The 56,793-nt window shown below is 62.8% G+C and carries 52 protein-coding genes (1 of these 52 only partly in view); 31 read left to right on the forward strand and 21 right to left on the reverse strand.

Going from position 1 to position 56,793, the window contains the following annotated elements; translation table 11 throughout:
* Positions 1-271 precede the first annotated feature (271 nt).
* Positions 272-1,621, reverse strand: coding sequence for a glutathione-disulfide reductase (gene gorA / locus C7440_RS15290; RefSeq protein ID WP_209300333.1), 1,350 nt, complete (start codon positions 1,619-1,621; stop codon positions 272-274).
* A gap of 112 nt (positions 1,622-1,733) precedes the next feature.
* Positions 1,734-4,511 carry a bifunctional [glutamate--ammonia ligase]-adenylyl-L-tyrosine phosphorylase/[glutamate--ammonia-ligase] adenylyltransferase gene (glnE, locus tag C7440_RS15295; RefSeq protein ID WP_116519140.1) on the reverse strand — a complete coding sequence of 926 codons (2,778 nt, stop codon included), beginning with the start codon at positions 4,509-4,511 and terminating at the stop codon, positions 1,734-1,736.
* Positions 4,512-4,600: 89 nt separating this feature from the next.
* Between glnE and C7440_RS15300 the strand changes: the two genes are divergently transcribed.
* Entirely contained in the window at positions 4,601-8,464 is a 3,864-nt protein-coding gene (locus C7440_RS15300; protein WP_133244301.1) for a YhdP family protein, read from the forward strand.
* An 83-nt stretch (positions 8,465-8,547) separates the two neighbouring features.
* Here C7440_RS15300 and gdhA read toward each other — a convergent pair whose 3' ends face one another.
* The 3 genes from gdhA to trxA form a co-directional block, all read right to left on the reverse strand.
* Complete coding sequence (gdhA, locus tag C7440_RS15305) at positions 8,548-9,894, reverse strand: NADP-specific glutamate dehydrogenase (RefSeq protein ID WP_116519142.1); 1,347 nt, start codon at positions 9,892-9,894, stop codon at positions 8,548-8,550.
* A 67-nt stretch (positions 9,895-9,961) separates the two neighbouring features.
* Entirely contained in the window at positions 9,962-11,218 is a 1,257-nt protein-coding gene (gene rho / locus C7440_RS15310; protein ID WP_017525319.1) for a transcription termination factor Rho, read from the reverse strand.
* Positions 11,219-11,293: 75 nt separating this feature from the next.
* Complete coding sequence (trxA, locus tag C7440_RS15315) at positions 11,294-11,620, reverse strand: thioredoxin TrxA (RefSeq protein ID WP_017525318.1); 327 nt, start codon at positions 11,618-11,620, stop codon at positions 11,294-11,296.
* Between the two features lie 362 nt (positions 11,621-11,982).
* On the opposite strand from trxA, the gene C7440_RS15320 reads away from it, so the two are divergent.
* The 8 genes from C7440_RS15320 (at position 11,983) to C7440_RS15355 (ending at position 23,096) form a co-directional block, all read left to right on the forward strand.
* Entirely contained in the window at positions 11,983-13,944 is a 1,962-nt protein-coding gene (locus C7440_RS15320; protein WP_026068116.1) for a DNA topoisomerase IV subunit B, read from the forward strand.
* A 9-nt stretch (positions 13,945-13,953) separates the two neighbouring features.
* Positions 13,954-16,257, forward strand: coding sequence for a DNA topoisomerase IV subunit A (parC, locus tag C7440_RS15325; protein WP_116519143.1), 2,304 nt, complete (start codon positions 13,954-13,956; stop codon positions 16,255-16,257).
* A gap of 31 nt (positions 16,258-16,288) precedes the next feature.
* The gene (locus tag C7440_RS15330) at positions 16,289-17,323 is read left to right on the forward strand and encodes a CDP-6-deoxy-delta-3,4-glucoseen reductase (RefSeq protein ID WP_116519144.1); all 1,035 of its coding nucleotides are present in this window, start codon (positions 16,289-16,291) and stop codon (positions 17,321-17,323) included.
* Positions 17,324-17,419: 96 nt separating this feature from the next.
* Positions 17,420-18,673, forward strand: a complete 1,254-nt coding sequence (locus tag C7440_RS15335) for a D-amino acid dehydrogenase (protein ID WP_116519145.1) — start codon at positions 17,420-17,422, stop codon at positions 18,671-18,673.
* 4 nt (positions 18,674-18,677) lie between these two features.
* On the forward strand, positions 18,678-20,000 hold the full coding sequence (locus tag C7440_RS15340; protein WP_116519146.1) for an extracellular solute-binding protein: 1,323 nt from the start codon (positions 18,678-18,680) through the stop codon (positions 19,998-20,000).
* A gap of 8 nt (positions 20,001-20,008) precedes the next feature.
* On the forward strand, positions 20,009-20,728 hold the full coding sequence (locus C7440_RS15345) for a glutathione S-transferase N-terminal domain-containing protein (protein WP_116519147.1): 720 nt from the start codon (positions 20,009-20,011) through the stop codon (positions 20,726-20,728).
* Positions 20,729-20,826: 98 nt separating this feature from the next.
* Positions 20,827-22,395, forward strand: coding sequence for a phytoene desaturase family protein (locus C7440_RS15350; RefSeq protein ID WP_116519148.1), 1,569 nt, complete (start codon positions 20,827-20,829; stop codon positions 22,393-22,395).
* Between the two features lie 59 nt (positions 22,396-22,454).
* Entirely contained in the window at positions 22,455-23,096 is a 642-nt protein-coding gene (locus C7440_RS15355; RefSeq protein ID WP_165832614.1) for a TetR/AcrR family transcriptional regulator, read from the forward strand.
* A gap of 30 nt (positions 23,097-23,126) precedes the next feature.
* Here the strand turns inward: C7440_RS15355 and C7440_RS15360 are convergent, their stop codons facing one another.
* Positions 23,127-23,969: an amidohydrolase family protein gene (locus C7440_RS15360; RefSeq protein ID WP_116519150.1), complete on the reverse strand. Its 843-nt coding sequence runs from the start codon at positions 23,967-23,969 to the stop codon at positions 23,127-23,129.
* Positions 23,970-23,995: 26 nt separating this feature from the next.
* The gene (locus C7440_RS15365) at positions 23,996-25,648 is read right to left on the reverse strand and encodes a (2,3-dihydroxybenzoyl)adenylate synthase (protein ID WP_116519151.1); all 1,653 of its coding nucleotides are present in this window, start codon (positions 25,646-25,648) and stop codon (positions 23,996-23,998) included.
* Positions 25,649-25,823: 175 nt separating this feature from the next.
* Between C7440_RS15365 and C7440_RS15370 the strand changes: the two genes are divergently transcribed.
* The 5 genes from C7440_RS15370 to C7440_RS15390 all read left to right on the forward strand — a co-directional run bounded on the left by C7440_RS15370 (position 25,824) and on the right by C7440_RS15390 (position 29,915).
* Positions 25,824-26,588: an SDR family NAD(P)-dependent oxidoreductase gene (locus tag C7440_RS15370; protein WP_116519152.1), complete on the forward strand. Its 765-nt coding sequence runs from the start codon at positions 25,824-25,826 to the stop codon at positions 26,586-26,588.
* Positions 26,589-26,739: 151 nt separating this feature from the next.
* On the forward strand, positions 26,740-27,762 hold the full coding sequence (locus C7440_RS15375) for a TRAP transporter substrate-binding protein (RefSeq protein ID WP_116519153.1): 1,023 nt from the start codon (positions 26,740-26,742) through the stop codon (positions 27,760-27,762).
* Position 27,763: 1 nt separating this feature from the next.
* Complete coding sequence (locus tag C7440_RS15380) at positions 27,764-28,315, forward strand: TRAP transporter small permease (RefSeq protein ID WP_017525429.1); 552 nt, start codon at positions 27,764-27,766, stop codon at positions 28,313-28,315.
* Entirely contained in the window at positions 28,312-29,613 is a 1,302-nt protein-coding gene (locus C7440_RS15385) for a TRAP transporter large permease (RefSeq protein ID WP_116519154.1), read from the forward strand. Before C7440_RS15380 ends, C7440_RS15385 begins: the two co-directional genes overlap by 4 nt.
* Before the next feature lie 95 nt (positions 29,614-29,708).
* Positions 29,709-29,915: a SlyX family protein gene (locus C7440_RS15390; protein ID WP_017525427.1), complete on the forward strand. Its 207-nt coding sequence runs from the start codon at positions 29,709-29,711 to the stop codon at positions 29,913-29,915.
* A gap of 157 nt (positions 29,916-30,072) precedes the next feature.
* On the opposite strand, the gene C7440_RS15395 is transcribed toward C7440_RS15390, so the two are convergent.
* The gene (locus C7440_RS15395) at positions 30,073-30,459 is read right to left on the reverse strand and encodes a DUF2784 domain-containing protein (RefSeq protein WP_116519155.1); all 387 of its coding nucleotides are present in this window, start codon (positions 30,457-30,459) and stop codon (positions 30,073-30,075) included.
* Between the two features lie 29 nt (positions 30,460-30,488).
* Between C7440_RS15395 and mnmH the strand changes: the two genes are divergently transcribed.
* A complete protein-coding gene (gene mnmH, locus C7440_RS15400; protein ID WP_116519254.1) occupies positions 30,489-31,622 on the forward strand; it encodes a tRNA 2-selenouridine(34) synthase MnmH in 1,134 nt (377 codons plus the stop codon).
* Here mnmH and C7440_RS15405 read toward each other — a convergent pair.
* The 7 genes from C7440_RS15405 to C7440_RS15435 form a co-directional block, all read right to left on the reverse strand.
* Positions 31,598-32,518: a ketopantoate reductase family protein gene (locus C7440_RS15405; RefSeq protein WP_116519156.1), complete on the reverse strand. Its 921-nt coding sequence runs from the start codon at positions 32,516-32,518 to the stop codon at positions 31,598-31,600. The genes mnmH and C7440_RS15405 overlap by 25 nt on opposite strands.
* A 220-nt stretch (positions 32,519-32,738) precedes the next feature.
* The gene (locus C7440_RS15410) at positions 32,739-34,913 is read right to left on the reverse strand and encodes a xanthine dehydrogenase family protein molybdopterin-binding subunit (RefSeq protein ID WP_116519157.1); all 2,175 of its coding nucleotides are present in this window, start codon (positions 34,911-34,913) and stop codon (positions 32,739-32,741) included.
* A 63-nt stretch (positions 34,914-34,976) separates the two neighbouring features.
* Positions 34,977-35,990 carry an FAD binding domain-containing protein gene (locus tag C7440_RS15415; protein ID WP_116519158.1) on the reverse strand — a complete coding sequence of 338 codons (1,014 nt, stop codon included), beginning with the start codon at positions 35,988-35,990 and terminating at the stop codon, positions 34,977-34,979.
* Entirely contained in the window at positions 35,987-36,478 is a 492-nt protein-coding gene (locus tag C7440_RS15420; RefSeq protein ID WP_116519159.1) for a (2Fe-2S)-binding protein, read from the reverse strand. Before C7440_RS15420 ends, C7440_RS15415 begins: the two co-directional genes overlap by 4 nt.
* A gap of 141 nt (positions 36,479-36,619) precedes the next feature.
* Positions 36,620-38,623, reverse strand: coding sequence for a BCCT family transporter (locus tag C7440_RS15425; RefSeq protein WP_116519160.1), 2,004 nt, complete (start codon positions 38,621-38,623; stop codon positions 36,620-36,622).
* A gap of 97 nt (positions 38,624-38,720) precedes the next feature.
* Complete coding sequence (locus tag C7440_RS15430) at positions 38,721-41,981, reverse strand: autotransporter outer membrane beta-barrel domain-containing protein (RefSeq protein WP_207775423.1); 3,261 nt, start codon at positions 41,979-41,981, stop codon at positions 38,721-38,723.
* Between the two features lie 143 nt (positions 41,982-42,124).
* Positions 42,125-42,601: a type II toxin-antitoxin system HicB family antitoxin gene (locus C7440_RS15435; protein WP_243410942.1), complete on the reverse strand. Its 477-nt coding sequence runs from the start codon at positions 42,599-42,601 to the stop codon at positions 42,125-42,127.
* A gap of 194 nt (positions 42,602-42,795) precedes the next feature.
* Here C7440_RS15435 and C7440_RS15440 point away from each other — a divergent pair, with 194 nt between their 5' ends.
* The 7 genes from C7440_RS15440 to C7440_RS15470 all read left to right on the forward strand — a co-directional run bounded on the left by C7440_RS15440 (position 42,796) and on the right by C7440_RS15470 (position 47,672).
* Complete coding sequence (locus C7440_RS15440; RefSeq protein ID WP_116519161.1) at positions 42,796-43,185, forward strand: hypothetical protein; 390 nt, start codon at positions 42,796-42,798, stop codon at positions 43,183-43,185.
* A 129-nt stretch (positions 43,186-43,314) separates the two neighbouring features.
* Positions 43,315-43,581: a hypothetical protein gene (locus C7440_RS15445; protein WP_116519257.1), complete on the forward strand. Its 267-nt coding sequence runs from the start codon at positions 43,315-43,317 to the stop codon at positions 43,579-43,581.
* A 3-nt stretch (positions 43,582-43,584) separates the two neighbouring features.
* On the forward strand, positions 43,585-44,055 hold the full coding sequence (locus C7440_RS15450) for a YaiI/YqxD family protein (protein WP_116519162.1): 471 nt from the start codon (positions 43,585-43,587) through the stop codon (positions 44,053-44,055).
* Positions 44,056-44,355: 300 nt separating this feature from the next.
* Positions 44,356-45,741, forward strand: a complete 1,386-nt coding sequence (locus tag C7440_RS15455; protein ID WP_116519163.1) for a FliC/FljB family flagellin — start codon at positions 44,356-44,358, stop codon at positions 45,739-45,741.
* 288 nt (positions 45,742-46,029) lie between these two features.
* Complete coding sequence (locus C7440_RS15460) at positions 46,030-46,707, forward strand: restriction endonuclease (RefSeq protein WP_165832615.1); 678 nt, start codon at positions 46,030-46,032, stop codon at positions 46,705-46,707.
* A gap of 276 nt (positions 46,708-46,983) precedes the next feature.
* A complete protein-coding gene (locus tag C7440_RS15465; protein WP_116519165.1) occupies positions 46,984-47,214 on the forward strand; it encodes a DUF4160 domain-containing protein in 231 nt (76 codons plus the stop codon).
* A complete protein-coding gene (locus C7440_RS15470) occupies positions 47,202-47,672 on the forward strand; it encodes a DUF2442 domain-containing protein (protein WP_116519166.1) in 471 nt (156 codons plus the stop codon). Before C7440_RS15465 ends, C7440_RS15470 begins: the two co-directional genes overlap by 13 nt.
* 31 nt (positions 47,673-47,703) lie before the next feature.
* Here the strand turns inward: C7440_RS15470 and C7440_RS20205 are convergent, their stop codons facing one another.
* The 3 genes from C7440_RS20205 to C7440_RS15485 form a co-directional block, all read right to left on the reverse strand.
* Positions 47,704-47,880, reverse strand: a complete 177-nt coding sequence (locus C7440_RS20205) for a type II toxin-antitoxin system HicB family antitoxin (protein ID WP_116519167.1) — start codon at positions 47,878-47,880, stop codon at positions 47,704-47,706.
* 118 nt (positions 47,881-47,998) lie between these two features.
* Positions 47,999-48,268, reverse strand: coding sequence for a BrnA antitoxin family protein (locus C7440_RS15480; protein ID WP_116519168.1), 270 nt, complete (start codon positions 48,266-48,268; stop codon positions 47,999-48,001).
* Entirely contained in the window at positions 48,237-48,524 is a 288-nt protein-coding gene (locus tag C7440_RS15485; RefSeq protein WP_116519169.1) for a BrnT family toxin, read from the reverse strand. The genes C7440_RS15480 and C7440_RS15485 overlap by 32 nt, the downstream gene beginning before the upstream one ends.
* A 307-nt stretch (positions 48,525-48,831) precedes the next feature.
* On the opposite strand from C7440_RS15485, the gene C7440_RS15490 reads away from it, so the two are divergent.
* Both C7440_RS15490 and C7440_RS15495 read left to right on the forward strand, forming a co-directional pair.
* Positions 48,832-49,131 carry a BrnT family toxin gene (locus C7440_RS15490; protein ID WP_243410944.1) on the forward strand — a complete coding sequence of 100 codons (300 nt, stop codon included), beginning with the start codon at positions 48,832-48,834 and terminating at the stop codon, positions 49,129-49,131.
* Positions 49,121-49,447, forward strand: coding sequence for a helix-turn-helix domain-containing protein (locus C7440_RS15495; protein ID WP_207775424.1), 327 nt, complete (start codon positions 49,121-49,123; stop codon positions 49,445-49,447). The genes C7440_RS15490 and C7440_RS15495 overlap by 11 nt, the downstream gene beginning before the upstream one ends.
* Positions 49,448-49,454: 7 nt before the next feature.
* Here C7440_RS15495 and C7440_RS15500 read toward each other — a convergent pair whose 3' ends face one another.
* The gene (locus tag C7440_RS15500; RefSeq protein WP_116519171.1) at positions 49,455-49,751 is read right to left on the reverse strand and encodes a HigA family addiction module antitoxin; all 297 of its coding nucleotides are present in this window, start codon (positions 49,749-49,751) and stop codon (positions 49,455-49,457) included.
* A 283-nt stretch (positions 49,752-50,034) separates the two neighbouring features.
* Here C7440_RS15500 and C7440_RS15505 point away from each other — a divergent pair, with 283 nt between their 5' ends.
* The 6 genes from C7440_RS15505 to C7440_RS15530 all read left to right on the forward strand — a co-directional run bounded on the left by C7440_RS15505 (position 50,035) and on the right by C7440_RS15530 (position 53,457).
* Positions 50,035-50,220 (forward strand): type II toxin-antitoxin system HicA family toxin, encoded by a 186-nt coding sequence (locus tag C7440_RS15505; RefSeq protein WP_116519172.1) that lies wholly within the window; start codon positions 50,035-50,037, stop codon positions 50,218-50,220.
* Between the two features lie 11 nt (positions 50,221-50,231).
* The gene (locus tag C7440_RS15510; protein WP_116519173.1) at positions 50,232-50,648 is read left to right on the forward strand and encodes a type II toxin-antitoxin system HicB family antitoxin; all 417 of its coding nucleotides are present in this window, start codon (positions 50,232-50,234) and stop codon (positions 50,646-50,648) included.
* Between the two features lie 120 nt (positions 50,649-50,768).
* Positions 50,769-51,410 carry a carbonic anhydrase gene (locus tag C7440_RS15515; RefSeq protein WP_116519174.1) on the forward strand — a complete coding sequence of 214 codons (642 nt, stop codon included), beginning with the start codon at positions 50,769-50,771 and terminating at the stop codon, positions 51,408-51,410.
* Positions 51,411-51,577: 167 nt separating this feature from the next.
* On the forward strand, positions 51,578-52,561 hold the full coding sequence (locus C7440_RS15520) for a diaminopimelate dehydrogenase (protein ID WP_116519175.1): 984 nt from the start codon (positions 51,578-51,580) through the stop codon (positions 52,559-52,561).
* A gap of 294 nt (positions 52,562-52,855) precedes the next feature.
* The gene (locus C7440_RS15525) at positions 52,856-53,137 is read left to right on the forward strand and encodes a type II toxin-antitoxin system RelE/ParE family toxin (RefSeq protein ID WP_116519176.1); all 282 of its coding nucleotides are present in this window, start codon (positions 52,856-52,858) and stop codon (positions 53,135-53,137) included.
* Positions 53,138-53,151: 14 nt separating this feature from the next.
* Positions 53,152-53,457, forward strand: coding sequence for a HigA family addiction module antitoxin (locus C7440_RS15530; protein WP_116519259.1), 306 nt, complete (start codon positions 53,152-53,154; stop codon positions 53,455-53,457).
* Here C7440_RS15530 and pobA read toward each other — a convergent pair.
* On the reverse strand, positions 53,447-54,628 hold the full coding sequence (pobA, locus tag C7440_RS15535; RefSeq protein ID WP_116519177.1) for a 4-hydroxybenzoate 3-monooxygenase: 1,182 nt from the start codon (positions 54,626-54,628) through the stop codon (positions 53,447-53,449). The two genes, C7440_RS15530 and pobA, sit on opposite strands and share 11 nt — an antisense overlap.
* A 162-nt stretch (positions 54,629-54,790) precedes the next feature.
* Between pobA and C7440_RS15540 the strand changes: the two genes are divergently transcribed.
* The gene (locus tag C7440_RS15540) at positions 54,791-55,678 is read left to right on the forward strand and encodes a helix-turn-helix domain-containing protein (protein WP_017522431.1); all 888 of its coding nucleotides are present in this window, start codon (positions 54,791-54,793) and stop codon (positions 55,676-55,678) included.
* Between the two features lie 158 nt (positions 55,679-55,836).
* Here C7440_RS15540 and C7440_RS15545 read toward each other — a convergent pair whose 3' ends face one another.
* On the reverse strand, positions 55,837-56,793 hold the 3' portion of the coding sequence (locus C7440_RS15545) for an ABC transporter substrate-binding protein (RefSeq protein WP_116519179.1). Its footprint extends 213 nt past the window's final position; the window shows 957 of its 1,170 coding nt (coding positions 214-1,170); its start codon lies off the right edge, out of view — the gene reads right to left on this strand; the stop codon is at positions 55,837-55,839.

The following is a 56,793-nucleotide window of genomic DNA, read 5'->3' on the forward strand; positions in this document are numbered from 1 at the left end:
TTGGCGGTCGAGCCAGGCGCCGCAGAACGGAGGGCGAAGGCCCGGAGGATGCGGACAGGCGGGCCCGAAGGGCCGACCGGCTCCGCCCGGAACAGCCATACCCCGCAGCGCAGGAACGGGTTTAGAACAAACACCACCGCAGCCCATGCATAAGCGCAGGACCGGCTCGAGAACCAACGCCCTTACAAGCCGTCGCAGCCAAATACCCAACGCAGGAACGGTGCAAGAACAAACGCCCCGCAATCAAGGGGCGATGCAGACAAAAAAGACGTTAGCGCATGGTCACGAATTCTTCGGCAGCGGTGGGATGTATGGCCACGGTGTCGTCGAAGTCTTTCTTGGTGGCGCCCATTTTCAAGGCCACTGCAAAGCCCTGCAGCATTTCGTCCATGCCGAAGCCGATGCCGTGTATGCCTACGATCTTCTCGTCGGGCCCCACGCAGACCAGCTTCATGCGCGCCGGCTGGCGGTGCTGGGTAACCGCCGTGTACATCGCCGTGAACGAAGAGCGATACACCTTTACCGCCTCATCGCCGAACTTGGCCCGCGCCTCGGGCTCGCTCAGGCCCACCGTGCCGATGGGCGGGTGGCTGAACACCACCGTGGGAACATTGCTGTAGTCCAGGTGCTCGTCGGGCTTGTTGTTGAACAGCCGTTCCGACAAGCGGCGCCCGGCGGCCACCGCCACCGGGGTGAGTTCGATCTGGCCCGTGATGTCGCCCACGGCGTAGATGCCGGGCACATTGGTGTTCTGGTATTTGTCGACCTCGATGTAGCCGCCGGGGTTCAAGCGCACTCCCGCGGCCTCGAGGTTGAGGTGGGCCGTATAAGGCTCGCGGCCGACGGCCCAGACGAGACAGTCGACGGTGTGGCTTTCGCCGTTTTCCAGCTGCAGGGTCAGGCTGCCGTCGGCGTTCTTTAACACCGACTTGGGTACGGAGTGGGTGTGCAGCGCGGGGCCTTCGGCCTGCATCACTTCGACCAGGGTTTCGCTGAGCAGCGGGTCGAAATTCCGCAAGGGCGCATGCTGCCGCACGAAGAGGTGGGTTTCCGAACCCAGGGCATTCATCACGCCGGCCAGTTCCACGGCGATGTAGCCGGCCCCCGCTACGGCGGTGCGCGCGGGCAGCGCGGGCAGGGCGAAGAAGCCGTCGGAGTCGATGCCGTGCTCGGCGCCGGGAATGTCGGGGCGCACGGGGCGCCCGCCCGTGGCGATCAGGATATGGTCGGCCGTGTAGCGCTTGCCGTCGACTTCGATGGTGTGGGCATCGACGAAGCGGGCCCAGCCCCGGATCACGTCCACCTGGTTCTTGTCCAGCACGGTGTCGTACGAGGCGTGGATGCGGTCAATATAGGCGCTGCGGTTCTTGACCAGGGTGTCCCAGTCGAAGCGGTTCAGCGTGGCGTCGAAGCCGTAGTCGGGCCCGTAGTGATGAATGGCCTCGGCGACCTGCGCCGCGTGCCACATGACCTTCTTGGGCACGCAGCCCACATTGACGCAGGTGCCGCCGAGCTCTTTGGCTTCGATCAGCGCGCATTTCTTTCCGTGCATGGCGGCGCGGTTGGCGGACGCGATGCCGCCGCTGCCGCCGCCGATGGCGATGTAGTCGTAGTGTTGGATCACGTCTTGCCCGTCGTTGCGTTACTGGAGTCAGATACTGGCCGATTGTAATGCCTTGCACAATCCCTGCGGACTTCGCCCGCGAGTAAGTGCCCCGCGCGGCGCGGCGGCATCATTCGCCGATGACGGTGTTCCAGAGCAAGCGCACGCAGGCGCGTTCAGAGGCCAGCAGACTGGGCGATACCCGGGCCTTCTCGGCGCCTTGCAGGCGCAGCGCATGCTGCATGCGGCGAAACACCCGATACGCATCGGAAACCTCGGTGGCCAGTTGCTGGGGTATCAGGCCATGCTCGCCGGCCAGCTTCAGAAGCGTGATGTTGCCCAGATTGTCGACCAGGACGGGATACTGGCGGGAATGCGCCAGCACCAGGTACTGGGTCACGAACTCGACGTCCACCATGCCGCCGCGATCGTGCTTGAGATCGAAGTCCAGCGAATGGTTCGGATGGCCCGCGCTGATTTTCTCGCGCATGGCGCGCACGTCCTGCTTGAGCTTCTGGGAGTCGCGCGGGGCGAGCAGGATTTCGCGGCGCACGGCCTCGAAGCGCTCGCCCACCTTGCGGTCGCCGGCGGCAAAGCGGGCGCGGGTGATGGCCTGGTGCTCCCAGGGCCAGGCGTGGCCGAGCTGGTATTGCGAGAACGCCTCGAGCGACACGGCCAGCACGCCGGCATCGCCGTCCGGCCGCAGACGCAGGTCGATGTCGTAGAGCCGCCCGGACGAGGTCATGGTGGACAGCCACGAGGCCATGCGGCGCCCCAGCTTGGCGTAGAGCTCGGCGGCGTCTTCACGGGGGTCGTCATACAGGAAGACCAGGTCGAGGTCAGAGGCATAGCCCAACTCTTTGCCGCCCAGCTTGCCATAGGCGATGATGGCGAAGCGGGGCGGGGGCAGGGTGCCGCCGGCTGGGGTGCCCCGTGGCTGGATCAGGGGCCAGACGCGATGCAGGGTTTCTTCAAGAAGCATGTCGGCCAGCCCCGAAAGCTGGTCGGCCAGTTGTTCGACGGTAAGCACGCCGGCCAGGTCCTGGGCCAGCAGCTGAAAGCTGAGCTGGCGCTGCAGGTCGCGCATCAGGTTCATCTGCTGCTCGACGTCCGGCTTGCCGTCGGGCAACACCGATGCGTCCAGCTCGTCGTGCAGGTTCCTGGCGTGGGCGGCCAGGTCAAGGGGCGACATCAGCGAGTGCCATTCGATCAGGCTGTCGAGCAGCAGGGGATACTGGCACAGGTATTGAGAGGCCCAGGGGCTGGCGCCGACGATGCGCGAGACGCGCGCCAGGATCTCGGGGTATTCGGCCAGCAATGCCAAGTAGGCGCTGCGCTGCGCAATGTGCTCGATCAGGTCGAGCAGGCGCACGGCGGTCTGCTCGGGTTCGGGCGTTTTGGCGGCGGCATCGACCAGGGCCGGAAGCAGGGCGTCCAGGCGCTTGCGGCTGTTGGCGGGCAGGCTGCGTATGCGATGCGTATCGAGCAGGGTTTCGATGCGCTGGTTCAGCGAGTTGGCATGTTCGCCCAACTGCCCGTCCACGTAGTCGCTCAGGCTGCAGCCGGGCGCCGGGGCCGGAGAGGCTTCATCCTCATCGTCGGCCTCGCCCATGCCGGCCAGGCGGAAAGCGTTGCGGAAGGTCTGGTTGACGAAGAGCCGGTGCGCGGCCAGCGTTTCCTCGAACTCGGCCGGCGCCATGCCCATGGCGTGGGCCAGCTGTTCACGCAGGGCCGGGTCGAAGGGCAGCAGATGGGTCTGCTCGTCTTCGCGGTATTGCAGCACGTGTTCGGTGCGCCGCAGGAAGCAGTAGGCGGCCTGCAACTGGTCGGCGATGGCTTCGGGCATCACGCCGGCGGTTTTCTGGCGATGCAGGGCGGCCAGCAGGCCGCGCTTCTGCAGCGAGGGCATGCGGCCGCCGCGTATCAATTGGTTCAGTTGCACGATGAATTCGATCTCGCGGATGCCGCCGTCGCCCAGCTTGATGTTGTGGGTGGCGTCCACGCCCGTGCGCGCCTGGGCGCGCCGCTGCCAGTCCTCGCGTATGCGCTCGCGCAGCTGGCGCAGCGCGGCCAGCGCGTCGAAATCGAAATACTTGCGATATACAAAGGGCACGCGCAGCGACTCGAGCTGCGCTATCTGCGGCCGGCGGTCGCTGCCTTCGAAGGCGCAGGCCGCGATGGGGCGGCCCTTCAGCCAGGCATAGCGCTCCCATTCGCGGCCCTGGGCCACCAGATAATGCTCCAGGGCGTCCAGGCTCCAGGCCAGGGGGCCCGAATCGCCGTCGGGCCGCAGGCGCAGGTCGGTGCGAAACACCTGGCCGTCCGCGTCGGGCTCGGACAGCACCGGCATCATGCGCTGGACGAGCCGGCCATAGAATTCGTGATGGCTGATCTTGCGCCGGCCCGTCGTTTCGCCTTCTTCCCCGTACAGCATGACCAGGTCGATGTCGGACGACACGTTCAGTTCCTTTCCGCCCAGCTTGCCCATGCCGATGATCAACATCTCTTGGGGCTGGCCCGTGCCGGGGTCCAGCGGCGCGCCATGGGTGCCGGCCAGGTCGGCGGCCACGCTTTGGTAAGCCTGGACAATGGCCCGGTCTGCCAGGTGGCTGGTGGCTTCGACCACCTCGGCCAGCGGCGCCTGGCCGTTGATGTCGCGCACCATCAGGGCGTAGAACACGCGCTGGCGCAATTGGCGCAGCACCCGGCGCGCTTCGGCGACGGGCATGGCGGGGCCGGGCGGGGTGCCGCTGCGCAGCTCGTCGAACCAGGCCTGGATGGCCGCCGCGTCCACCGCTTGCAGGCTGGCTTGTTCCAGCCAGGTGGTGAAGGCTGGGTTCGAACCGGTCTTGCGGCGCAGGGCACCGGACCATTCCAGGGCTTTGGACAGCTGGGAGCTTGCAGTCATGAGGGAGGGCTTGTCGCGACGATAGTCGGATTTTCAGGTATAAGGTCTGAAAAGATACTGCATATTCCCCCGTACTGGCTACTCAACCCGTGTTTCGAACTTCCGCATTGCTTCGCGTACTGGGCCGAACGGCGCTGGTCCTGTACCTGTCGGTCGCGGCGCTGTTTCTCGTCGTCCGGCACGGGGTTCTGCCCAACATCGATCACTGGCGGCCCGACATCCAGGCCGCGCTTTCCTCGGCGCTCGACACGCGCATCGAACTGGGACATATAGAAGCCGGCTGGGCCGGGCTGCATCCGCGCCTGCGGCTCGACGACGTGGCCGTCTTCGACGAGCGGGGCAGCCAGGTGCTCAAGCTTCCCACCATTCGCGCCGTGCTCAGCTGGCAGGGCCTGTTCTCGGGGGTACCGAGCTTTTCCTACATCGAGGCGTCGGGGCTGGACATCGAGGCCCGGCGCGACGCCCAGGGACGCATCTGGGCGCTGGGCAAGGAAGTCGGCCGGGACGACGTCGATGAATCGCCCGAACTCAGCCTGGACCATCCGCTGGTGCAATGGCTGGCCCGGCAGCCGCGCGTGGCCTTGCGCGGCGCGGCCATCACATGGCGCGATGAAACACGAAGCGCCGCGCCGCTTCGGCTTACCGCCGTCACCCTGGGCCTGGCCTCGGAGCCCGGCAAGCACACCCTGCTGCTCAGCGCCACGCCTTCCGGGGCGCTGGGCGAGGGTTTCGAGATGCGCGCCCGCTTCGATCACGCCGACGCCGGCCTGGCCGCGGACGACCCCATGGCCTGGGCGGGCATGTTCTATGTACGGATAGAGGGCATGTCGCCCGCGCAGTGGCGGCCCTGGCTGGACGTGCCCGGCCATATGGAGTCGGGCAGGGTTTCGGCGCAGTGGTGGCTGGGCTTCGCAAGATCACGGCCCGAGCGCGTGGCGGCCCAGGTCAATATACGGGACGGCCATTGGCGGCTGGGTGAGCAGAGCACCGTGCGCGCCAGTACGGCCGAGCTGTTCCTGGACGGCTCCTGGCCGGGCTATATCGGCGCGCTCGAGGCATTCGAGGCGCTGGCGGCGCCCGAGCCGGCGCCTTCCGATGCAACACAATCGGAGGGTGCCGGGCATGACCGTGCCGCCGGCCCGGAAGGAGCCGGCCACCCGGCAGGCGAAGACGGTGCACCGGTGAATTTCTGGTTCGACGCCAAGGGCATGGTGCTGAACACGCCCGAAATCTTCGACCACGAGCTTGCCTTCGACCACATCGAGACGCGGGGCGGCTTGCTGCGCGACGCGGGCCAAGGACTGGCGGTGCGTTTCGACAATGCCCGTGTGATCAACCGGGACATGGACCTGCAATGGAGCGGCAGCTGGAAGGAGGGGGGCTCGGGTTCCGGCGGGCTGGCCGACATCCGGGGCGTGTTCCATCGCGCAAGCCTCGACGGCATCGATCTTTACATGCCCACCAGCGTCAACCTGGAAGCGCGGGAGTGGCTGATCGACGGCCTGCTGGATGGCGAAATAGAGAACGCGGCCGCGCTGCTGCAGGGTGACCTTCAGGATTTTCCCTTCGGCGACGGACCGGGTCGCTTCCGCATCGAGGGCAGTTTCCGCGACGGGGTCATCGACTACGCGCCCAGCCGGTCCGGCGAAGAAAGCTGGCCCGCGCTGCGCCAGGTAAAGGGGCGGGTCGCGCTGGACCGGGTGGATCTGCGCCTGGTGGCCGACGAAGCCATCGTGGAGCCCGCCGCGGGCCATGTCATCGAGCTGCGCGACGTGCGGGCCCATATTCCGGACATAGAGCGCGATTCGGTGCTGAACATCGAGGGGCAGACCCGTGCGCCCGCGCAGGCCTATCTGGCCCTGATCCGGCATTCGCCCCTGCAGCGCCTGCTCGACGGCTTTCTTGATCCGGCCCAGGCCGACGGCGAATGGGAGGTTCCGCTGGGCCTGACCATACCGCTGCTGAATGTCGACGACACCCGGGTGCGGGGAGCGGTGCGCTTTGGGGGCGGGAAGCTTGCGCTGGAGCCGCTGGCACCGCCCTTTGAACAGCTGCGGGGCACGCTGGAATTCTCCGAGACGGGCTTCAGCGCCGATGGCCTGAAGGCCAGCTTTTTGAACGGGCCGGCCAGTTTCCGGGGTGGCCTGGGCGGAGGGCGCAAGGGCCTGGAGATGAGCGGCCGCATCGGCGCCGAGGCGCTTCGGCAGTACGTCGGCATGAAGGGCATGGAGCGTCTGGACGGAACGCTCGACTACACGGCCCGCATGCGCCGGGAGCCTTCGGGCCGATACGCAATGACCGCGCAGAGCAGCCTGCGCGAACTGGCCATCGACCTGCCCGAACCCGTGGGCAAGCCGGCGGGGGCGGCCGGCAAGCTCGAGGTGCAGTGGACGCCGGCCTCTTCGGCCGGCGGCATGATCCTGAAGGTTGCGCTGGGCCCGACGATGAAGGCGCAGTTCCTGCGGCGCCGGAACGGAAAGGAAGGGCCTTATTTCGTGTCGGGAGCCGTGGGCACGGCCCTGCCCAAGAAGCTGCCCGATGCCGGCCTGGCCGTCGATGTGCGCCATCGGCGCATCGACGTCAACGAATGGAATGCCATCATCGATGAGTTCTCGGCCCCTTTGCCTGGCAACGCCGCAGGCGGCGAGCAGCCGCAGAGCGAGATATTCCCGCCGTTGCAGCGGCTGAGGCTGCAGGCCGACAGCATGGCGCTTTACGGCCTGCAGCTCGAAGCAGCGACGCTGACGGCGCTGCGTGAACGGCCGCTGCGCTGGCGCATGGACGTCGCCTCGGCCCTGACGGCGGGCACGGTGTACTGGAACCAGGCCGATGCGACGACGGCCGGAAAGGTGGACGCGCGCTTCGACCGCCTGGCCCTGGGCGATGCGAAGGCCGAGACCGATTCCAGCCGCGATTCCCAGCCGTCCGACGCCATGCTGGAAGCGGCCGAAGAAGACGGCTCATGGGACGGCAGCGCGGACATTCCCGCCGTCAGCCTCAAGGTCGACAAGCTGACCTTGTACGGCCGTTCCGTCGGCAGCCTGGCGGTCGAGGGCGTCAACGAGCAGCAAGGCCGTTTCTGGCGCCTGAACAAGCTCAGCCTTGCCAGCCCCACCGCCCAGTTGCACGGATCGGGCATCTGGAGGCTGGCGGGAGGCGAGCGCGGGCTCACCCTGGACGCCGATGCCAGCTTCAGCGACCTGGGCGCCTTCCTGGACCAGATCGACATGAAGAACGTGCTGGAGGGCGGCAAGGGCACGATCAAGGGGCGCATAGAATGGCGCAACATGCCCTGGCGCTTCGATCGTTCCGACCTGAACGGGCAGTTGCGCTTCGAACTGGAGAACGGGCGTTTCAGCACGCTCAACTCGCGCTCGGCCCGCCTGCTCGAGCTTCTGTCGCTGCAGTCGCTGCAAAGGCTGGCGACCTTCAGCATGAATCCCGCTTCCATCTTCAAAGAGGGGTTTCCCTTCGACCGCGTGGCCGGCACGCTGCACATCAGCGACGGCGTCATGACGACCAACGACTATCGCGTCACAGGGCCGGTGGCCACCATCAGCATCGGGGGCGACGTAGACCTGAAGACCGAAAAAATAGACTTGCAGGCCATGGTGGTGCCCCGGCTGGACGTCAGCGGGGCGACCGTGGCGGCGGGTATTGCGATCAATCCCATCGTGGGCCTGGGCGCCTTTGTGACGCAATGGCTGCTGAGCAAGCCGCTGTCCAAGGCCATGACGGCGCATTACGACGTGTCGGGCGACCTCAACGCGCCTCAGTTGAACGAGGTGTCGGCGCCGACAGGCAAGTCGCAGGAGGCCGTTGCCCCTAAGGGGCGCATAGAAGGCCAGGGCGTGGAGCTGGACGACGCGGCCCGCAACGGCCTGCACGACGCGGGCGAGTTCAATGGCAAGCCCAACGGCGCGGTGGCCGGTTCGGCGAAGAATGGGCGCTGATCATGGCTGCGGGCCGGGCGCTGGAATGAAAAACGGCGGCTGGGCCGAGGCCCGCCGCCGATTTTAGTAAGGCCAGTACGGGTTCAGTACACGCCTTGCTGCAGCATGGCGTCGGCCACTTTGACGAAGCCCGCGATGTTGGCGCCGTTCAGGTAGTTGACCGGCTTGCCGGGCGTCTGGTCGCTGTAGCGCACGCAGCTTTCGTGGATGTCGCGCATGATGGCATGCAGGCGAGTCTCGACTTCGTCGCGGCTCCAGCTGAGGCGCAGGGCGTTCTGGCTCATTTCGAGGCCCGACACGGCGACGCCGCCCGCGTTGCTGGCCTTGCCCGGGGCGTACAGCACGCCGGCGTGGATGAAGGCGTCGACGGCATCGAGGCTGGTGGGCATGTTGGCGCCTTCGGCCACGCAGCGCACGCCGTTCTTGATGAGGGTCTGGGCGTCTTCGAGCTCGAGTTCGTTCTGGGTGGCGCAGGGCAGGGCGACGTCGACGGGAACGTGCCAGGGGCGCTTGCCGGCTTCATAGATCAGGCCCTGTTCTTTTGCAAAGGTTTCAAGGCGTTCGCGGCGCACGGTCTTGAGCTCGATGAGGGCGGCCAGCTTGGCGGGGGTGAAACCGGCCTTGTCGACCACGCAGCCGTGCGAATCGGAGACCGTGACGACCTTGGCGCCCATCTGCATGCACTTCTCGATGGCGTACTGGGCGACGTTGCCCGAGCCCGAGACCGAGACCGTGAGGCCGTCGAGCGACTGGCGCATGTGCTTGAGCATTTCTTCAGCGAAATACACGGTGCCGTAGCCGGTGGCTTCGGGACGGATAAGGCTGCCGCCGAAAGTGATGCCCTTGCCGGTAAACACGCTGGCCGACGAGTTGGACAGTTTTTTCATCATGCCGGCCATGAAGCCGACTTCTCGTGCGCCCACGCCGATGTCGCCGGCGGGCACGTCGGTGTCGGGCCCCAGGTGGCGGTACAGCTCGACTATGAGCGCCTGGCAGAAGCGCATGACCTCGGCGTCGGACTTGCCCTTGGGATCGAAATCAGAGCCGCCCTTGCCGCCGCCCATGGGCAGGGTGGTCAGGGCGTTCTTGAAGGTTTGCTCGAAGGCCAGGAACTTGAGAATGGAAAGATTGACCGAAGGGTGGAAGCGCATGCCGCCCTTGAAGGGGCCGATGGCCGAACTGTGCTGGATGCGGAAGGCGCGGTTGACCTGCACCTGGCCCTTGTCGTCGACCCACGATACACGGAACTGAATCACTCGTTCGGGTTCGACCAGGCGTTCGAGCAGGCCCATTTCGCCATAGCGGGGGTTCTGTTCGATGAAGGGCCACAGACAGCCCATGACTTCCTTGACCGCTTGCATGAACTCGGGTTGATGAGGGTCGCGGGCCTGGACGTGATCGAGGAATTGATTCAGTGTAGGTAGTGTCATCAAGTGGTGCTCTGTGGTGCGCGCCGAACCCGCGCGGGCCCAGCGGTGTTGTCAACAAATGTGGTGATTATTTCTTCATCATGTCGAAGAATTCGGCGTTCGTCTTCGTGGCGCGGATCTTGTCGAGGATGAATTCCATGGCGGCGACGTCGTCCATGTCGTGGATGAACTTGCGCAGCACCCAGACCTTTTGCAGCAGTTCGGGCTTGATGAGCAGTTCTTCGCGGCGCGTGCCGGATTTGTTCAGGTTGATGGCCGGATAGACGCGTTTTTCGGCCAGGCGGCGCTCGAGGTGGACTTCGGAGTTGCCGGTGCCCTTGAATTCTTCGTAGATGACTTCGTCCATGCGGCTGCCGGTTTCGATAAGCGCCGTGCCGATGATGGTAAGCGAGCCGCCTTCTTCGATGTTGCGCGCGGCGCCGAAGAAGCGCTTGGGGCGCTGCAGCGCGTTGGCGTCGACGCCGCCCGTAAGCACCTTGCCCGATGCGGGCACCACGGTGTTGTAGGCGCGAGCCAGGCGGGTGATGGAGTCGAGCAGGATGACCACGTCTTTCTTGAGCTCGACCAGGCGCTTGGCTTTCTCGATGACCATTTCGGCAACCTGCACGTGGCGGGTCGCGGGTTCGTCGAAGGTGGAGGCCACCACTTCGCCGCGCACCGTGCGCTGCATCTCGGTGACTTCTTCAGGACGCTCGTCGACCAGCAGCACGATCATGGTGGCGTCGGGATAGTTGGTGGTGATGGCGTGGGCGATGTGCTGCATCATCACCGTTTTACCCGACTTGGGGCTGGCAACGATGAGGGCGCGCTGGCCCTTGCCCAGCGGCGCGAAGATGTCGAGGATGCGGCCGGTGATGTTTTCTTCGCTCTTGATGTCGCGTTCGAGCGTCATGACCTGATCGGGATGCAGCGGCGTCAGGTTCTCGAACATGATGCGATGCTTGATGGCCTCGGGCTGCATGCCGTTGACCTTGTCCACCTTGACCAGGGCGAAATAGCGCTCGCCGTCCTTGGGCGTGCGCACCTCGCCTTCGATCGAGTCTCCGGTATGCAGGTTGAAGCGGCGTATCTGCGAAGGCGAGATGTAGATGTCGTCGGTGCTGGCCAGATACGAGGTATCGGGCGAGCGCAGAAAGCCGAAGCCGTCGGGCAGGACCTCGAGCACGCCGTCGCCGAAGATCTGCTCGCCTTGCTTGGCGCGCTTTTTCATGATGGCGAACATGATCTCCTGCTTGCGCAGGCGGCTGGCGTTGTCGATGTCGAGACTCGAGGCCATTTCGAGCAACTGCGAAACGTGCAGCGCTTTTAGTTCTGTGAGGTGCATGAGAAGGAAGAAGGGGAGTCGTGCAAAGTGGGTGGCGGGCTCAAGACGAGCCCGCGCGCAAGGCGATGGTCGGGGTTAGACGGATTCGTCGAGGAAGGCGGCCAGCTGGGACTTGGACAGTGCGCCCACCTTGGTTGCGGCGGCTTTGCCGTCTTTGAACAACATGAGGGTGGGGATGCCGCGGACACCGAACTTGGCTGCTGTGTCGGGGTTTTCGTCGACGTTGAGTTTGGCAATTGTAACACGGCCTTCATACTGCTTGGCGGCTTCGTCGAGCAGCGGGGCGATCATCTTGCAGGGGCCACACCATGCGGCCCAGTAGTCGACCAGGACCGGCCCGTTGGCTTGCAATACTTCGGCCTCGAAGCTGGCATCGCTTACGTTTCGTATTAATTCGCTCATAGTGATAAGGATGGATGGAGTGGATGCTAAACAGTGCGGATGACAAACCGTGGGTTTCCCCGGCCGTTCGCTTGCAGCCATTTGCTTTCTGGTTAGAAAAAGCCCGCTGGCGGGAACCTGGCTGGAACGTTGGTTTTATTGATGGGGGCGCCGGTTTTTGTCGATTTTTCCAAGCATACCACTCTCGGGCGGGTACTGTATATTCCCGCCGCGCGAATGCGGCGCCGTCGGCACCCGAAATCGGGCCTGTCGCGGGCTGCTTTCATTGCCGGTTCGCACATGCTTCTTGCCCCGCGGTTGACGTCCGGCCCGGCGATGTCCGTAAAATACTGTTTTTTCATCCACCGAAATTTGGGGACATTTTGGCTACATCACGTTACGACGAGGCGTCCATCCGGGTCTTGAAAGGCCTGGAGCCCGTGCGCCAGCGGCCGGGCATGTACACCCGCACCGACAATCCCCTGCACATACTGCAAGAGGTCATCGACAACGCCGCCGACGAGGCGCTGGCCGGGTACGGCAAGCAGATCAAGGTTACGCTGCACACCGATGGCAGCATCTCGGTCGAAGACGACGGGCGCGGCATCCCCGTGGGGCTGCATCCCGAAGAGCAGGTGCCGGTGGTTGAAATCGTCTTTACCCGCCTGCATGCGGGCGGCAAGTTCGACAAGAAAAGCGGCGGCGCCTATGCCTTTTCCGGCGGCCTGCATGGCGTGGGCGTGTCGGTCACCAATGCCTTGTCTTCACGCCTCGAGGTCACCGTGTGGCGCGACGGAAAAGAGCATCAGCTGGTGTTCGCCGGCGGCGAGGTGGCCCAGCCCCTTGCCGAGACCGATTCGGTCGGGCGCCGCAAAAGCGGCACCCGCGTAAGGGTGTGGCCCGACCCCAAGTATTTCGACAGCGCGGCCATTCCCGCGGCCGAGCTGGTTCATTCCCTGCGCAGCAAGGCCGTGCTGCTGGGCGGCATCAAGGTCGTGCTGGCCGTTGAAAAAACCGGCGAAACCCAGCAGTGGCAATACGAGGACGGCCTCAAGGGCTATCTCAACGAGGCGCTGGCCGATGCCGAGAAGATCGTGCCTCTGTTCGAAGGCCGCCAGTACGCCGGCGAAGACGACGAGAATTTTTCCGAGGGCGAGGGCGCGCAGTGGGCGGTGGCCTGGACCACCGAGGGCAATGTGGTGCGCGAATCCTACGTCAACCTCATTCCCACCCCGGCAGGCGGCACGCACGAGGCCGGCTTGCGCGAAGGCCTGTTCAACGCGGTCAAGTCCTTCGCCGAGCTGCACGGCCTCATTCCCAAGGGCGTGCGCCTGCTCCCCGAAGACGTGTTTGCCCGCGCCAGTTTCGTACTGTCGGCCAAGGTGCTCGACCCGCAATTCCAGGGCCAGATCAAAGAGCGGCTGAACAGCCGTGACGCAGTGCGCCTGGTGGGCGGCTACGTCAAGAATGCGCTCGAGCTGGCCATGCATGCCAATGTCGACCTGGGCAAGAAGCTGGCTGAAACCGCCATTCGCCAGGCCCAGGCACGGGCGCGTTCGGCCCAGAAGGTCGAGAAGCGCAAGAGCTCGGGCGTGGCGGTATTGCCCGGCAAGCTTACCGACTGCGAATCGTCCGACGCCTCGCGCACCGAGCTTTTCCTGGTCGAGGGCGACTCGGCCGGCGGATCGGCCAAGATGGGCCGCGACAAAGAGTTCCAGGCGGTGCTGCCCCTGCGCGGCAAGGTGCTCAACTCCTGGGAGGTGGAGCGCGACCGTCTGTTCGCCAACAACGAGATCCACGACATCTCGGTGGCCATCGGCGTCGATCCGCACGGGCCCGACGACGAGGCCGATCTTTCAAACCTGCGCTATGGACGCATCTGCATTCTTTCCGACGCCGACGTCGACGGCGCCCACATCCAGGTCTTGCTGCTGACGCTTTTCTTCAAGCATTTCCCGCGGCTGGTCGAGGCCGGCAACGTGTATATCGCCAGGCCGCCGCTGTTCCGCGTCGATGTGCCGGCCCTGGGCAAGCGCCCGGTGCGCAAGCTGTACTGCCTTGACCAGGGCGAGCTCGAGGCGGCGCTCGACAAGCTTCGCAACGAGGGCGTGCGCGAAGGCTCATGGAGCATCAGCCGCTTCAAGGGCCTGGGCGAAATGAGCGCCGAGCAGCTCTGGGACACCACCATGAACCCCGACACGCGCCGCCTGATGGCCGTGCACTGCGGCGAGCTGGGCGTCGAGGCCACGGTGCGCATGTTCGACATGCTGATGGGCAAGGGCGAGTCGGGCCAGCGGCGCAGCTGGCTCGAAGAAAAGGGCAACCTGGCCGACGTCGACATCTAAGAGAACACCATGGACACAACACAAGCAGGTTTATTCGACAGCGGCGACGACGGCGACAGCCTGGTGCTGGGCTATTACGCCGAGCAGGCCTATCTGGACTATGCCGTCTCGGTGGTGCGGGGCCGCGCCCTGCCCGACGTGGCCGACGGCCAGAAGCCGGTGCAGCGGCGCATTCTGTACGCCATGGACGCCATGGGCCTGGGCCCCGGCTCCAAGCCCGTGAAGTCGGCCCGCGTGGTGGGCGACGTGCTGGGCAAGTACCACCCGCATGGCGACCAGGCTGCCTATGACGCCATGGTGCGCATGGCGCAAGACTTCTCCCTGCGCTATCCGCTCATCGACGGCCAGGGCAACTTCGGCTCGCGCGACGGCGACAACGCGGCGGCCATGCGCTACACCGAGGCCCGCCTCACGCCGTTCTCGCGCGTGCTGCTCGACGAGCTGGGCGAGGGCACGGTCGATTTCATCCCCAATTACGACGGCAGCCAGAAAGAGCCGGTGCTGCTGCCCGCGCGCCTGCCGGTCATGCTCTTGAACGGCGCATCGGGCATCGCGGTGGGCATGGCCACCGAAATCCCCTCGCATAATCTGCGCGAAGTGGCCCAGGCCTGCGTGGCGCTGCTCAAGAACCCCAAGCTGCCCGACGAAACCCTGCACGAGCTCATTCCGGGGCCCGACTTTGCGGGCGGCGGGCAGATCATTTCTTCGCCCGAAGACATCGCCCACATCTACGCCAACGGCCGGGGCTCGATCAAGGCTCGCGCACGCTGGCGTTTTGAAGAGCTTGCGCGCGGCCAGTGGCAGCTGGTGGTGTACGAGCTGCCGCCGGGCACGTCTTCCCAGAAGATTCTCGAAGAAATCGAAGACCGCACCAACCCCAAGGTGAAGGCGGGCAAGAAAAGCCTGACCGCCGACCAGCAGCAGACCAAGGCCCTGGTGCTGGGTCTGCTCGATGCGGTGCGCGACGAGTCGGGCAAGGACGATGCCGTGCGGCTGGTGTTCGAGCCCAAGACCAGCCGCGTCGACCGCGACGAATTCGTCAACCTGCTTCTGGCGCAGACCGGCATGGAAGGCAGCGTGTCGATCAACCTGGTGTGCATCGGCACCGATTCGCGCCCGGCGCAGCGGCCGCTGCGCCGCATCCTGACCGAATGGCTGGGATTCCGCACCGAAACGGTCACGCGCCGCACGCGTTATCGCCTCGACAAGGTCACCGACCGCATCCACGTGCTGGAAGGACGGATGGTGGTGTACCTGAATGTCGACGAAGTGATCCAGACCATACGCGAGTCGGACGAGCCGCGCGCCGCGCTGATGCAGCGTTTCGACCTTTCAGAAAGGCAGGCCGAAGACATCCTCGAGATGCGCTTGCGCCAGTTGGCCCGGCTCGAAGGCTTCAAGATCGAAAAAGAACTTGCCGAGCAGAAAGACCAGCAGAAGCGCCTGCAGGAACTGCTGGACAACCCCTCGTCGCTCAAGCGCATGATCATCAAAGAGATCGAGGCCGACGCCAAGCAGTACGGCGACGACCGCCGCACCCTGATCGAGGCGGCCGAAAGGGCGGTGCTCGAGAACCGCGTGGTCGACGAGCCCGTTACGGTCATCGTGTCGCAAAAGGGCTGGCTGCGCAGCCGCCAAGGGCACGGGCACGACGCCTCGCAGTTCAACTTCAAGGTCGGCGACGCCATGTACGACGCCATCGAGTGCCGCAGCACCGACAACCTGGTGGCCATTTCGAACACCGGCCGCGTGTACACGGTGGCGGTGTCCAGCCTGCCTTCGGCCCGCGGCGACGGCCAGCCCGTTACCTCGATGATCGACCTCGAGCCGGGCGCGCGCATCGTGCAGATGGTGGCCGGCGCCGAGAGCGGCCGTTATCTTGTCGGCACGCGGCTGGGCTATGGCTTCATCACCACGCTCAAGGACATGACCACGCGCCAGCGCGCCGGCAAGCAGTTCGTCAATCTCGAGAAGGACGATACCCTGCTCAAGCCGCTGGTGCTGGCCGGCGACGACCGGCAACTGGCCATGCTTACGGGCAAGGGCCGCTTCCTGGTGGTCGAGCTGGCCGAGCTCAAGACGCTTTCGGGCGGCGGGCGCGGCACGGTGCTGATGGGGCTGGACGCAGGCGACGGCATTGCCCAATGGGTGGCGGCCGGCCCGGCGGGCATCGTGGCCGAGGGCGTCTATCGCAACAAGCAGACGGAACAATTGCTGGACGCGGGCGAATTGGCGCCGTATGTGGGCAAGCGCGCGCGCAAGGGCAGGGCCCTGTCGCTGAAGGTCAAGCAGCCGGTGCTGCGGCGAGCTTAAAATGGTTCTTTTACAGGGATGAACGCGTAGCATGAGTTTCAAGGTCAAGGTGCTGCCCAGCGGGCACGAGTTCCAGGTGTCGCCGGGGCAGTCGGTGCTCGACGGCGCCATGCAGGCGGGCATCGTGCTGCCCTACAGCTGCCGCACGGGTGCATGCTCCACCTGCAAGGGCAAGGTGGTATCGGGCGGCTACGAAGCCGGCTCCAGCCCGGCGCAAATCCTGTCGCCCGAAGAACTGGCGCAGGGCTACACCCTTTTCTGCCAGGCCACGCCCACTTCCGACCTGACGGTCGAGGCGCATGAAATCCGCATGGCCAGCGACATACAGATACGCAAGATGCCCGCGCGCGTCATGGGCCTGGAAGATCTTGCCCACGACGTCAAGGCCATACAGCTGCAGCTGCCGCCCTCCGAGCCGTTTCGCTATTACGCAGGCCAGTACATCGAGTTCATACTCAAGGACGGCAGCCGTCGCAGCTATTCGATGGCCTGCGCGCCCAACGACAAGAACCTGGTCGAGCTGCACCTGCGCCACATGCCGGGCGGCGTGTTCACCGACCACGTGTTCGGCGCCGGCGATACGCAGATGAAACTGCGCGAAATACTGCGGGTCGAAGGTCCTTTGGGCTCTTTCTTCCTGCGCGAAGACGGCGACAAACCCATTGTCTTCCTGGCCAGCGGCACGGGGTTCGCTCCCATCAAGGCCATCGTCGAGCACATGATCGCCCGCGGCGTGCAGCGCCCGGCCGTGTTGTACTGGGGCGGGCGCCGCCCGCGCGACCTGTACATGCACGACAAGGCGCTCGAGTGGGCGGGCACGGTGCCCGGCTTCAGCTATGTGCCGGTGGTGTCCGAGGCGCTGGACGAAGACGGCTGGACGGGCCGGACGGGTTTTGTGCACCAGGCCGTCATGCGCGACCTGCCCGATCTCTCCGGCCACCAGGTCTATGCCTGTGGCGCGCCCATTATGGTGGAAAGCGCCCGCCGCGATTTCACGCAGCTCTGTGGATTGCCGGATGAAGAATTCTTTGCCGACGCCTTTACATCGCAGGCCGACGTGCACTAGGGCCCACGGGCGCCAAAGCGCGGCCGCGGGCAAGGACCCGGCGCCGGCGAGGCCGCGCGATTCACGCGGCGGCTCGACGTTTATAAGGTAAAAGCCATGAAAGTAGCGGTACTGGGAAGCGGGATCATCGGCACTGCGACGGCCTGGTGGCTGTCGCAGGCGGGGCACGACGTGGTCGTGATCGAACGCGAGAGCGGTCCGGCGCAGGAAACCAGCCGCGCCAACGGTGGCCAGATATCGGTTTCATACTCCGAGCCCTGGGCCAATCCGCGCATGCCGCTGCGGCTCATCAAGTGGCTGCTTGCCGAGAACGCGCCCATCTCGTTCCGGCCCCGGCTCGATCTGGGGCAATGGGCCTGGGGCCTGGCTTTCCTGCGCGAGTGCCTGCCCTCGCGGCTGGCGCCGAACATACGCGCCATGGTGGCCATGTCCGAGTACAGCCTGGCCACGCTTCGGCACATGCGGGCCGAGCTGGGCATCGAGTACAACCACCTCGAGCGCGGCATACTCAATTTCTACCAGGATCCGGTCGAGTTCGACGCCTCGCAGGACGCGGCCGACCTGATGCGCGATTTCGGCCTTGACCGGCGCATCGTCACGGCCGACGAAGTGGTGCAGATCGAGCCCGCGCTTGCGCCGGCGCGCGCCACCATCGTGGGGGGCGACTACACGGCCGACGACGAATCGGGCGACATCTACCTGTTCACGACCGCGCTGGCCCGCCTGGCGCAGCAGGCCGGCGTCGAGTTCCGCTTTTCCACCCAGGTCAGCCGGCTGCTGGCCGCCGGGGGCGAGGTCCAGGCCGTCGAGCTCATCGATTCGCGGGGCCTTTACGAGACGCTGCGGGCCGATGCCTACGTTGCCGCCCTGGGCTGCTGGACGCCGCAACTGGTCAGCCCCCTGGGGGTTCGCTGCCCGGTGTACCCGGCCAAGGGCTATTCGGCCACCTTCGACGTTGTCGACCCCATTGCCGCGCCCAGCGTCAGCCTTACCGACAGCGCCCACAAGGTGGTGTATTCGCGCCTGGGCAGCCAGCTTCGCATGGCGGGCTTTGCCGAGCTGGGCGGCTATTCGCGTGCCCTGAATACAACTCGTTGCGAAAATATGAGGGAGATGGCGCGCGCCTTGTTTCCAAGCGCGCTTGATTTTGATAATGTTCGTTTCTGGTCGGGGCTGCGCCCGTCCACGCCGTCCAACGTTCCCCTGATAGGCCGCACGCGCATCCCCAATCTTTACCTGAACACGGGGCATGGCACGCTGGGCTGGACGATGGGGGTGGGTTCGGGCCGCGCATTGGCCGACCTGATCTCCGGCAACCGGCCGGAGCCCGAGTTTCCCTTTCTAGGTTAGTCACATGAAAATACATCGTCTTTTCGGCACCCGGCTCCACAACATGCCGAAGGCGGTGGGCCTGGCGGCCGTCGCCGCCGCCCTGGCTGCCTTGTCGCCGGCCGCATCGGCCACCGACATCACCGTATGGCATGCCCTGAACCCCCACAATTCCGCGGTGTTCGAAAAGCTCGTCAAGCAGTTCAACCGCGACAGCGGCGACGTTACTGTGCGGCTCGAGTCGTTCGGCAGCCCCGAAGCGCTTGAAAGCAAGTTCGTGGGCAGCGCCAAGGGCGCGGGGCCCAGCCTGGTGCAGCTCAATGCAAGGCGCTCGCCCGACCCCAACGACGGCCACAACAACGTCAAGCCGCTGTATTCAGTGCTGGCCAAGCACCCCATCAAGGACGCCAAGTGGTTCATCCACCCTGAAAGCGGCATTGCCCGCGACGACAAGGGGCGCCTGCTGGCCTTTCCCTACATGGCCGAAGTGCCGGTCATGTTCTACAACGTGGGCGCCTTCAAGAAGGCCGGGCTGAAGCCCGAAGTGCCCAACCGCGCCTGGGACCAGCTTCAGGGGCAGGTCGTCGACCTGGCCAACAGGGCCACTCGCAATTGCCCCATCACCAGCGACCAGCCGGTGTCGATCAACCTCGAGAACCTGGCCGCCGTCAATAATCAGTTCTTCACGTCGAACCAAAGCGGCAAGGCCAAGGGCGCGCCTTCGTTCTCGTTCGACAACGTGTTTGTGCGCCACCTGTCGCTGATGATCAGCTGGGTGCGCAACGAGCTGATGGTAAAGCCCGAATTCAATAGTGTGGCGACCCAGCGCTTTGCCAATAACGAGTGCGCCGTCTTGCTGTCGGACTCGAGCAATCTGGGCACCTTCCGCGAGGCGCGCTCGCTCGACTTCGGTGTTTCGGGCCTGCCGTATTACCCGCAGGTCACCCCCAAGCCGGGCAATCCCTTCGTGAGCGGTTCGGCGCTGTGGGTCACCGCGGGGCAAAACACCGAGCATGAAAAGGCCGTGGCCGAGTTCCTGGCCTGGCTGGCCCAGCCCAAGAATGCGTCCGCCTGGTTCCAGGACACGGGCTTCCTGCCGCTTACCGAGCAGGCTTTTGCGGCCACGAGCAGCAGCTACTTCAACAACCTGGGAGACTGGCACAACCTGGTGGCGGTCTACAACAAGAAACCGGCCGTGACCGCCAGTTCGTTCAAGATCAAGAACTACCCCCGGATCCGCGCGATGTTTCACGAAAAGCTGCATCGCGCCCTTGATGGCAAAGACACGGCGCCCACGGCCCTGAAATCGGCGTCGGCCGAGGCGGGCAAGCTCATGAGCGGAAAATAAGGATACCCATGACCGATTTGTCTTCTTTCCCGATTACAGGAAAATGGCCCGCGCAGCACCCCGACCGCATCCAGCTGTATTCGCTGCCCACGCCCAACGGGGTGAAGGTGTCGATCATGCTCGAAGAGGCGGGGCTGCCCTACGAGGCGCACCGCGTGGGCTTCGAGAACAGCGACCAGATGACGCCCGAGTTTCTGTCGCTCAATCCCAATAACAAGATTCCGGCCATCATCGACCCCAACGGCCCCGGCGGCAAGCCGCTGCCGCTGTTCGAGTCGGGCGCGATCCTGCTTTATCTGGCCGACAAGTCGGGCAAGTTCATGCCGCAAGACCCCGCGGGGCGCTATGAAACGATCCAGTGGGTGATGTTCCAGATGGGCGGCATCGGGCCGATGTTCGGCCAGGTGGGCTTCTTCAACAAGTTCGCCGGCAAAGACTACGAAGACAAGCGTCCGCGCGACCGCTATGCGGCCGAGTCGCGGCGGCTGCTGGGCGTGCTCGAGGGCCGCCTCGAGGGGCGCGATTGGATCATGGGGGCCGAGTACACCATCGCCGACATGGCGATCTGGCCCTGGGTGCGCAACCTGGTGGGCTTCTACGAGGCGGGCGAGCTCGTGGGCATCAAGGATTTTCCTAACGTCACGCGGGTGCTGGCGGCGTTCGTGGCGCGGCCGGCGGTGGCTCGGGGCCTGGACATTCCGCCCCGGAATCCGCCCGCTTCGGCCTGAGTATTTGACGAGCGGGCGCCTTGAGTGTCTGGCAGCCGTTGGCGCTGTTTTGCGCTTAGAATCCTTTCAGAAATCACACGAACCGGAAAGGAGAGGCAATGAGCTACGACATCATCGTCGTGGGGGCGGGGCACAATGGGCTGGCGGCGGCCGTGCATCTGGCCGCCCAGGGGCGCAAGGTGCTGGTGGTCGAGGCCCGCGACGAGGCGGGGGGCGCCGTCAAGACGCAAGAGCTTACCTTGCCGGGCTACCGGCACGACCTTTGCGCGATGAATCTCTCCAATTTTGCGGGGTCGGCGTTTTGCCAGCGCTACAAGGGCGAGCTGGCTGCGCACGGGCTAGAGTTCGTGCCCGCCCAGCATTGCTTTGCCTCGGTGTTTCGCGACGACACGGCGCTGGGCGTGGGTGTGAACCTGGAAGAAACGGTGTCGGCGATTCATGCGCTTTCGCCCAAGGATGCCGTGGCCTGGAGCCAGATGGCGGCGCGCTTCAAAGAGACGGCGCCGCATCTTTTCGGGCTGTTGGGCTCGCCCATGCCTTCCTGGGGCGCGGTGCGCACTCTGTTCAATGCCTGGCGCGGGCAGGGCATGGGCGGCTTGTACGAGCTGGTTCGCCTGGTGCTTTCTTCGCCTCGCGATTTTCTCGATCGCCATTTTGAAAGCGACAAGCTCAAGGCCATGATGGCGGCCTGGGGCCTGCATGTCGATTTTGCACCCGACGCGGCGGGCGGGGCGCTGTTTCCTTATCTTGAATCGATGGCCAACCAGAATTTCGGCATGGTCATCGGCAAGGGCGGCGCCGACACCATCATCCGCGCGATGACGGGGCTGCTTCGGGCCAAGGGCGGGGAAATCATCACCGGCACGGCGGTGCGCAATATCGTGGTGCGCGACGGGGCGGCTACGGGGGTTGTGCTGGAAGACGGCCGCGAGTTTGCCGCGGCGCGCGCTGTGGTGGCCAATCTGAACCCCAGGCTGGTGTTCGGCGGCCTGCTGCCGGCGGGGTCGGCGCCCGAGTCCTTCGAGTCGCGCATCAAGGCGTTCCGCCCCGGGCCGGGCGCGATGATGATCCACCTGGCCACCAGCGGGCTGCCCGACTGGAAGGCGGGTGCGCACCTGCAAAAGTACGCTTATGTGCACGTTGCGCCCGACATGGCCATGATGTCGCGAGTGTATGCCGAGGCGGCCGCGGGGCTGCTGCCGGCCGAGCCCGTGGTGGTGGTGGGCCAGCCCTCTTCGCTCGACCCTTCGCGCGCGCCGGAAGGCGGGCATGTGCTGTGGCTGCAGGTGCGCGTGCTGCCGGCGCAGATTCGAGGCGATGCGCTGGGCCGGATACAGGGCGGCGATTGGGAGGCCTGCGGCCAGGCTTATGCCGACCGCGTTCTGGAGCTGCTTGAACACTATGCGCCGGGCCTGGGCGGCAAGATACTGGCCCGGCACGTGATGACGCCTGCCGACCTCGAGCGTGAAAATCCCTGCCTGATAGGCGGCGACAGCCTGGGCGGCAGCCACCACCTGGACCAGAATTTCGTGTTCCGGCCTGTTGCCGGCTATTCGCGCTATCGCACGCCGGTCAAGTCGCTATACCTGTGCGGCGCTTCCACCTGGCCCGGCGCGGGCACGGGGGCGGGCTCGGGCTTCATGCTGGCCAATATGCTGGCAAAATGAAATTGAACATGTTCAACTCATGGTAAAGTGGCGGACGACCAGCGTAAGGCATGAACCCTATGAAAGAACCCGGACCAGGCGAGAGCGGAACGCTCGGGTTGCGCGAGCGTAACAAACTGGAGAAGGCCCAGCGCATCAAGGCAGCCGCTAAAGAGCTGTTCACCGAGCTGGGCTACGATTCGGCCACGATGCGCGACATTGCGCATCGGGCGCACGTAGGTCTGGGCACCTTGTTCAACTATGTGGACGACAAACGAGACCTGGTGTTTCTCGTCTATATTGACGATCTCAACAAGGTGCAGCAGACCGCCATCAAGGGCGTCAAGCCACGCGCTTCGCTGCTCGAGCAACTGGTGTCGTTCTTTTCGCATCTGTACGAAGAGTTCGCCTCTAATCCGACACTGGCGCGTATTCTGCTGCGAGAGCTGACGTTCTACCATCATGGCAGGCTCTCGGTCGACTTCCAGCAAAACAGACTGCGAGTGGTAAAGAGCATCGAAGAGCTCGTGGCGGCGGCTCAAGAAAAAAAACACATACACACGCGCGAAAGCGCCGCGACCATAGCGCTAGGCCTGTTTTTTGTTTATGCGGGAGCCGTGCGCTTATGGATCGCCGACGACAACCCCAATGTAAAGCTGGGCTTGTCGCGGTTGCGAAAACAATTCAAGATTTACATCAATGGCCTTGGTCCGGCGGCTTAGGCTGCGTTGCCCGACGCCGCCCGGTGCGGGCTAAAGGCCAAGAATTTCCTCGGCGTTGCGATGAAAGATTTTCTCCATGATTTCATCGCTATATCCCAGCTCTTGCCATTCGCGCAGCAGGCGATCGTACGGCATGCTGGGATAGTCGCTGCCGAACATGATCTTGTCGCGTAGCCTCGACCGCATGTCCACCTTCAACTGGGGCCAGAAGTACTTGGGCGCCCATCCGGACATTTCCCAGAACACATTCCCTTTGTGCAGGGCGACCGCCGTGGTTTCGTCCACCCAGGGCCAGCCGGGATGCGCCATGATGATCTTCAATTGGGGAAAATCGGCCGCCAGTTCGTCGATGGCGCTGGGATGGGCATGGCGGATTTTTGCGCCCATGCCGCCGGGCATGCCCGCGCCCATCCCGGTGGTGCCCACGTCTATCATGACCGCGGCGCCCAGATGGGCTATCTCTTCGAACAGGGGATAGTAGCGCCGGTCATTGACGGAGAAGTGCTGCATGATGGGGTGAAAATGAAAGCCCATCATGCCGAACTCGCGCACTGCGCGCCGCGCTTCCTGGATGGCCAGTTCGCCTTTGGCGGGTTCCAGGGCACCCCAAGCCTGGATGATTCTGTCTGGATGACGCTTCCACATGCCATGGACGAATTTGTTGGAGCAGGGCGGGGTGGCGACCGTGGTTTCAAGGTCTAGCGCCACCAGCACGGCGTCGACGCCGGCGGTTTCGAAGTCGCTGATGACCGCATCTTCGGTTTTCGCTGTCCAGGACCGGTTCCAGTATTCGGCAAGTGCGTCGACATACGGGCGCTGGCAGTCAATCCACTCTTGGGTATTGGGATAGCAATGCAGGTCGATGATTCTCATGTCGTTTCCTTTTAGCGGTATGGCTGCTAGGCCTGCGGCGCCTGAGAGTGGGATAGCTTGCGGGCGATGTCTTCCCGAAGTTGCTTCTTTGACACCTTGCCGAAGGTGGAAAGGGGAAAATCGGTCATGACCTCGAGCCGTTCGGGCAGCTTGTATTTTGCGATTTCTTTGTCGAGCAGAAAGTCGGTGAGCTCAGTGAAGGAAAGTGTGCCGGTACGCAGGATCACGCAAGCGCACATTCTTTCGCCCATGTCGGGATCGGGTATGGGTACGCACGCCACGTTGGCGACCCGAGGGTGCGACAGAATGAGGTTTTCGATTTCTTCCGCGCTGATCTTTTCTCCGCCGCGATTGATGAGGTCTTTTCTTCGTCCTTCGACCATGTAGCGGCCCGAGGCGTTCTGTCGCATGAGGTCGCCCGACTTGTAGAACCCATCTGGCGAGAAAGCGCTTTTGTTGTACTCGGGTACGCCGAAGTAGCCGCGCAGCGTATAGGGCCCCCGGCACCATAGTTCGCCGGTTTCGCCAAAAGGCACGTCTTCGCCGTCTTCGTCCACCAGGCGCACCTCGTCGTCGGGGCTGACCGGCAGGCCGACGGTTTCAAGGCGAACCTCTTCAGGGTCGTCGGGGCGTACAAAGAACAGCATGCCTTCGCCCATGCCGAAGTTTTCTTGGATGAAGGCCTGGGGCAGCAGGTTGGCCGACAGCATGCGGACCTCGGGTTGCAGTCGTTGCCCCCCGCTTTGTATGACGCGCAGTGAAGACAGGTTGTACCGCCCGATCTCGGGGTCGTTCAACAGTCTGATCAGTAGAGCGGGAACCACCTTGATGTGCGTGATGCCATGCTGCTGTATGGCCTGGAATACGTCGTGGGGTCGGGTGCTGGCAGACAGGACCACCTTCGCGCCTTGCATCATGAAGCCCTGGATGCCGGGGCAGGCCAGCGGCAGATTATGAGCGATGGGCAGAATGACAAGCAATACGTGATGGGCTTGTATGGCGCAGGTCTGGGCGGCGATCTTGGAGTTGTAGGCGTAATCGTTGTGCGTGCGCGGAATGAGCTTGGGAACGCCCGTGGTGCCGCCGGACAATTGGAAGATGGCCGGGTCGCACGGGTCGATCTCAATGTTGGCCAGTTCGCTTTCGGCGAGGGTGGGGGGGGTGTCGATCAGATCGCGTAATGAATGGAAGCCCGGTTCCGCGGCACCGAGAATGATCTTGTGCCTGAGCGACGGGTAATGCTGCTGCAGCCGGCTCATCATGTGCTGGAAATCAAAGTCGCCTTGTTTGTCTATGCTGACGCAGGCAGCGGCACCGGAAAGCTCGACAAACTGGCTGACTTCGTTGTAGCGATGATTGACGAGGGCTGCAATGGGAATGCAGCCGATTTTCTGTAGGGCGAAGTACAGCAGGACGAATTCGGCCCGGTTGGGCAGCTGCACTACGACGCGGTCGAGAGGCTTCAGCCCCAGCGAGAGCAGGTTCAGGGCCAGGCGTGTCGAGCCCTGGTCGATGTCGGCGTAGGTGTACGAGCGCTGTGCGTCGACCAGGGCTGTTCGATCGGCGTAACGGGCGAATATGGGCTTGAATTCTTGCGCCAACGACCTGTCTTGCCAGTAGCCTTTTTCTCGATAGCGGCGAGCGTACTCCTCGGGGAATGGAACGACTCCTTCTAGCATGGCTCCTCCTTTTTATGAACATGTTCAGTTTAGGGTATGTTCATTTTTCAGTCAATGTTCGTATTTTCACCTATGAAAAATGGACCTCCGAGTAAATTTTTTTCTTGAATAATGTTTTTCATGAGTCTAAAGTAGAACATGTTCATAATAAATAAATGCATGGATGGAGGACGCAATGCAGAACCAGAAACCCGTTGCGCTGGTAACTGGCGGAGGCACCGGAATAGGACGCAGCGCGGTGCTCGCGTTAGCCGGGGCCGGCTACGACGTTGTCATCAACTACAGCCGCAGCGCCCAGGCAGCCGAGCACGCTTCCGATCAGGCGCTCAAGGCCGGTGCGCAGACTCTCGTCTTGCAGTGCGACGTCAGCGATGACGATGCGGTTCGAGAGATGCTTCGGCAGGTTGAACAGCGCTTTGGACGACTGGACGTGCTCATCAACAATGCCGGCACCACCTCCGACATCAAGCCCCACGATTTCGACGCCGTCACCGCCGAGAATTGGGACCGCGTCATGGCCGTCAACGTGCGTGGCATGTTTCAGGTTACGCGCGCAGCCATTCCCCTGCTCAAGGCCGCGGGCAATGGCTGCATTGTCAACACGGCCAGCATTGTGGGCCTGCGTCCCGGGCCCCAGCCCTACGCCTACGCATGCAGCAAGGCCGCCGTGGTCAGCCTTACTAAAACGCTTGCGTACAACCTTGGACCCTACATACGGGTGAATGCGGTCGCGCCCGGCTGGATGGAGGGCGAATGGATGGAGCGCATGCTCAAGGACAAGTACGACCCGCTGATGGAAAGGCGCGCCAGGCTCACTCCCTTGAAGCGATGCGTTACGGCGGACGACGTGGCTGAAACCATGCTGAGCCTGGTGCGATCCAACCGTTTCATGACCGGAGAAGTGGTCGTCGTCGACGGGGGGTTCTCAAGCTCCACTTAAGCGTCTTGGGCGGCCTCTTCGGCTGCCGTGCCCCATTTTCCGCGGCATGACCGGAGACCCCGGTTTTCGGTGTTTTTCGAAAAGTAGTCTTTGAGAAGCTGCACAAAGACGGCATGAGCCGCTGCAGCCATCCATAACCAAGGAGACAGGCATGAGTTTAAGAAGCACCGTTTTGCAGCTGGCGTTCGCATGGGCCCTGGCATTCGGAGGGATGCCATCGGCCGCGGGCCAAACCTATGAGCTCAAGGCATCGAGCTATCTGCCCCCCAGCCATACGATCAACGCCGAGATCAGCCGGTGGGCCAAAGAGCTCGAAGAACGATCCGGCGGCCGCCTCGTCATCAAATTGTTCACTTCCGGGCAGATGGGGCCGGTTCAACGGCAGTTCGACCTGGCCAGAACGGGGGTTGCCGATATCTCGTACGTGTTGCACGGAGCCACGCCGGGGCGCTTTCCCCTGACCGAGCTGGCCCAGTATCCAACTCTTATCCCGAATGGGCGGGTGGGCTCTCAAGCCCTGATGGATATTGCCGACCTGCTTCAAAAAGAATACCGAGGCGTGAAGGTGCTGTATTTCATGGCCACGCCGCCCATCCCGTTCCTGATGGCGCGCGAGAAGATCACGACGCTCGACCAACTGCAGGGCCTGCGGATCAGGCATCCAGGCACCGTCTACGCCAGCCTGATCTCGGCCCTGGGGGCTTCACCGGTTGGCGTGGCGCCGGCCGAGGTTTCCGATTCGCTCTCCAAGGGTACGATCGACGGGACCCTGATGTCTTATGAGGGCGCCCAAAGCTTTCAGCTCGGAAACGACGTCAAGTATTCGCTTGACGTCAATGCGGGCGTGGTCACATTCGCCCTGGTCATGAATCCCGACAGTTTCAGCAAATTACCGCCAGACCTGCAGGCGCTCATCGAAGAAACCACCGGCCACGCGGGCGCGAAACGGGTCGGCACGGCTTCCGACGAGGCAGACGAGATTGGGCTCCAGTACATGAAGGACCATGGCCTGGAACTGACCTCGCTCGAAAAGGGCGACGCGCAGCAGTATCAGAAGGTCACCGCCGACTTGCTCGAGAAAAGAGTGCAAGAGCTCGAGAAAGAGGGCGTGCCCGCCCGCGAAGTGGTGGCGCGCCTGAAGCAGGCGATTGCCAAGTACGCAAAGGAGCCATGAGATGAAGGCCCCCGGCAGCCACGGTGGCCCTTGCCAGCGCGGGCTGCGCTGCTGCTTGCGGGTTCTTACCCTGATAGCGGGCGTTGCCCTGGCCCTGATGATGTTCGTCACGGTGGCCGATGTCGTACTGCGCAATTTTTTTCATGTCTCCATACTTGGCACTTACGACATTGTCGAGACCATGATGGTGTTCGTGGTGTTCCTGGGCATTGGCGAGGCCTTTCTTGACGATACGCACATCACCGTCGATGTCGTCGACCATTTCGCAACCCCGCGCACGGTGCTGGTGCTCAAGGGCTTGGCAATGGCGGCGGCGGCCGTGTTCCTGATGCTGCTGTTGCGATACATGCCGATTCCCGCTTTGGAAGCCTATATCTACGGCGATCGCAAGCCCGACCTTCCCATACCTTTGATTGTCTTGTGGATACCCTGCCTGCTTGGCATGGCGGCGGCTTTGGCGGCCGTTCTCTACAAACTTCTTTCCATGCTGCTTCGAAACCGGCTTCAGGGCGGCGCCGCACCGGCGATTCAACACGAAGGAGAGCGCTCATGAGCGTTCAGGCGATAGGCCTTATAGGCATGGCCGCCTTGCTGATACTTATCTTCGCCCGAGTTCCGGTGGCCATATCGATGGGCATCGTGGGGATATTCGGCTATGCCGCCATCAGTGGCTTCGACAAGGCTTTCGTCGTGCTGGGTTCCACGCCGTTCGAAATGGGCTCGGCCTACGCGTTGTCCGTTGTTCCCTTGTTCGTACTCATGGGTGCGCTGGCATCCAGCGCCGGCATATCGGGTCAGCTGTTCAATTCCGTGCACGCGCTGTTCGCGGGAAGGCGGGGCGGCCAGGCATTTGCGACCTTGGGCGCCGGGGCGGTTTTCGGCGCCGTATGCGGTTCGTCGCTGGCGGTTGCGGCGGCGATGTCCCGCATCGCCTTGCCCGAGATGCGCAAGGCCGGCTACGACGACAAGCTGACAACCGGCGTGATCGCGGCTGGCGGTACGCTGGGAATCCTGATTCCTCCGTCCATCATTCTCGTCATCTACGCCATCATCGCCGAGCAATCCGTGCAAAAGCTGTTTGCGGCGGCGCTCGTACCCTCGGTTCTGCTTACCCTGTTCTACGGCTTCGTGCTGGCATGGCTGGTCAAAAGACACGCCGAATACGCGCCTCCCTCGCCTCGCCAGCCGTGGCACACCAAGCTGTGGGCATTGGCAAGCATGTGGGAAATAATCCTGATATTCGGCGTGTCGATCGGCGGCATCTACATCGGCTGGTTCAGCCCCACCGAATCGGCCGCCGTCGGGTCATTCGGCGCGCTGCTTCTGGGGGTTCTGCGGCGCAAGCTTTCTTGGGCGGACATTCAGAAAAGCTTTGTCGAGACCATCCTGATCTCAAGCATGTTATTCCTGGTCATATTGTGCGCGTTCATCTTTTCGTACTTCATTGTGCTGACAGAACTGCCGCACACATTGGTCGAGTGGACCCGCAGCCTGAATGCATCACCTGTCACGATCATGTTCATCTTGATCGTCTTCTATCTGATACTTGGCTGTTTTCTGGACGGCATCGGCATGGTGCTCATCACCGTTCCCGTGTTCTTCCCCTTGGTGGTCGAGGCGGGGTTCGATCCCGTCTGGTTCGGGGTGGTGCTGGTGCTGGTTGTCGAGCTGGGCCTGATCCATCCACCGGTGGGCATGAACATTTTTGTGATACGGGCCCAGGCGCCCGAAATTCCCTTGTCGGTCATCTATCTGGGCGTCCTGCCGTTTCTGGTGGCGCCCCTGGCATTGCTGGTACTGATGGTCACCATGCCCCAACTGGCTCTGTGGTTTCCCGGCCTGTTGTATTAAGACCGGCTTGCGTCAGGCCTTGGCGTTGCAAGCCGGGTGCCGCCGCCAAAGCCGTTCTGATACAGTGCGAAGACGACAGTCTGGAATGCCGGAACATGGATTACGAACAGCGCTTCATCGACATTGAAATCAAGCTTACCGCCCAGGAAGATCTCACGCAGCAGCTAAGCGATCTGGTCTACGAACAGCAAAAGCAGATACAAGAGCTGCAGGCCTTGTACAAGGCCCTGGTGCGCCGGATGAACGAGGGCCAGGCAGACGGCCCCGACCCCTACGCCCAGGAAAGGCCGCCGCATTATTGACGGCGCCGGCGCAATGAGACGCCAGTCTTGCGCGGCATGTCGTGCGAAGTCCCATTTTCGGCTTTGGGCCGGTTTCTGCCGCCGCGGCGTTTGCCGGCGGTATTTGCTTTGATCAGCGCATGCTTCTTCAGCTTGCCACGGCCGGGCGTACCTGGCTTCAACGGATCCGCGCGTCTGCGCGCACTTTCTTGCGCCGCCCCCACAGGGCCAGGTAAATAGCGGCGTTTCCGGCCGCCAGCAGCACAGCCAGGGCGATCTGCATGCCACGCGTGATGCCCGGCGGATAGATCAGCGGCCATAGGTAATGCTGGATGAAGCCGCCGTCGTACGTGCCCTGGCCCGCCAGGGCGCGCAGGTGGTTTTCCAGCGGTGTCAGGGGGCAGATCCAGCCCATGGCGATGACCGTTGCACCCCATGCCAGGGCGGGCAGGTGCAGCCAGGCCAGGCGGGGCCGCCATAGCGCCAGCAGGCCGCCGAAGATCACGAAGGCGACGAACAGGCCATGAAGGATGAGCACGGCATCGGCGGCGAGGGCGTAGTGCATGTCGGGTGGGCGTTAAAATTGACGGCATCATGAATCGAACCGATACCGATGATTATCGCGCGCTGTTCCTGCGCGGTCTGCCCTTGATGGACGTGCGCGCGCCCGTAGAGTTCCATAAGGGCGCGTTTCCGGGCGCCGAGAACCTGCCGTTGATGAACGATGCCGAGCGCCACGAGGTGGGCGTCTGCTACAAGCGGCAGGGGCCCGAGGCGGCCGTCGCCCTGGGGCATCGCCTGGTCAGCGGGCACACCAAGGCGCAGCGCATAGGCGCCTGGGTGGATTTCGCGGCGGCGCACCCCCAGGGTTATCTGTACTGCTTTCGCGGCGGCCACCGGTCGCGCATCGCGCAAGAGTGGCTGCAGGCCGAGACCGGCGTGCGTTACCCGAGGGTGCTGGGCGGCTACAAGGCCATGCGCAATTTCCTGATGCAGACCCTGGAGCACGCGCTGGCCGACTCCGGCTTCACGGTGCTGGGCGGCATGACGGGCACGGGCAAGACCGAGGTGCTGGCGCAGCTGGATCATGCCCTGGATCTCGAAGGCCACGCCCATCACCGCGGTTCGAGCTTCGGCAAGCGCGCTTCGCCCCAGCCGGTGCAGATCGACTTCGAGAACCGGCTTTCCATCGACGTGCTGCGCAAGCGCGCCCAGGGCCATGCGGGTTTCGTGGTGGAAGACGAGAGCCGCCTGATAGGCGGCTGCAGCCTTCCGCTCGCGCTGTATCACGACATGCAGCACCGGCCCCTGGTCTGGCTCGAAGATACGCTGGAAAACCGCGTGCGGCGCATCGCCCGGGATTACGTGGTGGACCTGTGCGCCGAGTTCGAGGCGCTGCACGGTGAAGAACAGGGCTTCGAACTGTTCGGCGAGCGCCTGCGCCAAAGCCTGGACAACATCAGGCGCCGCCTGGGCGGCGAGCGCCATGCCCGGCTGGCGGCCATCATGGATGAAGCCCTGGCCGCGCAGGCGCGCAGCGGCGAGATCGAACCGCATTACGGGTGGATCGAGGGCCTGCTGAAGGAATACTACGACCCCATGTACACCTACCAGCGTGAACAGAAGGCGTCGCGCATTGTGTTCGCCGGCGACCTGCCGGCGGTGCTGGATTACTTTCGCGGCGCTTGCCCGCCCGCCAAGGCTCAGGCCTCGCGCCTGGCGCTGTAGGTCTGCAGCACGGCATTGGCCACGGCAAGCATGGGGCAGGGAACGCCGGCCTCCTGGCCCCGGCGCAGCATGTCTCCGACCAGATGGTCGCCCTCGATGGGCAGGCCGGCTCGCATGTCGCGGTACATGGATGAGTTGAAGCCCGAGTTGGGGTTGGTGACCACACGCTGGAAGCCGGCAATGGCTTGCGGGTGCATGGGGTGGCCGGCGGCTTGCGCGGTGTCGGTGCATTCGCGCAGCAGCTGCAGCGCAATCGCGCCGCCCGCTTCGCTGCGCATGTATTCGCCCACGGTGCCCTGCAGCATGCAGTTGGCAGCGCCCAGGCAGGCCATGCGGCAGAATTTGTCCCACATGTCGTCCATGATGCCGTCGCTCAGCTCGGCGTCGATGCCCGCCTGCAACAGCAGTTGCCAGGCCGCGCGGGCCTTGGCCTGCTGGCCCGCCGTGCGGGCGCCCACGGTCAGGCTGCTGTAGGCGTTGCTGACACGAATGTGGGTGGGCGCAAGCTGGGTTGCAATGGTCTTTGCAATGCCGCCCAGCACGCGTTCTTGCCCAAAGGCCTGGTCGAGTCGGTCAAGGTGTCGCAGGCCGTTGAGCAGGGGCAGGATATGGGTGGCCGAGCCCACGGCCGGGGTGATGTCGGCGATGACGCCTTCAAGCGCGGGCGCCTTGTTGCTGAGCACGACCAGGTCGTAGCCGCCGTCAAGCTGGTTTGCCGCGACGGTGCGTGGCTGTATGTGCTGCGTGCCGGAGGGCAGCTCGAGTGTCAGCCCTTCGGCGTCGACCAGCGCCTTGCGCGCCGGGCGCAACAGAAATTGCACGTCGGCGCCGTGCTGGTGCAGGCTTGCGCCAAACAGGGTGCCGACCGCGCCGGCGCCGACAAATAGAATCTTCATGTGAGTGGAACCGCCCGGATGCGGAAAGCAGGCCCGCGCAGGTTGAAAGCAGTGGTATGTTGAAAACAGGGGTATACCGAATACAGTGTCCTGAAATGATAGCACCCTGTATCCGGCTGCTGCGGCATCCGAGACATCCCAGACATTCGAGATATCCGGGGCGGGCGGGTTGCGGGCGATTTCCCTGGAACCTTGCCCGCGACCGGGGTTGCCGCGCCTGCTACAGCAGCTTGTCCAAGGTGATGGGCAGCGTCCTGATGCGCTTGCCGGTTGCATGATGGACGGCGTTGGCAATGGCCGCCGCCGCGCCGACGATGCCGATCTCGCCCACGCCCTTTACACCCAGGGGGCTGGCCAGGCCGTCGGGTTCGTCCACGAAGATCACTTCCATGTCATGCACGTCGGCATGGCAGGGCACATGGTATTCGGCCAGGTTGTGGTTCATGATGCGGCCCAGGCGGTGGTCGAACAGCGCTTCTTCCTGCAGCGCCATGCCCATGCCCATGACCAGGCCGCCCAGCACCTGGCTGCGCGCGGTCTTGGGGTTGATGATGCGGCCCGCCGCAACGCAGGCGAGCAGGCGGGGCACGCGTATCACGCTCAGCCTTTCGTCCACGCATACCTCGGCGAAAACGGCCGAGTGGGTGTTGCGCGCCTTGCCGTCTTCTTGCGGCGGGTCGACGGTGGCCGATGCCTCGATGCGGCCGCCGGGCGCGCGGGCTGCCAGCTTGGCCATGTCGTTGCTGCCCACCGGGCCGCCGGCCAGTTCCGACAACTGCCGCGCAATGCCCTTGCACGCCCGGTGAACCGCGGCGCCCACCGATGCCGCCATGGCCGAGCCGCCGGCAAAGGGCGAATCGGGCAGCGGGGATTCGCCTATTTCCACCCGCACCCGCTCCAGGGGCAGGCCCAGCGCGCCCGCGGCGATCTGCGCCATGATGGTATAGGTGCCGGTGCCGATGTCCGAGGCGGCGGAGCGAACCGTCAATATGCCTTGGGTGTCGAGCGTGGCGGTGGCGCTGGCATGCAAGACCAGGGCCTCCCAGATGCCGGTGGCCATGCCCCAGCCCGATAGTTCCATGCCGTTGCGCATCGAGCGCGGTTCATGGCTGCGCCGGTGCCATCCGAAGCGTTCCGCGCCTGTCTCGTAGGCCTTCTTCAGCGCCTTGCTGGTAAAGGGCAGGCCGCTGATGCCGTCCACGTCCGAGCAGTTGACCAGGCGCAGGGCCAGGGGGTCCATGCCGTTGGCATAGGCCAGCTCGTCCAGCGCCATCTCCAGCAGGTTCACGCCGGTGGCGGCACCGGGCGCGCGCATATTGCCGGGCGTGGGCGTGTCGATGGGGGCGACGGCGTAGTCCAGCCGCAGGTTGTCGCAAGGGTAGGCGATGGCGCCCCACTTCACGAGGTTCTCGGTATAGGTCTCGATGCGGGCGGTGCTGGTGGTTGCGATGACCTCCATGGCTTGCAGCTTGCCCCGGGTATCGCAGGCAAGGCGCATTTCCTGCGTGGCGGCCGGGCGGTGCACATGAGTGAACATCTGCTGGCGCGTCATCACGACACGCACCGAGCGCTTCAGCATGAGGGCGGCCAGCATGGCCAGATAGGCCTGGTAGCCGGGGCGCAGGCCCGAGCCGAAGGCCCCGCCGACGTGATGATTGGCGACCATGATCGAATCGGGCTCCAGGCCGAAGGCCTGGGCCAGCTGGCGCTGCGCATTCTGCGAACCCTGGTTCTTGTCGTGTACCGTCAGCCGGCCGTCGCCATGCCACTGCACGGTGGTGGCATGCATCTCCATGGGGTTGTGATGTTCCATGGCCAGCTCGTAGCGGCTGTCGATCCGCGCGGCCGCGTCGTCAAGGGCCGCCTGGGTGTCGCCGCGCACGATATTGCCCTGCGCCTTGGCGGCCGGCGTAAAGCGCTGCGCCAGCGCGCTGCCCAGCATGGTGTTGTGCGGCAGGGTGTCGTAGGCGGCTTCGACCTGCATGGCGCCCCGGCGCGCCGCCTCGAAGGTTTCGGCCACGACCAGGGCAATGGGCTGGCCGCTGTACATGATCGCGCCGTCCAGCAGCAGGGGGACGGGCGGCTTGGCGTTGCCGGCGGCATCGTCGTCGTCGTGGGCCGGAGCTTCGTACCAGGGCACATGGGGGCGGTTTTCATGGGTCAGCACCTGCACGACACCGGGCGTGTTCAGGGTGCCGGCCGTGTCCAGAGAGCGGATGCGGCCGCGCGCGATGCCGGCGCATACGGCCACGCCGTACAGCAGGCCTTCGGCCGGATGTTCGGCGGCGTAGCGGGCCTGTCCCGTAACCTTGGCGACGCCCTCGATGCGGTTCAAGGGGGTGCCGATGCCCGGGGAAGTGCTGTTGCGGCCTGGGTGTTCGGCTGCTTGAGTCATGGTGCCTCCTTGGCATGTGGGGCGAGTGCATTCCGACTGCAGGACGGTGTTGGCCCGGGCCCGTCATGCAATGCGCTTGTCCACCTGCGATTGCGGCGTGCCGTTGGCCGCCTGGGTCAGGGCCCGGACCGTTGCGCGGCAGGCAAGCTCGATCTTGAATTCGTTGTCGCCTTGTCCCGTCGCCCCTTCCAGCAGGGCGTCGGCAAAGCGCGTGAAGCTGCGGACCGATGGCGTTTCGCCGGTCAGCATGCGTTCGGCTTCAGGCAGTCGCCAGGGCTTGTGGGCCACTCCGCCCAAGGCCACGCACGCCTCGGCGATGCTGCCGTCGTCTTCCAGGCGCAGCGCCGCCGCCACTGAGACGAGGGCAAAGGCGTAGCTCAGGCGGTCGCGTATTTTCAGGTAGCTGTAGCGGCTGGCAAAGCCCTGCGCGGGCAAGTCGACGCTGGTGATCAGCTCGCCTTCGCGCAGCGTGTTGTCGTACTGGGGCGTGTCGCCGGGCAGGCGATGAAACTCCTGGAAGGGAATGCTGCGCCGGCCCTCCGGCCCCGCTACATTGACTGTTGCGCCCAGCGCCGCCATGGCGACGCACATGTCCGAGGGATGCACGGCGATGCAGTGTTCGCTGGCGCCCAGTATGGCGTGGATGCGCGTGCAGCCGCCCACTGCGCCGCAGCCCGAGCCGGGCGTGCGCTTGTTGCAGCGCGTGGCCGTGTCGTAGAAGTAATAGCAGCGCGTGCGCTGCATCAGGTTGCCCCCCGTGGTGGCCATGTTGCGCAATTGCGGGCTGGCGCCCGCCATCAATGCACAGCCCAGCAAGGGGTAGCGCTCCAGAATCCACGGATGCGAAGCCAGATCGGCGTTGCGCACCAGGGCGCCGATGCGCAAGCCCCCATCGGGCAGCGGCTCGACCTGGTCCAGCCCCAGTCGGTTGATGTCGACCAGCCGTGCGGGTCGCTCGACGTTCTCTTTCATCAGGTCAAGCAGATTGGTGCCGCCGGCGATGAAGCGTCCCCCCTGGCCGGCCGCCCGCAAGGCTTCGTCGATGTTCTGCACGCGCTCATAGCGAAATGGGTTCATTGCGCGTCCCCGTCCAGATACACAGCCTCAATGGCGTCCACGATGTTCACGTAAGCGCCGCAACGGCACAGATTGCCGCTCATATATTCGCGGATGGCGGCGCGCAGGTCGTGCCCGTGGCTTTCGAGCCGTTTCTCATTGAACAGGCCCTGGGCAGAGCAGATCTGCCCGGGCGTACAGTAGCCGCACTGGAAGGCATCGTGCTCGATGAAGGCGTGCTGCAGATCATGGAGCCGGCCTTCGCCGGCCAGGCCCTCTATGGTGGTGATGTTACGGCCTTCCTGCATGATCGCCAGCGTGAGGCAGGCATTGATGCGCCGGCCGTCGGCCAGCACGGTACAGGCGCCGCACTGCCCATGGTCGCAGCCTTTCTTGGTGCCGGTAAGCCCAAGGTGGTCGCGCAGCGCATCCAGCAGGGTCACGTCGGGGCCCACGGCAAGCCGCCGCTCGCGGCCGTTCACGGTAAGGCTGACTGGCTGGCTGGTCATGTCGTTCTCCGAGGGTGCGTCAGGCCCCGAAGCCAGCAAATAACATGCCCCCTGGTCGCCCCGCATCGCCGGATGACCTTACGCCGCCGCCCCGTATTTGGCCCCGAGCCCTATGCCCCCGCAAGGCCGCCGACCGGAGCCTCAATCGCCCGATTCGGGGTCGGGTGCGGGCCTGTTCGACCCATGCACCATGTGCAGGTATTGCCGGTGGCGCTCGTACTGGTCGAGGATGTCGCCGATGACCTCGTCGTTGCTCCAGCCCATGATGTCGTAGTCTTGTCCGCCTTCGCGCAGGAAGACCTCGGCCCGGTAGTAGCGGCGTTCTTCCTTGCCGGCGTCTTCATCCATGGCCAGGCTGGGCTGCATCTGTTCGAGCGGGTGCACGGCATAGCTGAAATCCAGGTATTCGCCCAGGTGCTGCACGTGCATTTCGGCCTGGCCGTCGTCATTGCGGCCCACCCGCACCTCGTAGCCCTGGCGGCGCAGTTCATTCGCCACGGCTTCCATGGCGGGCAGCACCACATCGTCGATGAAGCGCAGCACGTGCTTGCGGGTGGGCATCATGACGATGTTGCGCAGGCGGCGCTGCCAGCTTTGGCCGCCGGCCAGCGGCTGCGAGCGGGTGATGGTCTGATAGCGGATGCGGCGCTTGGTGGCATCGAGCTTCAGGGCCTTGAACAAGCCCCATATGGCTACCAGCAATATGACGGAGAAGGGCAGGGCGCTGGCGATGGTGGCGGTCTGCAGGGCCTTGAGGCCGTCGGCCAGCAGCAGCGCGATGGCCACCACCCCCATCAGCACCGACCAGAATATGCGCTGCCACACCGGCGAATGCCCGGCTTCGTCGGAGGCCAGCAGGTCGACCACCAGGGCGCCCGAATCGGCCGAAGTGACGAAGAAGACGATCACCATGACGATGGCGATGGCCGAGGTAATGCTGGAAAGCGGCAGGGCCTCAAGAAAGGCGAACAGCGCCAGCGAGCTGTCGGCGTTGACGATTTCGGCCAGGTTCTGCATGCCGTCGACCATAATGAAATAGATGGCGCTGTCGCCGAACACCGTCATCCAGAACAGTGTGAAGCCGGCCGGCACCAGCAGCACCCCGCGTACGAACTCGCGAATGGTGCGGCCGCGCGAGATGCGCGCGATGAACAGGCCCACAAAGGGCGACCAGGCTATCCACCAGCCCCAGTAGAACAGGGTCCATCCGCCTATCCAGTCGTTGGGTTCGTAAGCGTAAAGATTGAAGGTTTTATGGACGAGGTCGGAAAGATAGCTGCCGGTGTTCTGCACGAAGGTCTGCAGCAGGAATACGGTGGGCCCCAGCACCAGCACGAACAGCAGCAACAGCACGGCCAGAACCAGGTTGAATTCAGACAGCAGGCGTATGCCGCGGTCGAGCCCGCTTGCCACCGAAAGCGTGGCCAGGCCGCAGGCCCCGACAATAAGGCCGATCTGCACGGGGATGGTGACAGGCAGGCCGAACAAGTGGTTCAGGCCGCTGTTGATCTGCGACACCCCCACGCCCAGCGAGGTGGCCACGCCGAACACGGTGCCGATAATGGCGAACACGTCGACCGCATGGCCGATGGGCCCGTGGATGCGGTTGCCTATAAGCGGGTACAGCGCCGAGCGGAAGCGCAGCGGCAGGCCGTGCCGGTAGCTGAAGAAGGCCAGGATCAGCCCCACGATGGCGTAGATGGCCCAGGCATGCAGGCCCCAGTGGAAGAAGGTGATGCTCATGGCCTCGCGAGCGTCGAACACCGTCGAGCCCGCGCCGATGGGCGGGTCGATGAAGTGCATGACGGGTTCGGCCACGCCGAAGAACATCAGGCCTATGCCCATGCCGGTAGAGAACAGCATCGCGAACCAGGTAATGTCGCGGTAATCGGGCTGGCTGTGGTCGGGCCCCAGCTTGATGTCGCCGTATCGGCTGAATGCCAGGAAGACCACCGAGATGAGAATGACGGCCACGGCCAGCACGTAGAACCAGCTTGCGTTGGCCAGTATCCAGCTCTGGACCACGTCGAAAAGCCGCTGCGCGGCCTGGGGCGCGAAGGCGGCGAGCAGGACGAGCGCCAGGATGAAAAAGGCCGAGGCGGCAAAGACGGGTCGGTTGATGGTGGTTCGTGGACGGGACGTCATGCTGGCTCCGTGTGTGGCTGCGGAACGGTCATTAGTACCACGAAGTGCCAATGGCGCGCCAGGGGGCGCGCCGGACGCAACGGCTTTTGCTATGGCCTCAGAACTTCCAGTGCAGGGCCAGGTTGCCCGAGAAGGAGCGGTAGCCGGCGCGCAGGAACTGGCTCGACATGCTGGCGCCGATGCTGAGCCGCTCGCTGGGCGTATAGCTGAGGGCGGCCGTCACGGCCAGCGCATCGGCCCCGGTTACGGTGTTGCGGGTGCTGAAGGCGAACGCGTCATACGAGGCAAAACTGGCCCGCTGGCTTAGCTCGCGGTTCAGCAGCTCGTGCTCCCAGGCCACTTGCACTTGGGCCTTCAGGGTGGCCTCGTTCTTCAGGGGCAGGTTCAGGCTCGACTCTACGCCCAGGCTCGAGCGCAGCGAAGAAAAGCTGGCTGCGCGCAGCTCCAGCCGGGTGCCCTCGGGGCCCGATTCGCTTGTGCCGGGCCGGCGCAGATAGGTATAGGCCAGCGACGCCACCGGCCCCATGCTTAGCGAGGGCGACAGGGCCCAGCGGTAGCCGCCGCCGGCCGCCAATGCGCCGCTGTAGCCTGTCCAGTTCGAGCGGTGGCTGGCCTGGTACGAACCGATGTGCAACTGCCGGCTCATCTTGCCGTCTTCCACGCCCAGCTGGCCCTGGCCGAAGGCAAAGGGCCCGGCCATGGCGAGGGGTTCGTAGCGGGCCTGCAGGCCCAGATGCACGGCGCTCGAGCGGCCGGTGGCCTGATGCGGGTCGCGCACCTTTACCTTCAATTCGCTGACCGCGCCATAAGCGCCCACTGTCCAGTCGTTCACAAGGGTGTGGGCGCCGAACACCGCGCCGTAGGCCGTTGCGTCGTATTCCAGCTGGCTGCCGCGCCGGTCTTGCGAGAAGCTCGAGCCGAAGGCGGTCGCATAGCCGCGCCATTGCCCTTCGGTGGCGGCCTGTGCGTTGCGCAGGCCCAGGCCGGCGATTTGCCGCTCGCGCTGCAAGGTGCCGGCGAACAGGGCGCTATAGGCCGCGCCCGAAAGCGGCTCCAGCGCATCGGCCACCAGGCTGCCGTCGGGCGCGGAAAAATCCAGTGCCGCGTACAGCGGCTGGATGTCGGGCTGCGCAACGGCGGCGATGCCGTCCAGCGCCAGGCCCGCCTGGCGGGCGTTGTCATTGGGCGCCCAGCGGCTGTAGGTGTGCTCGGCGCGGCGGGCGGTGAGGCCCGCCGCGGCCACCTGGAAATCCAGCGTGGGCGACTGGGCCTGTGCGTTTACGGCCGCAAAGGCGCCGCTGGTGGCGCCGGTTTCAATAAGCTGGTCGAAGCCCACGCTCCAGCCCGCCGGGTACCAGTCTTGTAGTGGAATGACGGCAAGCTGGCCGTCGAGCACGGCCTGGCCGCTGACGGCCAGGGTGTCGTGGCCGCCCCGGCCGTCGACTTCGAGCGCCAGCGTGCCTTGCGGGCCTTGCAGGTAGTCGCCTTCGATTTCGATGCGGCCCAGCGAGTTGCCGGGCGCGACGATGCCGTCGTTGACGAAGGCGCCCTCGAGCACGCTGTAGCGGCTGTTGCCCGCCAGCGTGGCGCCCGGCTGCACCCGTACGCTGTGCAACACGTGCTGGCCGTTCAGCGAGGTAAGGCCGCCCTGGGCCGACAGGGCAATGTTCGAGCCCAGAATATTGCCCTGGTAGTTCAGGGCGAACCCGGCGTCAGGCCTGCCCGTGGCCTGGCCCGAGGCGTCGGCCAATTGGCCAAAGCTCAGCTCGCTAAGGCGCAGCCGGCCCTGTTCGTCTTTTTCAGCGTAGTGCGAAATGATGTCGCCCTGGATGCTTGCGCCGCGCATGACATTGATATGCTCGACCAGCGCATTGCGCGACATCAATATCGCAGCCTGGCGCCCGGCCAGGCTGCCGGTCAGGTCGTATCGCTTTACCTGCGCGCCCTGCAGCTCTTCCAGCAGCGGCAGCGCCTTGCCCTGTGCCGACCGTATGTAAGAGCCCCGGTATTCGGTGTCGTCGCCCAGGGTGCTGGAGCCGAAGTCGAAGTTGGCGGCCACGCCCAGCTCGCCCAGCGCCTGCACCTGGCCGCGCTGCACCAGCACGTGGTCGCGTCCATAGGCAAACACCACCCCGCGGCCGTTCAGGCCGTTGCCATGGATGCGCGTGCCGGCTTCCACCACCAGGGTGTTGGCCTGGCCGTCCACCCGCACCCCCACGCCGCCCGGGCCTTCGGTAAGCAGGTCGGCGCGCTGGTAAATGGTATTGCCGCTGCCGTAGACATGCAGCCCCACGCCCAGCAGGGCCGTGTTGTAGGTGCCCGGCAGATAGTCCGTGCCCTGGGCGTTGCGCTGAAAATAGCCGTGCTCGTTGATAACCGTGAGCCCGTCGTTGTAGATGGAGCGGCCATAGAAATTGCGCCGGTCGATGTCGTAGCCCAGGTCTTGCAGGGCGGCCAGCTCGGCCTCCATGAAGACAGCATAGTTGCCGTAGGATTGGTGGCTCATCGTGCTGTTCTTCAGCTCGCTGTGCGACATGTAGTTCGTGTCTATGCCGTCGCCGGCTTCCCACAATATCTTCACCGGCACCCCCGGCATGGCGCCCGCAAGCACTTCCGATACATGCGCGCCGGCAAAATAGCCCTTGTCCTGGCGCAGGTCGAAGGCGTCGGGGCTGTAGGGGTTGGTGCAGAACTTGCAAAGTATCGTCTGGCCGGGCTTTGCGGGGCGGCCATTGTCGTCGCGCAGGTGCTGGTTCCAGCTGCTGAATTCATTCAGGAAGTAGGGTTTTTTCCCTTCTTCGTCCATCGAACCGACGGAGCTGGTAATGCCCAGGCCGTGGGCCAGCTCGTGCGCCGCCGTGCTCATGACATCCACCCGCCCCGTGGGCGGCACTTGCGCCGGTACATAGGGCACTGTTTCCCAGTCGAAAGTGCCCATGACGAACTGCGCCTGCGAATCGAAGTACCCGAGACCAGGGTCGCCGCCCAGCAGCGAGGTTTGCAACTGCGTAAGCCAGGGCGCCTTGCTGTTTGCCGGGCTGAGGCCTGCCGCGTTCTCAACGTTGTAGGTGCCCACGTTCACCACCGCGGGCAGATGGCCCGAAGCAGGCTTGATCACGTCGGCCCAATACTGCATGGCCTGCAGAATCTTGCTTTTCTGCATGGCATCCAGGTTCCAGGTGGATGCACGGGGTGCGGAATAAGAGGGCATGAAAAACCCGTCGCCCACGTCGAAAAAGCGGATCTCGAACATGGCCTGGCCATCGGCGCGATGGACCGTGTGGCTTTCGTAAGCCAGGCAGGCGGATGCAGGCAGGGCCAGCGCCAGGGCCAGCGCAAGCGACTTCAATGGGGACATGGGGGCTCGCTACAAAGGGGTTGGTTTTTGTTTTTGATATTTTTGTAACGGTATTTTTACTATGGGTAAGTAAAAACTACAACCGAGATTATGGTGTCAATGCTTCGATTGGCGTACGTTGCTTTGTGCGCAGGCAATCTTGCCTACTTGCCTGCTTCCATCGCGCGGCGCGCCGCCTCTACTAGAAACCCACTGCGTGTCGCGCCATGTGCTTTTGCATAGCTGTCGATTTTTGCCAGGATGCGGCGCGGCACGGTGATATTGATTTTTTCCGAGCGTCCGTCAAAGCGCGATACATCGACGTCGACCAGCGCCCAAATGCCATCGGCGAAGTCGGGGTTGCCACGATGCTGCGCAATGGGCTGGGGCAGGGGAAGGTCGTCACCGTCTTCCACCAGGCCCTCCAGATGAAGGTCGATGGCTTCCTTTACCTGTTCCAGCGCTTCTTCCAGCGTGTCGCCCGCTGAAAAACAGCCCGGCAGATCGGGCACCGACACACCGTAGCGGGTGCCGTCATCGGTATGCAGAACCACGGGAAATCGCATGGGGCTTCCTACTTCCATCCCGCCAGATAAATAGCCTTCAGCCTCCAGCGGCTTGATGATCTGTTTGCTGTTCACGGTGGTTATTATACCTACTAGTAGGATCGGATATGAAGGCTCTTGGTTCGTCGTTACTTGCTCTCGATGCAGGAACCAAAAGACAGTGATGAAGACAGACAAGGAGGGCGGCTATTCGTGAAAGCCGAAGGGAACCGACTGCTGCTCTGTCGGATAAATCAGTTCGTAGTAGTTTGATTTCAAGGGGAGGCGATATGAATCTGCAACGATGCACAGCCTTGATTGTACTGCTGGCTGCGGGCAGCTCGCCGGCCCTCGCCGCGCAGGCGTCGTCGCCCGACTCATCGCGGGCAGACAGCGTGATCCAGGCGGGGCAGGGCGTGTACACCACCATCGGTAACGACGGCTCGGCGCGAGTAGACCGCAACGGTTCATATAAGTCGCTGAGCACGCATGGCGGCAGCCAGGGGGTCGATAGCGATGCCGGCGGCAAGGTTCTGCGTACGCCACCCGCCCGCCACCAAGACGCCCGCCGCGACAGCGGCGGGGCTGGATATGAAAACTACTCCTTGGGCGGGTTCATCTCCATAGAACGAGGCGGCCCGCAGCCGGAAGGCAATTCGCGCAACGACCATAACAGATAAACGTGCCAATGCTCGCCTGCCGCCGAGCGACTTGCTACCGCGGTTCATCTCGTCCCCTCTCAGATTCGATATCCTCTAAGATGCTGCCTGGCGCATTTGCCGCTGGTAGACCACAACACCGAGCCCCTCATGAAAAAAACCGATCTCGAGAAGCAGAAAGCCTTGAAACTTGTGGGCAAGCTCAATGCTGCCGGCGCGCCGCGCCGCTATGCCGGCGCCGCGCCCGCCGTGGATCGCCGCGAACAGCGTCGCCTGGACCAGGCCGCGGGCCTGGTGTCCTTTCCCCTCAAACTGCAACAGCCCTTGATTTCGGCCTTGAACGCCAAGGCACAGGCGGAGGGCATCAGCGTCAACGAGCTGGTAAATACGCTGCTGGCCGAGGCGCTGAAAGGCTAGCCCATGAATATATGGGTCGATGCCGACGCCTGTCCCGCCGTCATCAAAGATATCCTGTATCGGGCGGCGCAACGCGTGCAGCAGCCGCTCACCCTGGTGGCCAATCAAATGCTGCGCACGCCGCCATCGCCATTGATCCGGGCCGTTCAGGTGCCGCGAGGATTCGATGTGGCGGACGAATATATTGTTGAACGCGTCGCTACCGGTGATCTGGTCATCACCGCAGACATTCCTCTGGCAAGCGAAGTTCTGGGCAAGGGCGCATGGGTCCTCAGCCCGCGTGGCGAGCATTACACCGCCGATAGCATAAGCGAGCGCCTGACGATGCGAGACATGATGGAGGAGTTACGCAGCGCCGGCGTCGATACCGAGGGGCCGGCGGCGTTCAGCCAGACGGACAGGCGCGCATTTGCCAACGCGCTGGACCGACTGCTGCAGAAAGCGCTACGGGAAAACACCGTCGGGCGCTTCTGATAGACAGGCTGAAATTCTTGGCGCAAGCTAAATTTTCCTCTCCCAGTGACGTCAACCTCAATATCGGGTCGTCGGTGTCAGTTCGGCGCCACCATTTTGCAAGCTGTCGCAAATCGCGTTGGTCGCCCCAAAAACCGGTCTTCCCACCCCTAAATTAAGATCCGCAGGCTCCGTAATCCAGGATGTACAGGAAATACCGGGCCTGCCCAACACCCAGGTGAAGGGCCAGGATTCCACCCGGAAACGGGCTTTCCTGGTCAACCGGCGGTAGATGCCGCCTTTTCCCTACAGGAGTAATCCATGTCAGTCATCAACACCAACTACCTGGCTCTGGTTTCGCAGAACAACCTGAACAGGTCGCAAAGCGCTCTGGGCACCGCCATCGAGCGCCTGTCTTCCGGCCTGCGCATCAACAGCGCCAAGGACGATGCTGCCGGCCAGGCCATCGCCAACCGTTTTACGGCTAACATTCGAGGCCTGACGCAAGCTGCGCGTAACGCCAATGATGGGATTTCCATCGCACAGACCACGGAAGGCGCGCTGAACGAAATCAATAACAACCTACAGCGCATTCGCGAACTGACAGTTGACGCCGCGAATGGCACAAAGTCTGGTTCAGACCTGAAGTCCATTCAAAATGAAATCAAAGAGCGCTTGGACGAGATCAATCGGGTTTCCGAGCAGACTCAGTTCAATGGTGTTCGTGTGCTGGGCGAAGATGCTGCGGCTCTGTCTGTGCAAGTTGGTGCCAATGACGGCCAGCGCATTGATATCGAACTGTCCAAGATCAACCAGAACACGCTTAAGCTGGATGGCTTTGACGTTACCAAGGCGTATGCTAAAGGTATGACGCCGATCACTGAAGTCAACGATACTGCTGATGCAGCTGATATCGCAACTGCTCTCAACGCAGTTGAGATTACTACTGGCGAAACCGTTGCTACCGTCGACGAAATTCGTAAAAGCGGTGATGACTACTATGTCCGCGTATCCAATGCTGATGACGACGCACATGGCTATGCAAAGCTTTCTATCGATGAAAGTGGCAACATCGGTGTTGCAGGGAGCGTTACCACCAATGCGCCCGCAGGGTGGAATGCCGCCGATACGGTAACGGAAGTAGTAACTGGACAAACCGAGATTAGTACTACAGCAGCCCAAACTGCGGCGACCGCTGCTGGTAGTCTGCTGGGTAATTCTGCCAAGATCGATAATATTTACCAAGATGAAGGTGGTACTTATTATGCGCAGGTCTCTGGAACTACCGATGGAACGTATGACGGCTTCCATGAAGTAAATATTGACGCAACAGGCGTGGTGTCATTTGCAGCAGCAGATCTCACCACCGCGGCTACGGTTGACGCTGAGTTCTCGGCTGAAATCGAAGGTATGAACGCCCCTACCGGCGTAAACATCAAACCGCTGGATGCTCTGGACCAAGCTCTGCAAAAGGTCGATGACCTGCGCAGCCACCTCGGTGCGATCCAGAATCGTTTCGAGTCCACCATCGCCAACCTGAACAACACCGTCAACAACCTTTCCGCAGCCCGCTCGCGCATTGAAGACGCAGACTACGCCGTCGAAGTCTCCAACATGACCCGCGCGCAGATTCTGCAACAGGCTGGCACCTCGGTTCTGGCCCAAGCCAACCAGGTTCCGCAGACCGTGCTGTCGCTGCTGCGTTAATTCGTAGTCGCCTGACCGCAGCGTCCGCTTCGGCGGGCGCATGAAATCGGCCCCTTGGGATCCGCTCCCTTGGGGCCGATTTCATGGTATTGGGCGCCTCGTCCATATTGGCGCGATCAAGCAGGCCTCGAGGCCGTTTGCTGAATTTTCTCCCTTATTGTTCGGATATTTATGTGGCAGTTACTCGGCACCGTTGAATTCAGTTGTTTGAATTGCCATTGTCCTGGCTCCATGCCTTCCAATTACTTTGACATGGCCCACGTTTCGGCCAGTAACCGGCGAATGGGAATGGAAAGCTACTATTCCGATATACAGGAGGCTCACTGCATCGATTGCGGCACTTGCATATCTCTTGAGTTGCAGGTTGTTGAATATCCGCAAGGCGCCATAAACCATGTTTCCATGAACTCATCCGAAGCAACCATTACGCAGCTTCCCACCGTGGAACTCATGGATGAAATCTTGCTTCCCCCGGCCAAAGATATCTATGTTCCCGACCAGCGGCTAGTTACGGACGTTTCAAGGATTACGAACACAATCCCGGAACTGATAAGGTTGATACAAGAAGACAGCAGCTGTCTCCATCGGATTTCACCCAGGGAGTTCGAAGAAATAATCGCGGAAATCTTCCGGGCGCAAGGCTATGACGTGCGCCTGACCAAGAGAACGCGCGACGGTGGCAAAGATGTTATAGCGATTCATCGAAATGAACTGGGGCTGGAAACCTGCTATTTCATCGAGTGCAAGAGGCATGCGCTGGACAGGAAGGTCGATGTCGGCATAGTCAGGGGAGTGTACGGCGTCCACTCGGCCATGAACGGCCCGAATAAGTCGATTGTTGTCACAACTTCGACCTTCACGCCGGATGCTCGTGAGTTTGTGGGTAATGGGTTGCGCAGCAGTTGGGATATGGAATTGAAGGATATCCGGGATGTTATGGGCTGGATCAAAAACTATAAGCTCTAGGTCGGTCAGGACTTCTTCTATTGGACAGGCTGCTTTGCTTCTTCGTTGAAGGAACGCGCTCCCGGTCTGCCTCCTTGGCGTGGGGGCTTTGGCTTAATTCGGCCTAATTCAGTACGGCGTGGCGGAGGAGCCTACGCCTGGCAATCCACGACAAACATCTGCCTTCGGTTTTTACGAATGGCCGGTTTCTGAAATCGGCCTCATGATGTCGCTTCGTCCGTCGTCGAGCGGTCCGTCCTTCTTTTCTGTATAGATATTATTTCTATATAATCATCCGTGACCACAAAACAGCGCTTCGGCAATAACAAGTATCGGCTGGAGATTCGCGAGCGCGATCATGGACCGGCGCATTGCCACTTGGTAGGCGGTAGCGTGGATGTGATCATTGAACTGGCCACATTGCAAAGCAACGGCCGGTGGCCGAAGGGTTTGCGAGCCGAGGTGCTGGCTTGGGTCGAGGCCAATCTGGATGAATTGTGGACGGAGTGGAAGAAATGGCATCGATGAAACGCCCGCGCCTTGCGCAAGTGGAAGCTTTGGCGCGTTTCCGGCTGCGGCTGGTTTTCGTGAACGGCATCGAAGCGGTGGTTGATTTCAAGCCGCTTTTTGATGAGTCCCCCGGCCTGGCGCCGCTGCGCAGTGCGGCCGCCTTTGCAAAGGCGGCCCTTATCGAGGGCGAGGGCTGGGCGGTGGTGTGGCCGCAGCTGGATATTCAGATCGGGGCCGACACCTTATGGCTGGACGCACAGGCACAAAGCGCGATGGATGAAAACAGCCGTGTGTTTGCGCAGTGGCGCGCGCGGAACAGGCTGTCATTGTCGGCCGCGGCCAAGGCGCTGGGCATGACGCCCCGTACGATCAGCGCCTATGGCACAGGCGCCCGGCCAGTACCGCGCTATGTGGCATTGGCCTGCAAGGGTTGGGAGGCCGAGCAGCGGCAACGGGGCGGGAAACCAGGCGTCTGATTAAGGGTTTATCCACATGGAGTCAGCCCTCTCACTCTGATGCGCGAACCAGCACTTTTTCTGCCCATTGATTTAGGCTCATCCCAGCCAATTCAGCGGCTAGTGCCGCTTTACGGTGTACCTCGGGGCTGACACGGAACATCATCCTTCCTGAGTACGGTTTTTGTGGAGTCTTTCCAGTCTTCGCACATGTTTCAAGATGGTTCAACTCCTAAACGGGTTAGGAGGGCACGGGCAGCTTTCCCCGGCAATCTGCACGATATGAGCGTGATGCAGCAACCCGCTGCAGATCGGGCGCTTACCGTGGTCCTGCAGCAAGATCCCTTTTATGAATGCGACCGCAGCCATTCCCGCATGGCGTCATTGACTCGCGTCTGCCATCCCCGGCCCGTAGCTTTTAGGCCTTCGAGTACATCTTGGTCAAATCGAATGCTGGTCTGTATCTTGACCGGTGATTTCTGCGGCCCCCGCATACGTTTAACGCTGCGTTGAAACGAGGCTGGCATGTCTTTCAGGCGCTTGGCTTGCTCGAAATCAGCCTTGGTCCACTCCGGGGTGTGCTCGTCAATCCGTTCGGGATCTGGTTTCCTGCGCATAAAAACATACCTCTCTGATATTGGCCTTGCGAAGGCTGATGACGCGCACGGCTTCACCGCGCAAAGTGAAGGCCAGGAAATAAAGGTGCGGTCCGATCATTCCTAAAGCTTGATAGCGTGTTTCCGTATAGGGGAACCGCTTGTCTTCTTTGATGAGGGCTGTATCAAAGTCGAACGCCTGTGCCAAACCGAGAGAGAATCCTCGTTCAGCAATATTTCGCCTATCCTTGACGGGGTCGAACTCGACTATTGTCATTCTAATTGTAGATACGATTTGTGGTTTTGTCACTCGGGACAACGAGGCTTCAACCGGAAGTTCAAAGCCTCGCTTTGTAAGATGACAGGAGATCTGGACCTCTGAGCTTTGGGCCGGCGTTTGCGGCGGGGGGCATCGAAGCCAGTTCTCGCTCTTCAGTTTGCCTCAGGACGTTTGCGAAGGCAGCTTCGGAAACTACGTTGCCGCATGTTTTTACATCGAGAGAAAAAGTTCCTTTCATCATTGTCCGGACGATAGACCCGCCTATAGTAGGTCTCCATTGACATCTCCTTGACGGGGTGGTTCAGTGAACTACAATGGGCCTATAGAATTTGAATGGAACGAACTCAAAAGCGACCTCTGTTTTCGGGAGCGAGGGTTTGACTTTGCCTATTCGGCAAGGGCATTTTTTGATCCTCGGTGTATTGTCCGACGAGATACCCGACACGATTATGGCGAAGACCGTTTTCAGATGATGGGAAAAATTGAGGGCCGTGTATTCGTCATTGTTTACACGCCCAGGCTTTATGCAATACGCATTCTCTCGGCCCGAAAAGCCAATCAGCGTGAGATCCGGTGCTATGAAAACCATACGAATGAAGATTGATCCTTCCACGCCAGCCGCGCTGCAGCCGGGAAGGATTGATCGGCTGCGGGTCGATGCCACGACGGAGCAGGAAATCGCCAGGCAACAGGCGGCGGACGATAAAGATGCTTTGCAAGACGCGGCCAGGTTTGCGCTGCGCGTGCGCCAACGTCTGGGGCTGAGCCAGTCCCAGTTTTCCAGGCATATCAATGTGCCTATCGAGACGATACGAAATTGGGAGCAGGGCAAGCGTTATCCGACAGGCGCGGCAAAAGCCTTGCTCAGGGTTCTGGATCGCGAGCCCGAGGCGGCACTGCGGGCTTTGGGCGAGGGCTAGCCGCTAATTACGCTTTCTCCAAAGGCCGTATCTTTGCCAGTACGTCGGCAAGTGCGTCTCTTGCAACTTCCGTATCGTACGCAACCTGGGCGCGCAGCCAGTATCCGTCTGAAAGGCCGAAGAACCGGCAGAGCCTCAAGTCGGTGTCAGCGGTGACGGAGCGCTGTCCCTTGACGATTTCATTGATGCGTCGCGCAGACACGCCAATTTCTTTGGCAAGGCGGTACTGGCTGATACCTAGCGGGGCAAGGAATTCTTCTTGCAGCAATTCGCCGGGGGTAATGGGAGGAATGTCACGAGCCATGGGGTATACCTTTCAGGGATCACGAAAATAATAACGCATGGCGTTATTAACGTAAAGCGTTAATAGGTAAGTCACTTTTTGATATTAATCCTCAGTGTGCCAAGGGCTTCCATAGCTTTCCATGGATGCGGATGTTTATATCCAGTTGCCCTCAAGCGAGTGCCCCATCAATATTGAAGCCCGCTGCTTATTGGAGCGGGTTGCCCTAAGCCATCGCGTATGTAGGAACGTACGGTCATCTTAATTAATATTTTTTTGATGAATCTTTTTTGATAAAATAAAAATGAACGGAAAGGAAATCATCAAGAAACTCCAAGAGCATGGCTGGAAGATTCTTCGGCAAGAAGGCAGTCATGTGCGCATGGGCCTCGATGCTGCGCGTACCACCGTACCCATGCACGGCGCTCGGGATGTCAAGGCGGGTACTTTGGCCAGCATCGAGCGGCAAACCGGCGTGAAGCTCAAATGAAGGAACTCGATATGGACACTCGTTATCCCGCCCTGATTACCAAGGCCCTGGAAGGGGGTTTCTGTGTCCGATTTGTTGATCTCGACGAAGCGTTTACCGAAGGCGACTCGATGGAAGAGGCTTTGTTCAACGCTGCCGAGGTGCTCACGCTTACCCTTGAGGGCCGGCTTTCCGAGGGCATAGAGGTGCCGCCGCCCAGCCGTAGTGTCCGCGGGGCGCGCTACATCGCGCCCGACGCCAAGACGCAAGGCGTATTGCTGCTGCGCGCCGCGCGGGGTGAGCGCAGCTTGGCCGAATTGGCGCGGGCGCTGGAAACCAGTTGGCCGCAGGCTAAAAGGCTGGAAGATCCGCATCATTGGCCTAGCCTGAAAACGCTCGACCGCGCCGTGCGCGTCCTGGGCAAGCGGCTGGTGCTCAGCGTCGAGTAAGGCCGCCAAAAGCAACAGGAGTAAAATACCGCCTGCAAACCAAACCCCACGCTGGTGCGCCGCGCGAGCATTCGCATGGCCGGCATCGTGTGTCTGTCAAAACCACGAAAAGGAACTCCCGTGCTGCCTCAACGACTCACCGCAGGTTATCAAAGCTTTCTAGATGGCCGTTTCAAGACGGAAAGCGAGCGATATCAAGAGTTGGGCGAGTCGGGACAGAACCCCGAGATCATGCTGATCGGCTGTGTCGATTCGCGGGTTTCGCCCGAAGTGATTTTCGATGCGGGCCCGGGCGAGATGCTGGTGGTGCGCAATGTGGCCAATCTCGTTCCCAAGTACGAGACCGACCCGAAGGCTTCGCATCACGGCACCAGCGCGGCGATCGAGTTCGGGGTAAATGGGCTGAAGGTGAAGCACATCGTCGTGTTGGGCCATGCTTCTTGCGGCGGCGTGCGCGCTTTCCACGACCACGCCGAGCCGCTTAGCCAGGGCGACTTCATCAGCAAGTGGATGGCGCAGATCGAACCGGCCGCCGAGCGCATCGGACCCATGACGGGCGATCTGAAGACCGATCTGAAGCGGCTTGAACTGGCGGTGGTCGAGGAAAGCCTGAACAACCTCATGACCTTTCCTTTTGTGCGCCGCGCGGTGGAAGAGGGCAGGCTGCAATTGCACGGCGCTTATTTCGGCGTGGCCACGGGGCTGCTGTTCTCGCGCAATCCCGAGACAGGCGAATTCAAGGCCTGCCTGGGCGAGGACTGAACGCCTTTCTCGTAGGTGCCGGTGCGCTTGGCAAGCAGCGTGCCATGCGTGAGTCGGTCAGCGTCTGGCCAGTTTCCGGCAGGCCATCCGAGCGGATGGACGTCGCGCCTAGCCCCTTGCTTTAAAATGCCTTCGTACCTAAAACAGACCAAGCAGGAGAAGCGGTTTTGACCACGAAGATCAGGATAGGCATTGCAGGCTACGGCAATCTGGGGCGGGGCGTTGAATCTGCGCTGGCCCAGAATGGCGATATGGAACTGGTGGGCGTGTTCACGCGCCGCGAGCCCGGCCAGTTGAAGCTGCTGGGCAATGCGCCGGTGCTGCATATCGACGACATCGGCCAATACCAGGGCAAGATCGACGTGCTGATTCTGTGCGGCGGTTCGAAGAACGACTTGCCCGAGCAGGGGCCGGCGCTGGCCGCGCTGTTCAATACGGTCGACAGCTTCGACACCCATGCCAAGGTGCCCGAGTACTTCGAGGCGGTGAACCAGTCGGCCGAGCCTGCGGGCAATACGGCCATTATTTCTGTGGGCTGGGATCCGGGCCTGTTCTCATTGAACCGCTTGTTCGGCGAAGCGGTGCTGCCCGAGGGTGCCACATACACCTTCTGGGGCAAGGGCCTGAGCCAGGGGCATTCCGACGCGGTGCGCCGGGTGCCGGGGGTGAAGGCCGGGGTGCAGTACACGCTGCCCGTGCCCGAGGCGGTAGAGCGCGTGCGCAATGGCGAGCTGCCCCAGCTTTCCACGCGCGAGAAGCACAAGCGCGAATGCTTTGTGGTGCTGCAAGAGGGTGCCGACGCCGCCGCGGTGGAGCAGGCCATCGTGACCATGCCCGATTATTTTGCCGACTACGACACCACGGTGAACTTCCTCGATGAAGAAACCCTGCGCCGCGACCATGAGGCCATGCCGCATGGCGGCTTTGTGATCCGCAGCGGCACCACGGGCCAGGGCAACACACAGGTGGTGGAATATTCGCTGAAGCTGCAAAGCAACCCCGAGTTCACCGCCAGCGTGCTGGTGGCCTATGCGCGCGCGGCCCATCGCCTTAACCAGATGGGCCAGGCCGGCGCGAAGTCGGTGCTCGACGTGCCTCCGGGCCTGCTGTCGCCCAAGAGCGCGGCCCAGCTTCGCAAAGAGCTCTTGTAAAGCCCAAAGGGTGGGGTGCTTCGTGCGCAAGCGCTATTTGTCATCTGACGACGCTTGAGAAGGCCCCACGCCGGCATGGCCGTGCCATCTGCGCGAGGCAGGACAAAAGCAGCAAAATTCTGCCGGAGAGTGCCGAGTCTCCGATATGCTTGACCGGTATTTGGTTGTTGCCTTGCCGGGTTTACGTCGATTCCGACGCATCGCGGCGGATCCATACTGTCGCTGCATCGCCTTTGTCGCAGGGCTTGTACAGTTCCGTATTTCCACTTAGAATAACGTTTATCGGTAAACGATATGCCCATACTTTCATTCCGCTGCGAAGAGACGCGGGCATTATTCGAAGGTGAGCGCGTTCAGCGTTTCGCCAACATTCACGGCGTGGCCGAACGCAAATTGCAGCAACTGGATTCGGCTGAAACGCTGGCATTCTTACGAGCCCCACCGGGGAACAGGCTGGAACGACTCATTGGCGACCGAGCGGGGCAACACAGCATACGTGTTAACGCGCAGTGGCGAATCTGCTTCGTGTGGACGAGCGATGGGCCCGCTCAAGTCGAGATTACGGATTATCACTAACGATGAAAGCGCAAATGAAGCCGATCAATGGCATGCGGCCCGTGCATCCTGGCGAGGTGCTGCGTGAAGACTATCTAGCTCCCCTGGGTATGACGCCGCACGCCTTGTCCAAGGCGCTGAAGGTGCCGCCGGCGCGTGTCAATGACATCGTGTTGGGACGCCGAGGCATAACGCCCGATACGGCACTGCGGCTTGCACGGTATTTTGGGGGCGATGCGCAATCGTGGTTGAATCTGCAGCAGGCCTATGACCTGAAAACTGCCGAACGGACCGCGCTGCCCCGCATACTTGAAGAAATTAAGCCTCTGTCTACTCAATAGGCTCGTACGGCAAGCCCACGTAGTTTTCGGCGATGTTGGCCAGGCCGGCTTCCGAACCCGTGTAGTACTCGAGCTCGGCCAGCTGTATGCGCTTGCCGAAGCCGTCGTCCGAGAACTTGTGCAGCATGGACGTCATCCACCACGAGAAGCGCTCGGCCTTCCAGATGCGGCGCAGGGCGATCTCGGAATATTTGTCGAGCAGGTCGACGCGGTTTTCTTTGTAGACCTTGACCAGGATGCGGTACAGGGTGGAAACGTCGCTGGCGGCCAGGTTCAGGCCCTTGGCACCGGTGGGGGGCACGATGTGCGCGGCGTCGCCCACCAGGAACATATTGCCGTACTTCATGGGCTCGGTCACGAAGCTGCGCAGGGGCGCAATGCTTTTTTCGATCGAGGGGCCGGTAACCAGGCGGTCGGCGGCTTCTTTGGGGATGCGGGTTTTGAGCTCTTCCCAGAAGCGCTCGTCGGACCACTCTTCGATCTTGTCGTCGAGCGACACCTGCACGTAGTAGCGGCTAAGCACGTCGGAACGCTGGCTGCACAGCGCGAAGCCACGCTCGTGGTTGGCGTAGATGAGCTCGTGGTCCACGGGCGGGGTTTCTGAAAGAATGCCGAGCCAGCCAAAGGGGTACACGCGCTCGAAGGTCTGAATTTCGTCCTTGGGGGCCGACTGGCGCGACACGCCATGAAAGCCGTCACAGCCGGCGATGTAGTCGCACTCGAGCTCGATGGTTTCGCCGTCTTTGACGAATGTGACGCGAGGCTTGTCGGTGTAGAAGTCGTGCAGTTGCACGTCTTCGGCCTCGTAGATGCTGATGCCGCCTTCGCGCTTGCGGGCGTCCATCAGGTCTTGGGTGACTTCGGTCTGGCCGTAGACCATGACCGTTTGGCCCTTGGCGTATTTCTTGAAGTCGATGCGGTGCATCTTGCCGTTGAAGGCCAGCGACACGCCTTCGTGCACGTGGCCTTCGCGGTCCATGCGATCGTTGGCCTTGGCTTCGCGCAGCAGGTCGACCATGCCCTGTTCGAGCACGCCGGCGCGGATACGGCCCAGCACGTATTCGGGCGAGCGGCGCTCGAGGATGACGGTGTCGATGCCTTGGTGATGCAGAAGCTGGCCCAGCAGCAGGCCCGAGGGGCCGGCGCCGATGATGGCGACTTGGGTTTTCATGAGCGTCTCCGATGACGGCGGGCCTGGGCCCGCGGGCTTGTCAGAATGAAATTCGTAAACGACTGTAAGAGGTCGGTTCATTGCAATAATGGCCCGAAACGCGGCGGTAAGGAATGGATTTCTGCCTATAATAATTGTACTTTTCGAAAATCCAGGCGGCTTATGGCAACCCAGGCGTCCGTACCGGTTTACCAGCTTTACGGGGAACGTGAGCAATGGCCCACGCCCGACATGGTGCATTGCGAGCTTATCGCCGACCGCAGTAAATTGCACGATTGGCAGATCAAGCTGCACCAGCACCATGGCCTGATGCAGATGCTTTACCTGAAAGGGGGCGACGCGCGCGTGGGGCTCGACGGCCGGTATCAAGACATGCAGGCCGGGCAATTGGTGGTGGTGCCGCAGATGTGCGTGCACGGCTTTCGCTTTGCGCCCAACGCGGTGGGCCACGTAGTAACGCTGGGCTATCCGCTAGCTAAGCGCCTGGCCCAGGGCATCGACGACGCCGGGGTGCTGGCGCCCGGGCCGCACATCTATACGGTGCGTCCCGAAGAAAGCGCGCAGATCGACATGGCGTTTGCCATGTTGCAAGACGAATACCTGGCCAGCCGGCCCCATCGCAATGCGATGATCGAGGCCATGTTGACGACGCTGCTGGTGTGGGCGGGGCGCCAGATGAGCCGCTCGTCGGCCGAGCCGTCGCAGCTGGCCGACCGGGGACGGCGCCATTTCGGCACCTTCAATACGCTTATCGAAGAGCACTATGCCGAGCAATGGCCCGTGGAACGCTATGCCCGCGCCATTGGCATTACCCCGGCCCATCTCAACAACCTGTGCCGGCAGATCGTGGGGCATTCGGCGCTTGAACTCATCCACCAGCGCGTGGTGCTGGCGGCCAAGCGCAACCTGGTCTATACCTCGATGACGGTCAGCGTGGTGTCGCACACGCTGGGTTTTTCAGACCCGGCGTATTTCACCCGCTTCTTCAAGCGCGAAGTGGGCGTGTCGCCCAAAGAGTTCAGGCGACAGGCGGCTACGCTTCTTGAATAGCCGGCCATCGCCTTAACGCTTTCCCGCCGCTGTCCTCGCTGCGTTGCGGCCACTGGCTCTTGCCGGCGAGGCGGGATGAGCCCGCCGCGCCCCGCGCAGCGAAATGGCTGCACGGGGCGGGGGGTTGCTCTTTGCCCGGAGAGTGTGCGGTGAAGCGATTACTCCTTGCCTGGGTCGCGATAATTCTTCAATGAATCATCGAACTCCACGTTCACCAGCTTGCCGTCCCGGCGCTCGACCTTGCGAATATAGATGGTCTGGTTGATGTCGCGCGTTTCGGGGTCTATGGTGATGGAGCCGCGGGGGCTGACGAACGAGACGCCGCGCACCGCCTGCATGAATTTTTCGGTCGAGGCGTCACCACCGGTTTTCTTCAGCGTTTCATGTATGACGCGCATGCCGTCATAGCCGCCCACCGACATGAAGTTGGGCCTGTCGTTGGGGTAGGCCTTGTAGTAGGCCTGGGTGTAGGCCTTGTTCTCCTTTGATTCGTGCACCTCGGAATAGTGGTGCGCGGTAACCAGCCCCAGCGCCGCATCGCCCATGGCGTCTATGCTGTCTTCGTCCGTAAGGTCGCCGGTGGCGATCACGCGTATGCCCTCGTCGGCGAGGCCGCGCTGCTGGAAGCCTTTCAGGAAGGCGATGGGCAGCTCGCCCGCCGGCAGGAACAGGAACACCACGTCGGGCTTGACGTCCTTGATGCGCTGAAGAAAGGGCGCGAAGTCGGGGTTCTGCAGCGGCACGCGCACTTCGCCCACGATCTCGCCGCCGGCCGCGGTATAGCTCTTCTGGAAGTAGCCTTCGGCGTCGTAGCCGGGGCCGAAGTCGGCCACCAGGGTAAAGGCCTTCTTCATGCCGTTCTGGACGGCCCAGGGGCCCAGCGGCACGGTGTACTGCGCCACGGTGGCCGAGGTGCGCACGATGTTGGGCGAACGCGTGGTCAGGCTCGAGGTGCCGGCGTTCATCACGATCATGGGCTTGTCGCCGCTGGTGGCCACGGCGGCGGCCGAGACGGCGCCGGGCGTCATGGCAAAGCCCGCCAGAATGTCGACCTTGTCGCGCACGATCAGCTCTTGCGCCAGGCGGCGGCTGATCTCGGGTGCGGCGCCGGTGTC

Source organism: Pusillimonas noertemannii, assembly GCF_003096595.1.
In the GTDB taxonomy this organism is placed as follows: domain Bacteria; phylum Pseudomonadota; class Gammaproteobacteria; order Burkholderiales; family Burkholderiaceae_B; genus Pusillimonas; species Pusillimonas noertemannii.

Bases quoted from the DNA above. Each gene is read 5' to 3' on its own strand.
- glnE (WP_116519140.1), bottom strand. From the start codon at position 4,511: ATGACTGCAAGCTCCCAGCTGTCCAAAGCCCTGGAATGGTCCGGTGCC.
- gdhA (WP_116519142.1), bottom strand. From the start codon at position 9,894: ATGACACTACCTACACTGAATCAATTCCTCGATCACGTCCAGGCCCGC.
- rho (WP_017525319.1), bottom strand. From the start codon at position 11,218: ATGCACCTCACAGAACTAAAAGCGCTGCACGTTTCGCAGTTGCTCGAA.
- trxA (WP_017525318.1), bottom strand. From the start codon at position 11,620: ATGAGCGAATTAATACGAAACGTAAGCGATGCCAGCTTCGAGGCCGAA.
- parC (WP_116519143.1), top strand. From the start codon at position 13,954: ATGGACACAACACAAGCAGGTTTATTCGACAGCGGCGACGACGGCGAC.
- C7440_RS15330 (WP_116519144.1), top strand. From the start codon at position 16,289: ATGAGTTTCAAGGTCAAGGTGCTGCCCAGCGGGCACGAGTTCCAGGTG.
- C7440_RS15335 (WP_116519145.1), top strand. From the start codon at position 17,420: ATGAAAGTAGCGGTACTGGGAAGCGGGATCATCGGCACTGCGACGGCC.
- C7440_RS15340 (WP_116519146.1), top strand. From the start codon at position 18,678: ATGAAAATACATCGTCTTTTCGGCACCCGGCTCCACAACATGCCGAAG.
- C7440_RS15345 (WP_116519147.1), top strand. From the start codon at position 20,009: ATGACCGATTTGTCTTCTTTCCCGATTACAGGAAAATGGCCCGCGCAG.
- C7440_RS15350 (WP_116519148.1), top strand. From the start codon at position 20,827: ATGAGCTACGACATCATCGTCGTGGGGGCGGGGCACAATGGGCTGGCG.
- C7440_RS15355 (WP_165832614.1), top strand. From the start codon at position 22,455: ATGAAAGAACCCGGACCAGGCGAGAGCGGAACGCTCGGGTTGCGCGAG.
- C7440_RS15360 (WP_116519150.1), bottom strand. From the start codon at position 23,969: ATGAGAATCATCGACCTGCATTGCTATCCCAATACCCAAGAGTGGATT.
- C7440_RS15365 (WP_116519151.1), bottom strand. From the start codon at position 25,648: ATGCTAGAAGGAGTCGTTCCATTCCCCGAGGAGTACGCTCGCCGCTAT.
- C7440_RS15370 (WP_116519152.1), top strand. From the start codon at position 25,824: ATGCAGAACCAGAAACCCGTTGCGCTGGTAACTGGCGGAGGCACCGGA.
- C7440_RS15375 (WP_116519153.1), top strand. From the start codon at position 26,740: ATGAGTTTAAGAAGCACCGTTTTGCAGCTGGCGTTCGCATGGGCCCTG.
- C7440_RS15380 (WP_017525429.1), top strand. From the start codon at position 27,764: ATGAAGGCCCCCGGCAGCCACGGTGGCCCTTGCCAGCGCGGGCTGCGC.
- C7440_RS15385 (WP_116519154.1), top strand. From the start codon at position 28,312: ATGAGCGTTCAGGCGATAGGCCTTATAGGCATGGCCGCCTTGCTGATA.
- C7440_RS15390 (WP_017525427.1), top strand. From the start codon at position 29,709: ATGGATTACGAACAGCGCTTCATCGACATTGAAATCAAGCTTACCGCC.
- C7440_RS15395 (WP_116519155.1), bottom strand. From the start codon at position 30,459: ATGCACTACGCCCTCGCCGCCGATGCCGTGCTCATCCTTCATGGCCTG.
- mnmH (WP_116519254.1), top strand. From the start codon at position 30,489: ATGAATCGAACCGATACCGATGATTATCGCGCGCTGTTCCTGCGCGGT.
- C7440_RS15405 (WP_116519156.1), bottom strand. From the start codon at position 32,518: ATGAAGATTCTATTTGTCGGCGCCGGCGCGGTCGGCACCCTGTTTGGC.
- C7440_RS15410 (WP_116519157.1), bottom strand. From the start codon at position 34,913: ATGACTCAAGCAGCCGAACACCCAGGCCGCAACAGCACTTCCCCGGGC.
- C7440_RS15415 (WP_116519158.1), bottom strand. From the start codon at position 35,990: ATGAACCCATTTCGCTATGAGCGCGTGCAGAACATCGACGAAGCCTTG.
- C7440_RS15420 (WP_116519159.1), bottom strand. From the start codon at position 36,478: ATGACCAGCCAGCCAGTCAGCCTTACCGTGAACGGCCGCGAGCGGCGG.
- C7440_RS15425 (WP_116519160.1), bottom strand. From the start codon at position 38,623: ATGACGTCCCGTCCACGAACCACCATCAACCGACCCGTCTTTGCCGCC.
- C7440_RS15430 (WP_207775423.1), bottom strand. From the start codon at position 41,981: ATGTCCCCATTGAAGTCGCTTGCGCTGGCCCTGGCGCTGGCCCTGCCT.
- C7440_RS15440 (WP_116519161.1), top strand. From the start codon at position 42,796: ATGAATCTGCAACGATGCACAGCCTTGATTGTACTGCTGGCTGCGGGC.
- C7440_RS15445 (WP_116519257.1), top strand. From the start codon at position 43,315: ATGAAAAAAACCGATCTCGAGAAGCAGAAAGCCTTGAAACTTGTGGGC.
- C7440_RS15450 (WP_116519162.1), top strand. From the start codon at position 43,585: ATGAATATATGGGTCGATGCCGACGCCTGTCCCGCCGTCATCAAAGAT.
- C7440_RS15455 (WP_116519163.1), top strand. From the start codon at position 44,356: ATGTCAGTCATCAACACCAACTACCTGGCTCTGGTTTCGCAGAACAAC.
- C7440_RS15460 (WP_165832615.1), top strand. From the start codon at position 46,030: ATGGAAAGCTACTATTCCGATATACAGGAGGCTCACTGCATCGATTGC.
- C7440_RS15470 (WP_116519166.1), top strand. From the start codon at position 47,202: ATGGCATCGATGAAACGCCCGCGCCTTGCGCAAGTGGAAGCTTTGGCG.
- C7440_RS15480 (WP_116519168.1), bottom strand. From the start codon at position 48,268: ATGCGCAGGAAACCAGATCCCGAACGGATTGACGAGCACACCCCGGAG.
- C7440_RS15485 (WP_116519169.1), bottom strand. From the start codon at position 48,524: ATGACAATAGTCGAGTTCGACCCCGTCAAGGATAGGCGAAATATTGCT.
- C7440_RS15495 (WP_207775424.1), top strand. From the start codon at position 49,121: ATGAAGATTGATCCTTCCACGCCAGCCGCGCTGCAGCCGGGAAGGATT.
- C7440_RS15500 (WP_116519171.1), bottom strand. From the start codon at position 49,751: ATGGCTCGTGACATTCCTCCCATTACCCCCGGCGAATTGCTGCAAGAA.
- C7440_RS15505 (WP_116519172.1), top strand. From the start codon at position 50,035: ATGAACGGAAAGGAAATCATCAAGAAACTCCAAGAGCATGGCTGGAAG.
- C7440_RS15510 (WP_116519173.1), top strand. From the start codon at position 50,232: ATGGACACTCGTTATCCCGCCCTGATTACCAAGGCCCTGGAAGGGGGT.
- C7440_RS15525 (WP_116519176.1), top strand. From the start codon at position 52,856: ATGCCCATACTTTCATTCCGCTGCGAAGAGACGCGGGCATTATTCGAA.
- C7440_RS15530 (WP_116519259.1), top strand. From the start codon at position 53,152: ATGAAGCCGATCAATGGCATGCGGCCCGTGCATCCTGGCGAGGTGCTG.
- pobA (WP_116519177.1), bottom strand. From the start codon at position 54,628: ATGAAAACCCAAGTCGCCATCATCGGCGCCGGCCCCTCGGGCCTGCTG.
- C7440_RS15540 (WP_017522431.1), top strand. From the start codon at position 54,791: ATGGCAACCCAGGCGTCCGTACCGGTTTACCAGCTTTACGGGGAACGT.